The 57,671-nt window shown below is 65.8% G+C and carries 5 protein-coding genes (2 of these 5 running past the window's edge); 1 reads left to right on the top strand and 4 read right to left on the bottom strand.

Features of this window, described 5'->3' with window-relative positions:
• Positions 1-709: the 3' portion of a glycosyltransferase family 2 protein gene (locus tag AB0362_RS12090; RefSeq protein ID WP_317532213.1), read on the top strand. It extends 146 nt beyond the left edge of the window; only the last 709 of its 855 coding nucleotides appear in the window; the start codon falls outside the window, past its left edge; the stop codon is at positions 707-709.
• On the opposite strand, the gene AB0362_RS12085 is transcribed toward AB0362_RS12090, so the two are convergent.
• The 4 genes from AB0362_RS12085 to AB0362_RS12070 all read right to left on the bottom strand — a co-directional run.
• Positions 706-14,424, bottom strand: coding sequence for a non-ribosomal peptide synthetase (locus AB0362_RS12085; RefSeq protein ID WP_317532212.1), 13,719 nt, complete (start codon positions 14,422-14,424; stop codon positions 706-708). The genes AB0362_RS12090 and AB0362_RS12085 overlap by 4 nt on opposite strands.
• Before the next feature lie 197 nt (positions 14,425-14,621).
• A complete protein-coding gene (locus AB0362_RS12080; RefSeq protein ID WP_317532211.1) occupies positions 14,622-20,360 on the bottom strand; it encodes a non-ribosomal peptide synthetase in 5,739 nt (1,912 codons plus the stop codon).
• Between the two features lie 235 nt (positions 20,361-20,595).
• Positions 20,596-42,345 (bottom strand): non-ribosomal peptide synthase/polyketide synthase, encoded by a 21,750-nt coding sequence (locus tag AB0362_RS12075; protein ID WP_317532210.1) that lies wholly within the window; start codon positions 42,343-42,345, stop codon positions 20,596-20,598.
• A 53-nt stretch (positions 42,346-42,398) separates the two neighbouring features.
• A protein-coding gene (locus AB0362_RS12070) for a non-ribosomal peptide synthase/polyketide synthase (protein ID WP_366235635.1) crosses the window boundary here: on the bottom strand, positions 42,399-57,671 show its 3' portion. It continues 5,613 nt past the right edge of the window; the window shows 15,273 of its 20,886 coding nt (coding positions 5,614-20,886); its start codon lies off the right edge, out of view; it ends in the stop codon at positions 42,399-42,401.

Here is a 57,671-nt window from a genome sequence, read left to right as displayed (position 1 = left end):
GGTGGACCACCTCGAAATTTCGAATACAGGTCAGGCGGTACGCATCGTGCGGGCCCACGACGGTGTCGGCCCTGCTTACGCCCGCAATCGAGGGGCAGACGCCGCCCAGGGCGAACTGCTGCTGTTCTGTGACGCCGACGATCGAGTCCACCCCGATTGGGTTCGCAAGATGGTCGATTTTCTGCACGATGGCAGCTACGACATCGTGACCTCTGCTGTCGAAGGACGAACCCTCAACCCCGCGGGGCATCGCAAGATCGCCGAGATCGCATCTCCGGAGACCTTTCAATCCCCCAAGTTCTTTGCACCGATCGTCGTGGGTTGCAGCTTCGGATGCACCGCTGCGGCATACCGAGATTTGGGTGGGATCGACGAAACCTACCGTGCCAACGAGGAAGTCGAATTCGGATGGCGGGCAGTTCGGTCCGGCTACCGTGTGGGCTACTTGCCCGAGGCACTTGTCGCATACCGGTATCGCGTCGGCTTCCGAGCCGGCTTCCGCCAGGGCGTGTCTCGCGGAACCAGTTTCGCGCGACTCGCAGATGCGTTCCCCGACAGTGGGCTACCCTCCCAATCGGCCACTCGCCTCTGCCGTGAACTCCTCGGACTCGCTGTCGCGCGTGCGACACCCGAGGAGCGCGGCTTGCTGACAGGTATCGCCCTCGGCCGCCTGCGCGGCGCGATCACGCACCGCACCCTTCGTCTCTAGTCGACCGTTGTCCCCTCGGCGGCGTGCATCGCTGTGTCGAGTGCCCGCCCGACGACCACCAGCGACTCCGCTGAGGTCATGTTCGCGTGGGTAGCGTCGACGTCGATGTTCTCGATGGTGCCGCCCACGTACGGCGACCACAGCAGGGCCGCATCGCTTGCAGACGGGTGATCTCGCGCTGCGGAGAAGAACAACAGATCCCCCTCAAGCGCCAGCGGCGAATAGCCGTTGATCTTCATCGCGCTCGCCAGAGCGTCCTCATACAGGTTCGACACCTGCAGCTCGTCGAACATGTCCAGTTCGGCCAGCACGAGATCGACAACCTGCCGGCGAGTGGCCTCGCTGCGCAAGTCGGTGAATGCCCCCGCTCCGCCGATCCCGAGCGCATGCAGGTTGTCCGCGAACTCCTCGGCGAAGACCGTCTCGTCGACAGTCGGGAGACTGTCGAGCATCGCGACCACTCCCACGTCGTGCCCGGATGTTCGGAGCGAAACGCTGATGGCATGGGCGAGCACGCCGCCGAACGACCAACCCAGTAGATGGATCGGACCGGTCGGCTGCACACGAAGAATCTCGCGGGCGTAGAACTCGGCTTGCTCATCCATGGTTGTCGGCAATGCCGAACCACCGCTGAGTTGCGGAAGCTGCAGGCCGTAGATGGGGCGTCCCGGAGCGGTGGTCTCGGCCAGCGCGGCATAGTTCCAGGCCAGCCCGATCATCGGGTGGATACAGAACAACGCGGGACGGTCACCGCCAGTACGAATGGGCAGGACTGTCGCCAACGGGTCTGCTGCGTCCGTGGAGCCGAGAGACTCCTGAATCCGGCGTGCCAGCAGCTCGACGGTGGGCTCGGTCAGAATCCACTGCACCGCAACTGCAGCGCCGCAACGTGAACGGATCCGAGCGGCAAGCTTGGCCGCGAGGAGCGAATTGCCACCGAGCTGGAAGAATCTGTCGTCGAGCCCGACGTCATCGAGTCCCAGCACGTCGGCGACCGAGGCAGCCACGTCCGCTTCGAGATCTGTGGTCGGCGCGCGAAACTCGTTCCGGCGCACCTGCGGGTCCGGTAGTGCGCGACGATCGAGCTTGCCGTTGACCGTCAACGGCAACAACTCGAGGGCAATCAGGGCGTCGGGGACCATGTAAGACGCCAGGCTCTGCGCCACGTGCCCGCGAACGTGATCGAGATCCACGGACCCGTCGACGGGAACCACGTATCCGACGAGCCGGGATCCGAGGTGATCGTCATCGCGGACGATGGCGACAGCCTGCGCCACACCGGGTGCGGACCGAAGCGCTGCTTCGACCTCGCCGAGCTCGATCCTGAAGCCTCGCAACTGCACCTGCGAGTCCGCCCGCCCGACGTAGTCGAGGGTGCCCTGCGGCGTCCACTGCGCCAGATCGCCGGTGCGGTACATACGCGCGCCGACGCCCTGGAACGGATTCGCGACGAATCGTCCCACTGTCAGTCCTGCACGTCCGAGGTACCCGCGCGCGAGCTGCACACCGAAGACGTAGACCTCGCCCACCACTCCGACCGGGACCGGGCGCAGACCCTGATCGAGGACGTACGTTCCGAGGCCGTCGATCGCGGTCCCGATCGGGTGTCGGACGCTCTCGTCGACACCACGGACCTCATGGTGTGTCACGTGCACAGTGGTCTCGGTGATCCCGTACATGTTGCTCAGCAGCGGCGCATCGACTCCGTGCGCATCGAACCATCCGGTGAGCTTGCTCGGATCAAGGGCCTCGCCGCCGAACACGACGTGTCGCAACGCCGTCGGAGACGACGACGCCCGCTCGGCGTCGACGAACTGGTAGAACGCCGATGGCGTCTGGCTGAGCATCGTCACGCCTTCGCGCGCCACGAGCTCGACGAACTCTCGAGGCGACCGGGACGTGGCATGATCCACCACCACCAGAGTGCCGCCGTGCAACAACGGTCCCCAGATCTCCCACACGGAGAAGTCGAACGCGAACGAGTGGAACATCGTCCACACGTCACTCGGTCCGAAGTCGAATGTCCGCTCGGTGTTGCGGAACAGCCGTACGACGTTCTCGTTGGGTATCGCAACGCCTTTGGGCGTGCCGGTGGAGCCGGAGGTGTAGATGACGTAGGCGAGATCCGCGCCACTGCGCGCTGTACCGGTTCGGGTCGCCGAAGGCTCCTCGGTCGCACCCGCGCCCTCCCATGCGATGACTGGCACACCGAATTCGGCGTACGCCGTCGTGCCGTCATGGTCCGTCAGTACACACGTCGGACGCGCATCCTCGATCATGAAGCGCGCCCGGTCGAGCGGCAGTGACGTATCGACGGGGAGGTAGCCGGCACCGGACTTCAGTACGGCCAACAGGCCGACGATCAGCTCGATGCCCCGGGGAAGCGCTATGGCAACCAGGGTTTCCCGCCCCGCGCCAGCGGAGACAAGCGTGCTGACCAGCTTCTCGGCTCGTACGTCGAGGTCTCGGTAGGTCACGCGCTCGTCACCGAAGACCACGGCGGTGGCGTCGGGTGCGGCCAGTACCTGCTTCTCGAACAGTGAGATCAGCGATTCGTCCCACACCTCGGAATCGGACTCGGCTGCAACGGTTTCCGTCACACCGTTCCAGGTCTGCAGCAGCTGCGCCCGCTCGGCATCATCGAGAATGTCGATGGAACCGGCCGTGTCGGCTCCCTTCGAGGCGTCGGCGACGGAGTCCAGCACGCGAGCAAATCTCGTCGTCATCGATTCCGCGGCGTCCGCGTCGACCAGATCGGCCCGGTACTTCAGGGTGAAGGTGATCTCGGCGTCGGCCACGACCACCATGGTCAACGGATAGTGAGTTGCATCCTTGGTGTCGACACCGAGAACGCTCATCCCGTCGATCGAGCTTGCCGCGGACAACCCGGACTTGTCGATCGGGTACGACTCGAACACCACCAGGGTGTCGAACACTGCTGCCGAGCCGACCGTCTGCTGAATGTCGGTCAGACCCACGTAGTGATGATCGAGAAGTTCCGCCTGCGCCCTCTGTGTGCGGTGCACCAGATCCTCGATGCTCGAGTTCGCGTCCTGGGTGAATCGGACCGGAACGGTGTTGATGAACAGACCGACCATCGATTCGATGCCGTCGAGCTCCGCCGGACGACCGGACACCGTGGTTCCGAACACGACATCGTCGCGAGTCAGCAAGCGCGAGAGCAGGACTCCCCATGCCACCTGAACCAGAGTGTTCATCGTGACGCCCAGTTCCGACGCGCGGTCCGACAACCGAGCGGCGTCCACACCGCTGAGCACGAACTTCTTCTCGCCGATCTCAGGAGAGTCGGCATCTGCAGAGCCACGCTGCGAGATCAGCGTCGGATCGTCCAGTCCTGCGAACGCCCGTCGCCAAGAGTCCAGCGAGTCGTCGATGTCACGCGTGGACAGCCACGCAAGGAAATTGCGGTAAGGACGCACCCTCGGCAGGACGGACGTCTCACCGCGGGTTGCGTACAGGACCAGCAAATCCTTCATCAAGATGGGCATCGACCAGCCGTCGAGCAGAATGTGGTGGCTGGTCACGCCGAGCGTCCACCGATCGGCGGCCGTGCGGATCAGCAGGAATCTGATCAACGGCGGCGCGGTCATATCGAATCCGAGCGCTTGTTCAGCACTCAGCAACTGGTCCGCAGTCGTCGAATCATGTTCGGCGACAGTGAGATCGATGGTTCGCCACGGCACGCGAACCGACTCGACGACGACCTGTACGGCATTGCCGGTCTCGTCGCGCAGGTATGCGGTGCGTAGGTTGGCATACCGTTCGAGAATCCGATCCGCCGCTATGTGCAGCCTTTCCGAGTCGACGTCGCCGCCCAGGTGCAGCTGGATCTGCGTGGTGTACACGTCGGTCGTGGCCTCGGAGATCGACGCGTGGAACAGCAGTCCGTTCTGCAGCGGCGACAGCGGCCAGATGTCGCGCACCGACGGCAGCTGTGCCTCTACCTGCTCGATGTCGCGCTGAGTCAGCTGCACGAGCGGGAGATCCGACGGCGTCAGGCCTCCGGCGCCGTCCTGTCGTCCGTGCTCGACGATGGACGTCAGCGCATCTCGCCAGTGCTCGGCCAAGGCGTGAACGTCCGACTCCGACAACAGGGTCGTCGGGAAGCCGAAGTCTGCGGTGAGGCGTCCACCGACCACAACGGCGTTGATGTCGATCGGAGCCATGGCGGGGGCGTCCACGTCGGGCGTCCCGGTGAGGTCACCGAGATCGCCGGCCGGAATCCACCCGACCTTGTCCATGCCCTCGGGTATGTCGGCCGCCGACACACGGCCCAGGTAGTTGAAGCTGATCTGCGCGTGCGCCGCCGAGGGCGGTGCGAACGCCGGGTCGCCCATGTACCGCAGCAATCCGTAGCCCAGCCCCTTGTCCGGAATCGATCGCAACTGCTCCTTGACCGACTTCACGACGTCACCCGCAGCGACGCCACCGGAGAAGGCGTCCCCCACGTCGATGGTCTCGAGTTCGAGTCGGACGGGGTAGATGCCGGTGAACCAGCCGACCGTGCGGGACAGATCTGCCCCTGGGGCCAGCGACTCCTCGCGCCCGTGACCCTCGAGTCTGATCAGAACCGACGGAGACTGTGTACCCCGTTCTTCACGCCAGCGGGCCACCGCGAGCGAGAGTGCGGCGAGGAGAACATCGTCGACACCGGCGTTGAAGGCAGTGGGGATCGCCGTCGTCACGGCCTCGGTCGTGGCCTCGTCCACCTCGATGTGGACCTTGCGCACAGTCGATGCCAAGTCCACCGTGGGGTCGAAGGCGCGCGTACCGACGGGCACCTCGACCCGATCCAGAACCGAAGTCCAGTAGGGCAATTCGGCTCGACGGAGGTCGGAACCAGAGTTGTCGACCAGTGCGTGCGCCCATCGCCGGAACGACGTGCCGACGGCATCGAGTGTCGGTACGGACCCCGCAGACACCTGCAGCCAGGCCGAGATGAGATCGGGAACGATGATGCGCCAGGACACGCCGTCGACGACGAGGTGGTGAGCAGCGACGATGAGCCTGCCCGTGTCGGCGGTTCGTTCTCCCGACGGTGATGCCGGATCGAGCCAGGCGAACTCGACGACTCGTCCGGCCGCTGGGTCCAGACGACTCAGCGCACCCTCGAGTGCCGACCCAGCGAGGTTCAGACGATCCTCGTCACCGAGGCCCGGATCGACGGCCGTGCGAGTGACGGCCGCTGCGACATCGACACTGCCCTGCTCGCGCGTGCTCAGCACCCACGCACCCTCCACGTCGCGTTGCAGCACCGCACGCAACATGTCGTGGCGATCGATCACCGCGGTGAGGGTGGCGACGATCTGGTTCTCGGTGATGCCGGCAGGAAGCTCGAGAGCGAGGTTCTGGGTGAACCGATCGAAGCCACCGGCGCGCTCGACCATGAAACCGACGGCCGGGGTCAGCGGAATCGTCCCCACTCCCCCGCCGGGCAGTTCCTCGAGCACCTCGGCGGCACCGGATTCCACGATCTCGGACAGTGCGGCAACAGTTCTGAGCTCGAACACGTCCCGCGGTCCGAAGTTCAGGCCGCGGGCCCGGGCGCGCGAGACCAGCTGGATGGACACGATGCTGTCACCGCCGAGGGCGAAGAACGAGTCGTCCACGCCCACGGTGTCGACACCGAGTACTTCCGCGAACACCTCGCTCAGGGCGCGCTCGGTGTCGGTGGAAGGTTCCCGACCCGCAGCGGTCTCGAACACCGGCTCTGGCAATGCGTTTCGGTCGAGCTTGCCCACCGGGGTCAGCGGCACTTCGTCCACCACAACGACGGCCGAGGGGACCATGTGTGCAGGGAGAGATCTACCGACGTGCTCACGAACGTCGGCGGCGTCGATGTGAGCTCCCGGCTGTAGGCGCACGTAGGACACGAGGGCGGTGCCGCCGGAGGCAAGCGTCCGCCCGAGGGTGGCCACGAAGTCGACGCCCGGATAGGTCGCGACGACGGAGTCGATCTCACCGAGCTCGATGCGGAATCCGCGGATCTTGACCTGAAAGTCCGAGCGACCAACGTACTCGATCACGTTGCTGCCGTTGCTCTTTCGCCAGCGTACGACGTCACCTGTCCGGTACATCCGGTCTCCGGCATCGCCGAAAGGACTCGCGACGAAACGCTCGGCCGTCAGCCCGTGCCGCCGGAGATATCCCCGAGAGAGCTGCACACCGGCGAGATAGAGCTCGCCGGTGACGCCGAGCGGTACCGGACGCAGGCGCGAATCCAGGACGTACGACGCCATTCCCCGGATGGGCCCGCCGATCGACAACAGGTCGCCGGGGCTCAGAGCGTCGCTGATGTTGGTCATGATGGTGGTCTCGGTCGGGCCGTAGCCGTTGAAGAACCGAACGTGAGTGGACCAGCGCTGCACCAGCTCTGGCGAGCACTGCTCACCACCGGCGATCACGACCTCGAGACTGGTCACCGCGTCGGGATCGATCGAGGCCAGAACCGTCGGAGTCAAGAACGTGTGCGTTACCGACTCCCGCGTGATCAGCTCCTCCAGCTCGCCGCCGCCGTACGTGCGAGGAGGCGCGATCACGAGGGTGGACGCGGAGGCGACCGCGAGAAGTAGTTCGAGAACCGACGCGTCGAAACTGGGCGATGCGAAGTGCAGCGCGCGTGATCGCTCGGTCAGCGTGTATCGCTCACTCTGCTCGGCCGCGAAGTTGGCAAGCCCGCGATGCGTGACCACCACGCCCTTGGGCTTTCCGGTGGAGCCGGAGGTGTAGATGACGTATGCGGCGTCGTCGGTCTGTGCACGGCGAATCGAATCAGACTGCACTACTGGGGTGTTCGGCTGCGCGAGTGCGTCGACGACGATCCAGTCCACCTCGGTCGGCAGTGAGTCGACGACATCCGACGTCGTGAGCCCGATTGCTACGCCGGAGTCACTGAGCATGAAGCGAACTCGATCGTCCGGGTAGTCGGGATCGACGGGCACGAAGGCCGCGCCGGATGCCGTCACGGCCCACACCGCGGTCACCGACGAGATGCTCCGGCGAGTGGCGACAGCCACCGTGGTGCCCGGCCCGACACCGCGACCCCGCAGAATCTCCGCGATCGCGGCGGACGTCTCGTCGAGCTCGCGATAGGTCATCTGGTCGCTGCCCTGCGCCAGTGCAGTTCCGTCCGGGTTCGCCGCGACGGCATCGGCCATCAGGTCCGCGAGGGTTTGTGGGGCGACGGTTCCCACCGGCCCGCGCAGCAGATCCTGCACCTCGCAAGGTGCCGACAACTCGATATCGCCCACCACCGTCTCGGGATCGGCAGCAACGGCGGCCAGCACCCGCACGAGCCGCGCAGAGATCTCGTCGACGGTGTCGGCGTCGAACAAGTCTGTGGCGTAGGTGATCACGCCTGCCATGCCGTCGGCGCTGCCGTCTGGCCGGGCCTGTTCGGACAGCGTGAACTGCATGTCGAACTTTGCGCTCGTGTCCTCGATGTCGACACCGGCGATCGTCAGATCGGGCAGTGCCAGAGAACTGGTAGCCGGGTTCTGGAACGAGAGCGCAATCTGGAACAGGGGGTGCCGGGACTGCGAACGTTCGGGGTTCAGCTGTTCCACCAGACGCTCGAACGGCACATCGGCATGCGCGAAGGCCTCGAGGTCCGCGTGCCGAACTGTGTTCAGAACGGTCGCGAACTGGCTGCTCGGCTGGACGTCGGTCCGCAGTACGAGCGTGTTGACGAACATTCCGACGAGATCGTCGAGGGCGGCGTCCCCGCGGCCCGCGATCGGCGTGCCGATCACGACGTCGTCGGTCGCCGCCAATCGTGCCAACAGCACTGCGAGCGCTGCGTGGACCACCATGAACAGCGTCGAACCACGCTCGCGTGCGACCCGGCCGAGGGAGGCGTGCAGGGACGCGTCGATCTCGAAACGGGCCGCTGCTCCCCTGTTGCTGATCACCGGTGGACGAGGTCGATCCGTGGGCAGATCCACTCGGTCGGGGATTCCGGCCAGCGTCCGGGTCCAGAAATCCAACTGCTTCGAGAGCACCGACTCCGGGTCGGTCTCCTCACCCAGTACCCGACGCTGCCACAGGGTGTAGTCCGCGTACTGCACGGCCAGATCCGACCAGCTCGGGGCAGCTCCCGCCGTGCGCGCCGAATACGCCACCGCAAGATCCCGCGCGAGCGGCCCCATCGAGAATGCGTCACCGCTGATGTGGTGCACCACCACGGCCAGTACGTGCTCGCGTTCACCGAGCCGGTAGAGCCACGCTCTCAGCGGTACCTGGATCGTCACATCGAACGGCATGCTCATGGCGTCGGTCAAAACCGCGACGAGTTCGTTCGACTCGACGGCAATGGGCGTGAGATCGGGCACCTCGATGCCGTCGGTCACCACCGATTGCCTTGCCCGACCATCTGTTTCGGGATACAGCGTCCGCAACGACTCGTGTCGATGAACGATGTCGGATACCGCGCCCTGTAGCGCAGCCACATCCAGATCACCGGTCAGCGAGATCGCCAACGGCAGATTGTCGGCGGCCGAGGTGGTGTCGAACTGGTTGAGGAACCACATCCGCTGCTGTGCGTACGACAGCGGGATCTCCGCCGGACGCTCGACAGGCTCGAGCTTCGGAACGGCGCGCTCGGACGACAACGCCGAGACCGCCGCAGCGAAGGCGGCGACAGTGGAGGCCTCGAACAGCGCTCGAACCGGAACACGCCATCCGGCGACAGCCCCCACTCGTGCGACGAGACGGGTTGCGATCAGAGAGTTCCCGCCCAGAACGAAGAAATCGTCGTCGAGTCCGACGCGGTCGACACCCAGAACATCGCTGAACGATGCCGCGACGATTTCTTCCACCGGTGTCGACGGTGCGCGGTACTGCCGGGTATCGATCGACGGGGACGGTAGTGCTCGACGGTCCAACTTGCCGCTCGAGTTCAACGGAAGTTCGCCGAGGACAACGACGGCACTCGGAATCATGTACGCGGGCAACAAGTTCTTGGCGAACTCGGTCACAGATGCACGATCGGGTGCGGCACCGACCGTCGGCACCACGTAAGCCACGAGCTGATCACCGGTGGCCGTCGGCACCACCAGCACGACGGCCTGGTTGACATCGGCAGAGGTGAGCAGCGCAGACTCGATGTCGCCGAGTTCGATGCGCTGGCCGCGGAACTTGACCTGGAAATCGCTGCGCCCGATGTAGTCGAGCACGCCGTCGGGTCGACGCCGAACCAGATCGCCGGTGCGATACATCCGAGTGCCGGAACCACTCACGTCGGCGACGAATCGGTCCGATGTCAGATCCGGACGGGCGACGTAGCCCCGGGCGAGCTGGTCACCGACCAGATACAGCTCGCCCTGCACACCTGCCGGCACAGGGTGCAGTCGTCGGTCGAGTACCAGTGCGCCGACGTTCCACTCGGCCACACCGATGGGTACCGAGCCGCGCGAATCCGGCTCCGCGCGATGATGGGTCACCGATACCGCAGCCTCGGTAGGCCCGTAGAGATTGTGGACGCGGGCAGTGCTGACGCGACCGAAATCGGTGACGGTCTCCGGCGGCAACGCTTCACCGATGACGAAGATGTCACGCAGCGTCGCACATTCGGCGGCGCGTGCGTGCGCAGCGAACACGGTGAGCATCGACGGCACGAAGTCCGTGAGTGTCACCCCGTGCCGGGCAATCGAGGCCGAGATGTACTCGGGATCGCGATGCCCGTCCGGCGTCGCGAGGACGATGCGGCCCCCGGTACGCAGCGGGAGGAAGAAACCCCACACCGACACGTCGAAGGTGGTTGCGGTCTTCTGGAAATAGACGTCGGTGTCCGCCACGTCGTACTGTGCCGCCATCCACGCCAACTGGTTCTCGACCGCGCGGTGCGAGACCGCGACTCCCTTGGGGTTTCCGGTCGAGCCGGAGGTGAAAATGACATAAGCGGGACTGGCCGTGTGCAGGGGGCGCAACTCGTTCGTGCGCAGAGGAGAACCGTCGAGCGCTGGGTCGAGGGTGTCGATCGCGATGGACTCCGGCACCGTTTCGTGCCGGCGGGTCTCGTCGGGTTCGATGTCGGCGGCGCTGGTGAGCAGACACAGCGGGTCAGCCGTGCCGAGGATGTGGGCTCTGCGTTCGCTCGGGAGATCAGGATCGATCGGCACGTAGGCACCGCCTGCTCGAACCACGGCGTAGATCGCCACCAGCAGGTCGATCGAGCGCCTGACGGACACGGCGACGAGCACCTCGGGGCCGACACCGCGCGAGATCAGGTGCCGCGCAAGCGCGTTGACTCGACAGTCGAACTCCGCGTAGGTCAGCGTGACGTCCTCGAACGTCACCGCCGGCGAATCGGGAGTCGCGGCTACCTGCCGCACGTAGGCGTCCAGGATCGACCGGTCCGGCACCGCTGCTGCGTCGACGGCAGCGTGTTCGGTGGACTGTGCTCGCTCGGCGGCGTCGAGCAGATCCACATCGCCGACCGGAAGTGTCGGCGCATCGATGAGCCGCGCGAGCAGCAGGACGAAGCGGTCGGCGATTCCGCGTACCGTCGCCTCGTCGAAGAGATCTGCCGCATAGGTGAACGTGCCCGCGAGAGCGTGCTCCTCGGTACCGGCGGCGCGGTCCTCCAGGACCAGTTGCAGGTCGAACTTCGCGACCACCTCACCGAAGTCCAGCGGGGCGATCGTCAGATCGGGCAGCTCGAGTGTGCCTGTCGCCTGGTTCTGGAAGAACAGAGCAACCTGGAACAGCGGGTGACGGTCGCCGGATCGAATGGGGTCGAGCACCTCCACCAGACGCTCGAACGGGAGGTCGGCGTGCGCGAACGCCTGTAGATCGGCCTCGCAAACCTGGAAAAGCAGGTCCGAGAATGTGCGGGACGCATCGACGGCGGTCCGCAGAACGAGGGTGTTGACGAACATTCCGATCACGTCGTCGAGCGCCTGCTCACCTCGACCGGCGATCGGCGATCCGACGACGACGTCAGTGGAATCGGACAGGCGGGCGAGCAGCACCGCGAAGGCGGTGTGTACCACCATGAACGGCGTGGCCCCGTGCTCGCGGGCCAGACGCCCGATCGCCGCCGTCGACGCCGCGTCGATGTCGAATCCGAGTACCCGACCGACTCCGGACGGATCTAGTGGGCGGCTACGGTCGGTCGGCAGGTCGAGCTGATCCGGCAACCCCTCGAGGTTGTCCTTCCAGAACGAAATCTGCTGATGCGCAACGGACTCGGGATCGTCATCGGATCCGAGCACCTCGTGCTGCCACAGCGTGTAATCGGCATACTGCACGGCCAGTGGTTCCCAGCCGGGTGCATTCCCCGCGCTGCGAGCGGCGTAGGCGGTCATGATGTCTCGCACCATCGGCGCAACGGACGAGCCGTCGGCGGTGATGTGGTGGGCCACCAGCACGAAGACGTAGTGGTCGGTGCCCAGATGCAACAGGTGCAACCGCACAGGGACCTGCTGGGTCACATCGAAACCCGTGAAAGCCAGCTTCTGGACCCGACGCGCGACCGCATCGGCCTCGATCGATTCGATTTCGAGCGTGACGCCGCTCTCGACTGCGTCCCGCACCATCTGGTACCCGGTCCCATCGACCTCGGGGTAGTACGTGCGCAGGGATTCGTGACGATCGACGACATCGTCGATCGCGGAAGAGAGCGCCGGGACGTCGAGAATTCCGCGCAGTTCGATGGCGGCGGGGATATTGTTCGCTCCTGACGCGGTGTCGAAGCGGTTGAGGAACCACATCCGCCGCTGAGCCAACGACAGCGGGATCCGCTCGGGCCGCTCCCTTTTCGCCAGCACCGGCTGCGGTCGGCTCGCGGCGTTGTCGCCATCGGACGAGGCAATCTCCAAACGGACGGCGAGGGACTGCACCGTCGAGAACTCGAAGACGGTGCGTGCCGGCACTCGGGTTCCGGTCGCAGCGCCGAGACGTGCGGCCAATTGCGTTGCGATCAGCGAGTTTCCACCGAGCTCGAAGAAGTCGTCGTCGGCACCGACTCGGTCCATTCCGAGCAGCTCACCGAAGATCTGCGCGACGGTGTTCTCGAAGGGCGTCGACGGGGAACGGAACTCTGCCGCGGCGAAGACCGGAGCGGGCAACGCGGCGCGATCCAGCTTGCCGACGGGCGTCAGGGGAATCGAGTCGAGTGCGATGATCATCGACGGAACCATGTGTCGCGGAAGATGTTGTGATGCAACCGAAAGAAGTGCTCGCTCATCGAATACCGACGTCGACTTCGGCAGTACGTACGAGACGAGGGCGGTGGACTTCGACGGGGTCTCGCGGCCGACCGTCACGGCGAATTCGACGTTGTCGTCGGCCGCCAGAACGGCGTCGATCTCACCGAGTTCGACGCGGAAGCCGCGAATCTTGACCTGAAAGTCGTTGCGGCCGATGTATTCGACCACTCGCTCGCCCTCGACCACCCGCCAGCGCACGACGTCTCCGGTGCGGTACATCCGCGCACCGCCCTCGCCGAACGGACAGGCAAGGAAGCGCTCCGAGGTCAGTCCACGTCGCTGGTGATAGCCGCGGGCAAGTCCCGGTCCGGCCAGGTACAGCTCTCCTGCCACCCCGTCGGGAGCTGGGTTGAGGGATGCGTCGAGCACATACGCGCTGACGCCGCGGATGGGTCCGCCGATGGTCACGCGCTCGTTCTCGGCGATCGGTCCGCCGATGTTGGTCATGATCGTCGTCTCGGTGGGCCCGTACCCGTTGAAGAAGCGGCGGCCCGGTGCCCATCGGTTCGCCAGCTCGGGCGGGCAGGCCTCGCCGCCGACGACGACGGTGTGCAGAGTGTTCGTGTCGGCCGGATTCACCGACGCCAGTGCTGCGGGGGTGATGAAGGCGTGACTCACGTTCTGCGCGCGGATGAGCGCAGCCAGATCGTCTCCACCGAAAATCTTCGGAGAGGCGACGACCATCGTGGAACCCCGGCCGATGCTCATCAGGAGTTCGAGTACGGACGCGTCGAAGCTCGGTGATGCGAAGTGCAGCACTCGCGACTGCTCGGTGAGCGAGTAGCGATCGATCTGCTCCTCGCAGAAGTTGCTCAGTCCGGCATGGGTGACGACGACGCCCTTCGGCAGACCGGTCGATCCGGAGGTGTAGATCATGTATGCCGGGTGCGTCGGTTCCAAGGCTCGCACCCGATCCTCCGCGGTGACGGGCTCGCCGGACAGTTCATCGAGACGCCGAGTCATGTCACTGTCGTCGATGACCAGCCATTCGACCTCCGCAGGCAGATCCTCGCTCACCGCGCCGACGGACAACCCCAGCAGCACGCCGGAGTCGGACACCATGTGCCGTACCCGGTCGGCCGGATAGGTCGGATCGATCGGCACGAATGCCGCGCCGGTCTTGGCCACCGCCCACAGCGCCATGACGGACAGATCGGAGCGCGGAATCGACAATGCGACGAAGTCCTCGGGACCGACGCCACGCGCGATCAGTACGCGGGCGAGGGCAGCCGATCGAGCATCGAGCTCGGCGTAGGTCCAGGTTCGGTCGTCGAACACGAGGGCATCCGAGTCGGGTCCGAGTTCGACTGCCGAGGCCAGCAGCTGAGGCAGGAGTGGGGTGCGCGGGCGCCGACGGCGTGCCGGACGCTCACGTCGTGCCGGCCGCTCTCTGGTTCGTGCTTCCCGGCCCCGCTCTTGCGAACCGTCCTGCACCGGGTTACCGCCGCCGGTCGTTCCTGCTGTCCCCGACGTCTCGGTGCCCATGTACTGTCGTGCTCCTCACATTCGAACGGCATTCGGCCGTCGACCACTCACCCGATTCAGCGCCGGCGAACTATGACGTCCGACGGTACGCATTACTCGAGATATCGGGCACTTAGTTGGATTCGTTACCCTCGAACTGACGCCGCGTTCACGTGTGAGCTGCTCGGCGATACGGATCCATGCGGTGCCGCTCACCGTCAGCGAGATACCCATTCGTCGAGGACGGGTCCGATCTCGGCGAGTGCCGTCGCCGACGCCATCTGCCAGTGTGTCGAATGAACCTGCGTCACGATCGGTTTCCCGTCGACGAACTCGGCCCACGTCGACGCACCGGCATCACCGGTCGGGTCGTCGACGACGGACGCGAAATAGAGCAGCTCGCCGTCGAACCGTTCGGGCTCATGGGCCTGCAACATCGCCGACGACCGTTCGATTCCGTCGACGATTCCCTGCACCCGCTCTCTCGACAAGGCGTCGAACGGAGCGGGCATGGTGCGTAGTAGCGCCATGGCAGAATCCACAGACAGTTCGGCCACGTCCGAGTCGTGTGCGGAGTCGATACCCAACCCGCCCAGCACCTCCCCCGCAGTCACCGTCCGTTCGACGAGATGCGTGGTTCTTGACAGCACGAACGAATCCATCATCGCCAGCGTCGACACCGTCTCGCCGAGCCCACGTAACTGCACGGCGACGGCATGAGCGATGACGCCACCCATCGACCACCCCAGCAGGTGGTAGGGACCGCTGGGCTGAATCTCGCGGATACGATCGACGAAGGTCGATGCCCACTCCTCGATCGAGGCGGGCATCGGGTCGCCGGCGAGTACCGGCGATTGCAGGCCGTAAATGGGCCGAGTTCTGTCGACGTACGGCGCAAGCCCGCCGAACGCCCACGACAGACCCACGATCGGATGTACACAGAAGAGTGGTGTTCCGCTGCCGCCGCGCAGTTCGACAACGGTGTCCAATCCGGTCTCTTCGGCGATCGGACTCTCGGCACCACGCGCCGCATCGATCCGAGACGCCAACGCCGTGACCGAGGAATCAGAAAACACCCACGACACCGGCACCGTCACGCCTTCGAGGGAGCGGCCCAATCGGGACACGAGCTTCATCGCCGACAGCGAGTTTCCGCCCAGCGAAAAGAAGTCGTCGTCCACACCTACTCGCTCGACGCCCAGTACATCCGCGAACACCGACGCCACCGCCTCCTCCAACGCGGTTGCAGGAGAACGGAATTTGCGTGCTTCGAACACTGGATCCGGCAACGCTCGGCGATCGAGCTTTCCCGCAGGATTCAGCGGAAGTGACTGCAGGACAACAAAAGTCGACGGAACCATGTACGACGGAACCAGCGAGCCGAGCCTGGTGCGAATATCCTCGATATCGAGAACCGCATCGGCTACCGGTACGAGGTACGCAGCCAGGAGGTCACCGGCGACCGAACTTGAGACCACGACCACTGCCTGACCGATCCCGCGCAACGATGTCAGAGCGGTCTCGATCTCCCCGAGCTCGATGCGCTGACCGCGGAACTTGACCTGGAGGTCGGTACGTCCGATGTACTCGATTCGGCCGTCGCCGAGCATCGACCACCGCACCAGGTCGCCCGTTCGGTACATGCGGTCACCGGCGCTGCCGAACGGATCGGCCACGAACCGTTCGGACGTCAGGTCCGGTCGTGCGACGTAACCGCGGGCCAACTGCACACCCGTCAGATACAGCTCACCGGGCACCCCGGCAGGAACCGGATTCAATCGCGAATCCAGAACTTGCACAACCGTATTCCATTCCGGTACACCGATCGACACCGAACCGTCACCGGACGCGGTACCGAGGTCGAGTGCGTCATCGGAGACATCACGATAGGTCACCGACACTGCCGCCTCGGTGGGACCGTAGAGATTGTGCACTCGTGCGTTCGACACTGCACGGCAGGCCGCCACCGTCCGAGAGGGTAGAGCCTCTCCGATGACGAATACGTGCTGAAGTGTAGATATCAATTCCGCAGCAACGGATTCCGCGAAGACAGTCAACATCGACGGTACGAAATCCGTCACGGTCACTCGGTGTCGAGAGATGAGGGTGCCGACGACATCGACCTCGCGCTGCGCACCCGGCGGCGCGATGATCAGCTGCCCGCCGGTCCGAAGGGGAAGAAAGAAGCCCCACAGTGATACGTCGAACGTCGTCGCCGTCTTCTGTAGATACACGTCCGATTCGTCGAGTCCGTACTCCTCGGCCATCCAGACCATCTGATTGACGATGGCCCGATGCTCGACGGCGACACCCTTGGGCCTGCCCGTCGAACCCGACGTGAACAGGACGTACGCGAGATCGGCGGAGTGGGGTCGACCGAACGTGGGCACAGAATCGGCTCGCTCCACCCCGTCGACGAGGAGGACCGAGACATCGCTGCCCGTCGTGAATTCGTCTCTGCTGGTGGACAGTACAACCATCGGATCTGCCGTGGAAAGAATGTGATCGTTTCGCTCGGTCGGTTGATCGGGGTCGAGGGGAACATAGGCCGCACCGGTCCGCAACACCGCATACATGCCGACGACCAGTTCGATGGATCTCCTCATGGCCAACCCGACGAGCGCGCCGGGACCGGAGCCGTCCTGATGCAACCGCTGCGCGACGGCATCCACCCGAGCCGCGAACTGGGCGTAGGTGAGCACCTCGTCACCGCAGACAACGGCTACGGCATCCGGCGTCGCGGCGACCTGTCGATCGAATCCGTCGAGCAGCAACTCTCCATCGGGCACACTCGAATTTCGAGTATCGTTCCACTGCACCAGAATCCGGTCTCGCTCGGAGTCCGATACGATGTCGAGGTCACCGGACGCCACGTGCGGGTTCTCGGTGACAGCATCGAGCAACGCAACCAGCCGCTCCCCGAAGGCGACGACGGTATCCTCGTCGAACAGGTCGGTCGCATACAGGAGTTCGCCGGCGAGTCCACCCGCCGACTCCGTGATCGTGACCTGCAGATCGAACTTGGCCGAGAACGCTGCGGACCCGAATCGCGAGACCGTCAACCCGGGAAGCTCGAACGTCCCCTCGGAGAAGTTCTGGAAGAACAGTGCAACCTGCACCAGCGGGTGTCGGTTCTGCGATCGCACCGGATCGAGCACCTCGACCAAACGCTCGAACGGCACGTCTGCGTTCTCGAAGGCGTCCATGTCGGAGATCCGGACCTGGTCGAGCAGCTGCGCAATCGATCGATCTCCGTCGATCCGCGTCCGCAGGATCACCGTATTGACGAACATGCCGACCAGATCGTCGAGGCCGGCATCGCCGCGACCACCGACCGGTGCACCGACGGCGACGTCGGGGGAACCGGACAGCCGCGCAAGCAGAACCGCCAACGCCGCATGTACCACCATGAACGGTGTCGCGTCGTGCTTGTGCGCGAGTTCGACGATGCGCTCGTACGTCGTGGGTTCGACGGCGAACTGCGTCAGTCCACCTCGCCCGGACGCCACCCGGGGACGTGGCCGATTCCATGGCAATTGCAGCTGCTCCTGGGTACCTGCCAAAGCAGCCTCCCAGAAAGCGACCTGCCTGGACACCAACGAATTCGGATCGTCCTCGGAACCGAGCATCTCGTGCTGCCACAGTGTGTAGTCGGCGTATTGCACAGCCAGCGGAGGCCAGTCCGGTGCATCTCCCGCCGCCCGAGCCACGTAGGCAGTCATCACATCTCGTGACAGCGGCCCCATGGACAACCCGTCGGCGGAGATGTGATGAGCGACGAAAGCCAACACGAATTCCGGCTCGGAACCGTCCGGGTCCGTGATCTCGAACAGCCGCACCCGAAACGGAATCTCCGTCGTCACGTCGAATCCCCTCGACAGGAACTCGCCCACCGCCTCGGACACCGACTCGCGTGACGCCGGAACGACTTCCATGGCGACGTCGACACCGGACACGTCGAGAATCTGCTGGAAGCCCGTTCCGTCGAGTTCGGGATACACGGTGCGCAGCGACTCGTGCCGAGCGATCACATCGTCTATCGCCGCGCGCATCGCATCGACGTCGAGTGCGCCGGTCAGAGCCAACGCCACCGGCACGTTGTTCATCGCCGATGCAGTGTCGAATCGGTTGAGGAACCACATGCGCTGCTGCGCCGGAGAAAGCGGAATATGTTGCGGGCGTGGCCTCGAGGAATCCAGAACCGTCAGGGCGTCGGCGTCGGTGGTGTCGATCGCCGCGGCCAAGGACTCTACGGTGGCGTTCTCGAACAGTGCCCGTGGTCGTACTCGACGCCCGAGGGCTGCGCCGATGCGCGCAGCGGCCTGAGTCGCGAGGAGCGAGTTGCCACCCAGCGAGAAGAACTCGTCGTTGGACCCCACCTCGTCCACACCGAGCAAGTCGGCGAACACGTCGGCCACGGCGATCTCGGTTGGAGTCGTCGGAGCGCTGAACTCGCGCACGGCGAACACCGGTTCCGGTAGCGCACTTCGATCGAGCTTGCCCGCCGGTGTCAGTGGAATCGACTCGAGTATCGTCAGCGTCGTCGGGACCATGTGGGCAGGCAAGTATCTCTTCGCTGCGTCCAGGACCTCATCGACGTCGAGATCCACCCCCGCGTTCGGCAGAACGTAGCCGACCAGTTCGGTTGCGCCGGAATCACGTCGATAGCCGACGGTCACGGCGAAGTCGACCCCGTCGACGGCCGCGAGCACCGCGTCGATCTCCCCGAGTTCGATGCGAAAGCCGCGCAGTTGAATTTGCGCGTCGTTGCGACCGACGTACTCCACCACGGGTCCGCTGTCGCCGTGCCGCCACCGAACCAGGTCGCCGGTTCGATACATCCGCGAATGTGAAGCATCCCCCTCTGCTGCAAAGGGATTAGCCACGAACCGTTGCGCCGTGAGCGCCGTGCGTTCGAGATAGCCGCGGGCCAGTCCAGGCCCACTCATGTACAGCTCCCCCACCACACCCGCCGGAACCGGCCGGAGTCGGTCATCGAGCACATGACCGGCCATACTCTGTGTGGGAGAGCCTATGTCGACAGCCCCGCCGGGGACGAGCGGGGCGGACAGACTGCAGATGACGGTCGTTTCGGTAGGACCGTAGGCGTTGTGGAACTGCCGACCACGGGCCCACCGTCCCATCAGCTCCGCGGTGAAGGTTTCCCCACCGACGGCGAGCGCGCGAAGTTCGGGAAGGTCGCCGGAATCCATTGTCGTCAGCGCGGCAGGCGTGATGATCGCGTGAGTGACTCGATGCTCCGCCATGATCTCGGTCAATTCCGAGCCGCCGTAGATGCCCGACGGAACGATCACCATCATCGACCCGTTCACGATGGAGATCAACAGTTCCAGCACGGAGGCGTCGAAACTGGGTGAAGCGAAATGCATTGTGCAAGAGTCACCGGAGGTCTCGAACGTGTCGTTGACGGTGGCGGCGAGCGGGGCAAGTCCGGCGTGCGTGACCGCGACCCCTTTCGGCCTTCCGGTCGACCCGGACGTGTAGATCACATAGGCCAGATTGGCGGGAACCGGCTGAGCCAGACGGTCCTGCGGTGCGATCGGCTCTGCCGACAACTGCTCGAGTTGCCGCTTTTCGTCGGGCCCGTCCAGCGCGATCCACGACACTCCGTCGGGCAGCTCGGCTACCCGGTCGGACGTCGTCAGTCCCCACCGAACACCGGAGTCGGTCACCATGTGCTCGATCCGCCCGGGGGGATACCGCAGATCGATCGGCAGGAAGGCTCCGCCGGACTTCGCGACCGCCCACACCGAGGCCACGGACTCGATGGATCGATCGAGCGCAATCGCCACCAGGTGGTCCGGTCCGACGCCGTGAGAGATCAACAGCCGAGCCAACTTCGACGACTGACCGTCGAGTTCTTCGTACGTAACCGACGTTTCGCCGAATACGAGCGCGGTACCCGTCGGATTCTTCTCGACCGCTGCCGAAAGCAAGGCCGGCAAGGTAGGAACCCGTGCAGCTCGGCTACGGCCCGGTTTCGGACGCCTGACACGTCCATTCGGTCGCTTTGCCTTACCCGACGTACTGGTCCCCGACCAATCCGAACTCACTCAACACTCCTCATCGGCGGCGCTCCCGCACAACCACCTCAGTGAGGCGCGTCGAGAACGCTCACCGTCTCTATGGACGGTTGTTGTTCAGGGCCGAAGTCTATCGACCCGAACGGGTTCAGCCGAACTGTGGCGCGCCGTGTACAGACACACCGACCGGTCGTTCGGCCTCCTCCACATCACCGTCCACGATCACCAGAGCCACCAGGTCCTCGAGATCGTCCGACTCCAATTCCGCGACCGCCGTGGCTTCCGCCGCAGTCACGAACACGTGCGTCATCCACTCGGCGACGACGAGATCGGCAGAGTCCTCGGGTGATTCGGCCCGATCGACCACCAGCACCGCACCGACCGAAGCAGCCAACACACCGGCGAACCACGCTGACGGAGAGGTGATCGCTGTGGGTACGCCCAGTCGCGACTCGTAGTCGATTCCGTAGTCCCCGACCGCCCGAACGGCCGTGGCAGCAAGGGCACCATGGCTCACCGTAGCGCCGGTCGACACATCCACCACCAGAGCCGGGCTGTCTGCGGAGAGTACGGCCACGCGGTCGGTGTACGTGATCGGACGAGCCGATCGGCCGGTCACCGAGCCGGCGGTCGCCTCGTCACCGAGATCGACGATCGTGGAGATTCGATCCCAATCCTGCGCCTGACCGGTGTCGATGACGACTGCGCTCGCGCCCACCCTGACGGCACTGTCGATGTCGTCCACCAGGGCCAGAGCGCCGCCCGCCTTGACCACCGCCCACCGGGCAACGACAGCTTCGACTGCGTCGTCGACGACGACGGCAACCGTGACGTCGGGACCTACGTTGCGATCGATCAGTTCACGGGCCAGGCGTGACGAACGTCGGTCGAGCTCGAGGTACGTGGTTTCCTCACCTGCCGAGGACAACGCCGGGGCCTCCGGATCCGCTTCCACGGTCGCAGCGAGCAATTGTGGCAACGTGCGCCCCGCCACCGCGCCCACGGCGTCGCCGACCGGTGTCGGGGATGCTGTCAACGCTGCCCGCTCGTCGTCACCGAGATCGTTGATCGCACCGACCTTGATTCCCGGAGCCGCCGCGACGGCGTCGGCGATCCTGACGAAACGATCGACCATTGCCGATACGGTCGTCTCGTCGAACAGGTCTGCGGCGTAGGCGAACTCGACCGCGAGGTCTGGTTCGCCCTCGATACCGGCCGCGGGCCTGGTCTGCACCGTCACCTGGAGATCGAACTTGGCGGTCGGCTCGAATCCCTCGACGGGCTCGACGGTCAGAGCAGGCAGCTCGAAGCGAGCCTCGCCCAGTGGTTCGACCGACAGCACGGTCTGGAACAGCGGGCTGATTCCGGGGGTTCGGTCCTGCCCGATGACGTCGACGACGTGCTCGAACGGTACGTCCGCGTTGCCGAATGCCCGCAGGTCGCTTTCCCGAATGCTGCGTACGAGATCCTCGAACGTCGCGTCAGGATCGACGCTGGTACGAAGCGCCAGCGTGTTGACGAACATTCCGACGATGTCGTCGAGTTGTTCGTCTCCCCTACCGGCAATCGGAGTTCCGACGGCGAAATCCCGTGCACCGCTGGTTCTCGCCAGCAATACCGCGAGGACGCTGTGCAACACCATGAACAGAGTCGCGTTGTTCGACCGTGCGATGTCGACGAACGCCTCGTGGGTCTGCGCGTCGAGATGTACGCGGACACTTCCGCCGTGCAGCGAGGGCTCTGCCGGTCTCGGCCGATCCCACGGCAGGGCGATGACCGGGGTGATACCGCTCAGCTCGGTGCGCCAGAAATCGACCTGCCGATTCGCTGCGGAACCCGGATCGTTCGTCGAACCCAGCACCTCGCGCTGCCACAGCGTGTAGTCGGCGTACTGGATCGGCAGCGGTGCAACCGAAGGAACCGTACCGGCTGTCGCGGCGAGGTAGGCGGTCATCACATCGCGAGCCAGCGGTGCCATCGACGCTCCGTCGCCGCTGATGTGGTGCATCACGATGACGAACACGTACTGCATGTCGCCGTCGTCCGTTCCGGCAAGTCGGAACAGTGCCCCACGCACCGGAGGCGCGGCGGTGACATCGAAGCCGTCGTACACCAGTCGACGCACCCGATCGGCGATGTCGGCTTCGCCCGTGGCGTCGATCGGATCGAGGTCGAGAGTGGTGGCCCGGGCATCCAGGACCTCCTGGAAAGCAGTGCCGTGGGCATCCTCGGGATAGCGGGTTCGCAACGTCTCGTGCCGCTCGATCGCCCACGTCGCGGCCGCCTGCAGTGCGGCCACGTCCAAATCACCGGTGAGCCGCAGCGCGAGCGGCATGTTGTACGCGCCCGACCCGGGGTCGAGTCGATTCAGTACCCACATCCGCTGCTGCGCGAGCGAAAGCGGTACCCGCTCGTCGCCCGTCCTGGGTCGAAGCGGCACGCGATGCACCGTTCCCTGGAGGTCCGTGCGCGCTGCGAGCGCTGCGACCGTCGAGTTCTCGAACAGCTCGCGCACACCCACCTGCTTGCCCAGAGCAGCGGTGATGCGAGCCGCTGCACGGGTGGCCGCCAGCGAATTTCCGCCCAGCGCGAAGAAATCGTCGTCCGATCCCACCCGATCGATACCGAGCACGTCGGTGAACACGTCGGCGATGGCGATCTCGGTCGCGGTCACCGGTGCACGGAACTCGCGGGCTTCGAACACCGGCTCCGGCAATGCTTTTCGATCGAGCTTGCCGCTGGCGTTCAGCGGGAACTCGGCGAGCACCATGATCTGGGTCGGCACCATGTAGCCGGGGAGTCGGCTGCCTGCGAACGAGGTCAGCTCGCTCACGTCCACCGACGCACCGGTACGAGGAACGACGTAGCCGACCAGGATTTCGCCCGACGCCGTCGACGTCACCAGTACGGTCGATCGGTCGACGTCGGGGTACGCCGTCAACGCCGCCTCGATCTCGCCGAGCTCGATGCGCAGGCCGCGCAGTTTCACCTGGAAGTCGGTGCGGCCGATGTACTCGAGCTCGCCGTCGACGTTCCACCGGACCAGGTCGCCGGTCCGGTACATCCGAGTACCCGGTGCACCGTACGGATCGGCAACGAACCGGTCTGCGGTCAGATCCACTCGCCCGAGGTAGCCGCGGGCCAGCTGGACTCCCGCGAGGTAGAGCTCACCCGCGACGCCGACCGGCACCGGTCGCAGCCGCGCGTCGAGCACGGTCACTCGGGTGTTGGCCACCGGCACACCGATCGGAACGCCGGCAACGTCGGCGGCGGTGACGCGGTGGTAGGTCACGTCCACCGCAGCCTCGGTGGGGCCGTACAGGTTGTGCAGGTCCGTGTTCGGCAGTGCCGTACCGATTGCCGAGGCGACCGATACCGGCAGCGCCTCACCCGACGCGAACAGCATGCGCAGGCTCGAACACTGCGAGACTCCGTCCGCTGCCGCGAACACGGCCAACATCGACGGCACGAAGTGTGCGACGGTGACCGACCGCTCGGTGACGATCTCGACCAGATAGGCCGGGTCGCGATGCCCGTCCGGTTTCGCTATCGCCAATTCGGCACCGATGTGCAACGGCCAGAACAGCTCCCACACCGACACGTCGAACGTCACCGGAGTCTTCTGCAACACCACATCGTCGACGGTCAGACCGTACTCGTCCTGCATCCACACGAGCCGGTTGACGATGGCGGCGTGAGTCACGGCAACACCCTTGGGCTTACCCGTGGAACCCGAGGTGAAGATGACGTACGCGACGTCGTCGGAGAGCAGCGCGGCGCGGCGCTCGTCGGCGCGAACCGCATCGGTGGCGAATCCGGTGAGATCGACGGAATCGACCTCGATTCGCGGTGCGGCGGGCGAGACCGAGTCCACGGCAAACGAATCCGCCTCCGTCGTGAGAATCGCAACGGGATCGGCCGTCGCCAGGATGTACTCGACGCGCTCGGCCGGCTGGTCGGGATCGATAGGAACGTACGCCCCGCCCGCGGTCAGCACCGCGTAGACACCGACGAGCATGTCCACCGATCTACGCATGGCGATGGCGACCATCGTTTCCGGGCCGACGCCCTCGCGGATCAGCAGTCGCGCAAGCGCGTTCACTCGACCCGCGAATTGCGCGTACGTCACTCGATCATCCTCGAAGGAGACCGCGATCCGGTCCGGGGACTGCGCCACCCGATCCTCGAACATCGACACGAGCGTTGCCGCGGACTCGATCTCGCGGGCAGTGTCGTTCCACTCGTCGAGTATCTGGGTGCGCTCCGCGGCGTCGAGCAGGTCGATGTCGAGAACCCGACGCGTGGGGTCCGCCGCGAACGTAGCGAGAAGCGAGACGATGCGCGCCAGGATCGACTCGACCGCACGGGTGTCGAACAGGTCGCTGATGTACTTCGCCGTCAGCGTCACTTCCTCGTTCGCCACCACCAGCAGGGTCAGCGGGTAGTGGGTGTTGTCGTTGGAGCCGACACCCTCGACGGTCATGCCGTCGATCGATGCTGCCTGCTGTGCCAACTCGGCCTCGTTCACCGGGTACGACTCGAACACCGTCAGCGTGTCGAACAGGTTGCCCAGCCCAGCATCCCGCTGGATGTCCGCCAATCCCACGTGGTGGTGATCGAGCAGATCGGCCTGCTCACCCTGGAGTCGCGTGAGGTACTGCTCCACAGTGTCGTGTGCGTCGAGGCTAACTCGTACCGGAATGGTGTTGATGAACAAGCCGATCATCGACTCGACTCCGGGCAGGTCCGCGGGCCGACCCGACACCGTGGCCCCGAACACCACGTCGTCGCGGCCCGTCATCTGAGCCAGCAGCATTCCGTATGCGGCCTGTACCAACGTGTTCACGGTGACGCCGAGGCGTCCACCGAGCGTTGTCAACGCTGCGGTGGCCTCCGCGTCGATCCGTACCTCGGTCTCCGCCGATCGGGTGGAGATCTCGCGGCCCAGCGTCGGCGGTGTCAGTAGTGTCGGCTCGTCGACGCCATCGAGCGAACGGGCCCACGCCTGCCGGGAGATCTCCGGGTCGCGCTGACCGAGCCACTGCAGGAACGAGCGATACGAGCGCGGACGCGGCATCGACGACGTGTCACTGCGGACGGCATAGAGGTAGAGCAGCTCCTTCATCACCAGCGGCAGCGACCATCCGTCCAGCAGCACGTGGTGGTTGGTCATTGCCAGTCGGTACGTCGTGGGTCCGAGGCGAATCAGCAAGAACCGCAACAACGGGGCAGTGGTGATGTCGAAATGCTCCCGCTGCTCCCCGTCCAGCGCAGCCGCGACCGCGGCCGCGCGTGCGTCGTCCTCGACATCGCTGAGATCGACAGTGCGCCAGGGTAACCGCACACCCTGCTGAACTATCTGCACACTCTCGCCGTCTGCGGTCACCGCGAACACTGCGCGCAGGTTCTCGTACCGATCCAGTAGGGCCTGCGCGGCATCGCGCAGACGCTCCTGATCGACGTCGCCTGCCAGGTCCAGCACGACCTGCATCGTGTAGACGTCCAGCGACGTGTCGGCGAACAGGGCATGGAACAGCAGGCCCTGCTGCAACGGTGCCAGCGACCACACATCGGTCAGTGCCGGATAGCGCTGCTCGAAACCGAGAATGTCGGCCTGATTCACGCGCGCCAACGGAAGGTCCGACGGAGTGAGACCACCGGCACCGGGGGTACGTGCGTGGGCCGCGAGCGAGTCGAGCAGCCCCGACCACAGTTGTGCCAGACGCGCCACGGTCGCCTCGGAGATCGCGCCCCGCGGGAACGCCAGCGAAGCACTCAGGGCGCTTCCGTCGTCGGTGTCGACCACGATGGCGTTGATATCGATCGTCTTGTTCGCGGCCATGTCCGGATCACCGGCTGCAGACAAACCTGCGGTGTCCTCGGCAGGCAACCAGCCGAGAGACTTCATGTCCTCCGGTACATCCCCGGTACCGACCCGACCGAGATAGTTGAAGCTGATCTGCCCGGTGGACAGCGGCGCCAGCTCCGTCTCGCTCGTCGGATCGAGGTAGCGCAGTAGCCCCCATCCCATTCCACGGTCGGGCAACGCCAGCATCTGCTCCTTGACGGCCTTCACGGCGTCACCGAGGGCAGAACCGCCGCCGAGAGCGTCGTCGACGTCGATTCCGGTCAGGTCGAGCCGAACAGGGAAGAGGCTGGTGAACCAGCCCACGGTCCGACCGAGATCTGCTCCGGGGACCACGGCCTCCTCGCGGCCGTGACCTTCGAGCTGAAGCAGCGTCGCGGGGGCATCGATTCCCTGTTCCTTGCGCAGCGTGGTGACTGCCAGCGCGAGTGCGGCGAGCAGTCCGTCCGCGACTCCGCCGTGGTAGATCTCGGGAACCGTGGTCAGCAACGTGCGCGTCGCATCCGACGACAGGGACATCTCGACTCGCTCGAGGGTGTCCACCACGTCGACGGTCGGCTCGAAGGCCCGCTCCCCCAGGATCGGGTCCGGGGTCCGGGCGATGCTGCGCCACTCCGGCAACTCGTGCGTGCGGCGCACCGCTTCCTCCACGAGTGCGTGTGTCCATCGCCGCATCGAAGTACCGACGTCCGGCAGCACCGGGGTGGCACCGCCGCCGATCTGCGCCCACGCGGACACGAAGTCCGGCACCAGGATTCGCCACGACACACCGTCGACGACGAGGTGATGCGCGACGACCGTCAGTGTGTTCGGTGCGCTGTCGACCCACACGAACGCGAGCATGCGCCCGTTCTCCGGATCGAGCGATCCGACCGCCGCATCCACCGCGGCGGTTCCACCGTCCGCCGCCGAGGTCGTCAGCAGCTCGTCGACGTCCACCGAACCGGGCTCGCCGACCTCGAGGCCCCAGCCACGATCGTCGTGCACGAGGGTCGACCGAAGAATGTCGTGATGATCGACGACAGCAGTGAGTGTGGCAACGACACCGTCGCGGTCGATCCCTTCCGGAAGCTCGAGTGTGAGCGCCTGATGGAAGCGACGGTACCCACCGCCGCGCTGCAGTAGTGCTGCACCGAACGGTGGCAGCGGGAGCCAGCCGACTCCACCGCCGTCGAGTTCCTCGAGCACGGCCGCGTCACTGCCCTCACCGATGACAGCCACCTCGGCCAGCCCGGCAACGGTCTTGCGCTCGAACACATCTCGTGGGCCGAACTGAATTCCCCTGGCCTTGGCACGAGAGACGAGCTGAATCGAGACGATGCTGTCGCCGCCGAGCGCGAAGAACGAATCGTCGACCCCGACGGTGTCGAGGCCGAGGACGTCTGCGAAGACCTCGGCAATGACACGTTCGGTGTCGGTTGTCGCCGTACGGAATTCGGCATCGCTGCCGAATTCCGGTTCGGGTAGTGCTCTGCGGTCCAGCTTGCCGTTCGGCCCGAGTGGGAGGGCATCGAGCACGATGAGCCCGGTCGGCACCATGTATTCCGGAACCAGGGTGGCAACCGAGGTGGTGACCGCTGCAGTGTCGATCGTCTCCCCGGCGACAGGAACGACGTACCCGACCAGTAGTTCACCTGCCGACGGCGTCCTGCGCACGAGAACCACGGCTTGGTCGACCGACGGATCTCCGGTCAACGCGGCTTCGATTTCGCCGAGCTCGATCCGCAAGCCTCGGAGTTTGACCTGGAAGTCGGTGCGGCCGAGGTACTCGAGCTCGCCGTCTGCGTTCCAGCGAACCAGGTCTCCGGTGCGATACATCCGCGAGCCGGCACTGCCGTGCGGGTCGGCTACGAACCGGTCGGCGGTGAGGTCCGGGCGGCCGAGGTATCCGCGGGCCAGTTGCCGCCCGGCGAGATACAGCTCCCCGGGTACTCCGACCGGGACCGGGTGCAGGCGTGCATCGAGCACGGTGACTCGGGTGTTCCAGACCGGAGCACCGATGGGGACCGACGCGACGTCGGCCGGCACCACGCGGTGGTAGGTGACGTCGACTGCAGCTTCGGTCGGCCCGTACAGGTTGTGCAGTTCGGTGGCGGGCAGTGCCGCGCGCAGCGCCGAGGCAACCGATGCAGGCAGTGCCTCACCCGAGGCGAAGACCGCACGCAGGCCGATGCAGTCGGAGACACCGTCGGCAGCAGCGAACACGGCCAACAGCGACGGGACGAAGTGCGCGACCGTGATGCCGCGTTCGGCGACGGTGCTCACCAGGTATGCCGGATCTCGGTGGCCGTCGGGCACCGCGATGACGAGTTCGGCACCGATCTGCAACGGCCAGAACAGTTCCCAGACCGATACGTCGAACGTGACCGGCGTCTTCTGCAACACCTTGTCCTGCTCGGTGAGACGGTATTCGTCCTGCATCCACAGCAGACGGTTGACGATGGCCTCGTGGCTGACCGCAACGCCTTTGGGGCGACCGGTGGAGCCGGAGGTGAAGATGACGTACGCGGTGTCCGCCGGTCGCAGCGGCGCGGTTCGCTCGGCATCGGTCACCGGTGCCGTGGACAGACCTGTCGTGTCGACGGTGTCGACCAGAATCCTGGCGGCGTCGGTCACGAGAGATGTGCCGTCGTGCTCGGTCGTGAGCAGTACCACCGGTGCCGCCGTGTCCAGGATGTAGCCGATTCGTTCGGCCGGAAGATCCGGGTCTACCGGGACGTAGGCACCACCGGCGGCGAGCACGGCGTAGATACCCGTGAGCATGTCGATCGAGCGGCGCATGGCCGTTGCCACCACGGTTTCCGGGCCGACCCCCTCGGCGATGAGCAGGCGCGCGAGCGCATTGACCCGCTCGGAGAATTCGCGGTAGGTCACTCGGTCGTCGGCGAAGCTCGTGGCGATGTTGTCCGGAGACGCCGCAACTCGGGCCTCGAACAGCGACACCAGAGTTGCGCCGGGATCCACCTCGTGCGCGGTGGCGTTCCATTCCTCGAGGACGCGGGTGCGTTCGCCCTCCTCGAGGATGTCGATGTCGCCGACGACTGCGTCCGGTGCATCGGTGAGCGCGTGCAGAACCCGGACGAGCCGGCGCCCGAGAGACGCCATGCTGGACTCGTCGAAAAGATCGGTGGCGTAGTCGAATTGGACGTCGATGCCGGCTGGAGCGCCGGATCGGTCGACGTTCTCCCACAGCGTCACCTGCAGGTCGAACTTTGCGAAGGCGCTGCCGAGATCGATTCCCTCGACGCTCAGCCCGGGCAGGGCCAACGTCTGACGGTTCAGGTTCTGGAACGTCAACATGACCTGGAAAATCGGGTGCCGAGCCTGAGAGCGGTCCGGGGCCAGCTCGTCGACCAGCCGCTCGAACGGCATGTCGGCGTGCCCGAAGGCACCAAGGTCGGCGTCACGAACCGCGGCGAGTTGCTCGCGCAACGTTGCCGCGGGGTTCATCGCGGTACGGAGGGCGAGCGTGTTGACGAACATGCCGACGAGCTCGTCCAGATCTGCGTCACCGCGGCCGGCGACCGGGGTTCCGATCGTCACGTCGTCGGTTCCCGCCATCGCGCCGAGGAGCACCGCGAGCGCGGTGTGCACCACCATGAAGTTCGTGGCGTTTCCGGCCCGGGCGGCCCGAGCGATGTTCGACTGCAGGGTCGAGTCGATCGAGAAGTTGTATGCCGCACCGCGATACGACGCCACCGCCGGGCGCGGCCGGTCGGTCGCGAGATCGAGCTGCGCCGGGGCACCGGCAAGAGCCGACGTCCAGTAGGCGAGCTGGTTCGCCAACGGCGAATCGGGGTCGTCCTCGGAACCGAGTACCTCGCGTTGCCAGAGCGAGTAGTCCGCGTACTGCACCGGAAGTGGAGCCCACTGGGGGCTCTCCCCCGCGGCACGGGCGGTGTAGGCCACCATGACGTCGCGCGTCAGGGGTCCCATCGAGAACCCGTCCGCGGCGATGTGGTGGGCGACGAATGCCAATACGTGCTCGGTCTCGCTGACCCGCAGGATCCGGATTCGCACCGGGACCGCTCGGGTCACATCGAATCCAGCGGACACGAAGTCGCGCAGGGACTGCTCGATCGAACTCTCGTCCACGTCGTCGACGACAACCGTCACGCCGGACTCCGCGGTACCGAGCACAACCTGCTGGCCTCGCCCGTCGACCTCCGGGTACACGGTGCGCAGAATTTCGTGCCGCGCCAGCACGTCGTACACGGCGCTGACGAGTGCATCGACATCGACGCTGCCGGACAACCGAATTGCGACCGGGATGTTGTTCACGGCGGACGTCGGATCGAACTGGCTCAGGAACCACATGCGCTGCTGGGCCATCGACAGCGGCACCGAGTCCGGTCGTGTTCGAGCCGTCAGTGCCCGGCGCGCACCGGTACCCACCTCGGACTCGATGGCGCGTGCGAGCGACTGCACCGTCGGAGACTCGAAGATCGAGCGAACCGGCACCTGTGTATCGAGCGCCGCCCCCAGCCGGGAGACCACCTGGGTGGCGATCAACGAGTTACCGCCGAGTGCGAAGAAGTCGTCGTCCAGACCGACCCGCTCCACCGAGAGCACCTCGGCGAAGACCGCCGCGACGGCCTCTTCGACCGGGTTGGTCGGTGCGCGGAACTCGGCTGTCTCGAACTGCGGTTCCGGCAATGCCTGTCGGTCCAGCTTCCCATTCGTGTTGCGGGGCAACGCATCGAGAATCACGAAAGCCGACGGAACCATGTACGACGGCAGCAGGCCGAACAGGGCTGTCCGCAACGTGTCGGCATCCACCGTGGCACCGACTGCGGGCACGACGTAGGCCACGAGTCGTGCGCCCGATCCCGTGTCCGCGAGAGCGATCACGGCGACGTCACGAATCTCGTCGAGCGATCCGAGAGCGGCATCGATGTCGCCGAGTTCGATACGGAAACCGCGAATCTTCACCTGGAAGTCGGTACGGCCGACGTACTCCAGTTCGCCGTCGGCGCGCCAGGACACGAGGTCACCGGTGCGGTACAGGCGGCCACCTGGGGTGAACGGGTCCGCGACGAAACGCTCGGCGCTCAGATCCGGCCGCGCGAAGTACCCATCGGCCAGCTGCGCACCCGCGAGGTAGAGCTCGCCGGCGACGCCGACCGGAACGGGAGCCAGACGCGAGTCCAGCACGTAGACACGGGTATTCCACTCCGGGCCACCGATGGGAACGGTGGTCGCGTCGACGGTCGACACTCGATGCGCGGTCACCGACACCGCTGCCTCGGTCGGTCCGTACAAGTTGTCCAGTCGCGCAGCAGAACTGCGTAGAGCGCGCTCGGCCGTCGCGACCGGCAGCGCCTCGCCGATCGCCAGGATCCGTGTCAGATGCCGGGGTAGGACTCCCGCCGACGCCGTGACCAATGCGTCGAGGACGGACGGCACGGTGTGCAGTGTCGTCACCGATTCCCGGTCCATCAGATCTACGAGATAGGCGGGATCGCGGTGGCCTTCGGCGTCGGCGACCACGATCGCACCACCGGAGGCGGTGGCGACCCAGAACTCCCACACGGACAGATCGAAGGTGGCGGCGGTCTTGAGCAGTACCCGGTCCGTGTTGCCCAGCCCGTAATGGGCGCTCTGCCAGAGCAACTGGTTGACGATGGCGGCGTGACCGACCGCGACGCCCTTGGGGCGGCCGGTGGATCCGGACGTGAAGATGACGTACGCGGTGTTCGCAGGCCGCAGCGGCGAGGTGCGCTCACTGTCTGTGACGGGCGCGTCCGAGACCTCTGCACCCAGCAGTCGAGGATCGGTGTCGACGAGCAGAACCGGAATCGACTCGACGTCGACATCGTCACGCGACGTGCTCAGAACCAGAGCGGGAGCAGCTACCTCGAGAATGTAGGCGTTGCGGTCCGCCGGCTGATCCGGGTCGATGGGTACGTACGCCCCGCCTGCCTTCGCGACGGCGTACATCGCCACGAGCAGATCCACCGAGCGCCTGATCGCCAGGGCAACCGTCACCTGCGGGCCGACGCCGGCACCGATCAGGACTCGAGCCAACCGGTTGATTCGACGATCGAACTCCGCGTACGACAGCGATTCTCCCGCATGGACCACCGCGATGGCGTCGGGCTGCGCCTGCACCTGTCGATCGAACAGCGATACCAGGGTCTGCGACGCATCGACATGATGATCGGTGTCGTTCCACGTGCGCACGATCCGGGTGCGCTCCTCGGGCGAGAGCAGAGCGAGATCGCCGATGACGGCCGAGGGATCCTCGGCCACTGCGGCGAGGAGGCGCACGAACCGGTCGGCGAACGCTTCGATCGTGGTGCGATCGAAAAGGTCGGTGGCGTAACTGAATTCGGCCGACAGTTCCGCAGGCGAGCCGTCCTGGTCGTAGCGATCCGAGATCGACAGTTGCAGATCGGTTTTCGCTGTCACAGCATCCGCCTCGACGGCGCTCACCGTCAGACCCGGCAGCTCGAACGTCGACTCGGCGAGGTTCTGGAAGGACAGGCCCACCTGGAACAGAGGGTTGCGCGCCGTGGACCGCACCGGGTTCAGCACCTCCACGAGACGCTCGAACGGAACGTCGGAGTGCGCGAACGCGGCCAGGTCCCGCTCGCGGGCCTGAGCGAGCAACTGGCGGAAGGTCATCGACGATTCGACGGTCGATCGGAAGACGAGAGTGTTGACGAACATCCCGATCATCGAATCGAGAGCCCGCTCGCCGCGGCCGGCGATGGGCGTTCCGACGGCGATGTCCTCGGAACCGGACAGGCGCGCGAGCAGCACCGCGAATGCCGAGTGCACCACCATGAACAACGATGCCTGCTCGGTACGTCCGAGTTCGGCGAGAGCGGCGTGCGTGCCTGCGTCGACGGTGAACCGCACGGCGTTGCCGCGGAAACTCTGCGCAGGCGGGCGCGGGCGATCGGTAGGCAGTACCAGTTGATCCGGCAGCTCGGCGAGCGCATCTTTCCAGAACGACACCTGCTGCGCTGCAACAGAATCGGGATCCGATTCGGAACCGAGCACGGTTCGCTGCCACAACGCGAAGTCGACGTACTGCACGTCGAGCGGCTCCCAATCCGGCGCCGACCCTGCAGATCTCGCGGTGTACGCGGTCATGACGTCGACGGCCAGCGGGCCCATCGACGCGCCGTCGGCCGACACGTGGTGTACGACGAAGGCCAAGACATGCTCGTTCTCACCGACGCGGAACACACGCGCGTCGACCGGCACCTCGACGGTGACATCGAAGCCGCGTCCGAAGAACTCCGTGACTGCCGCAACGACATTCGTACCGGCCACGTCGCGGACGGCGAGGTCCATCGGCACCTCGGACGCCGGGAGCACCTGCTGGAACGGGCCCTGTGCCGAGTCCGGGTACCGGGTACGAAGAGACTCGTGACGTTCTACGACGTCGCGTACCGCCGACTGCAGCGCAGCGACGTCGAGCTCGCCGGACAACCGCACGGCGAACGGAATGTTGTCCACCGACGACGTCGTGTCGAACTGGTTGAGGAACCAGTACCGCTGCTGCGCCGGCGAGAGCGGCGGGCGCTCGGGACGCGGACCTGCCACGAGTGCAGCTCGACCGCCCGAACCGACAGCGCTCTCCACGTGCGCCACCAGCGCGGCGACGGTCGAGCTCTCGAACAGCGCGCGCACCGGCACGACGGTGTCCAGGGCCGCGCCGAGTCGCGAGACCACCTGGGTGGCGATCAAAGAATTACCGCCGAGGGCGAAGAAGTCGTCGTCCAGTCCCACTCGATCGATGTGCAGGACATCGGCGAACACTCCGGCGACGATCTCTTCGACCGCGGTGGTGGGTGCTCGGAATTCACGGGCCTCGAACACCGGTGCGGGAAGTGCGGCGCGATCCAACTTGCCGACCGGGGTCAGCGGAACGGCGTCGAGCACGATGATCGACGACGGAATCATGTAGGCCGGCAGTGATTTTCCGACGAATGCGGTCAACTCGTCCACGTCGACGACGGAACCGCGCGTCGGCAGCACGTACGACACGAGGGTCGTGACGCCCGACGGCAGTTCGTGACCGAGCGTGACGGCGAAGTCGACCTCGGGAACGGCGGTGAGCGCGGAATCGATCTCGCCGAGCTCGATACGGAAGCCGCGCACCTTGACCTGGAAGTCGGTGCGCCCGACGAACTGCAGCTGCAGGTCGTCGGTCCATCGCACGACGTCGCCGGTGCGGTACATCCGTGCGCCGTCGATGCCGTACGGGTTGGCCACGAAGCGCTCGGAAGACAGACCGGGCCTACCGAGATAGCCGCGAGCGAGCGCACCGCCTGACAGATACAGCTCTCCCGCCACTCCGGACGGCACCGGGCGCAGTCGGTCGTCGAGGATCAGCGCCGACATTCCGTGAATCGGCCGACCCACGGTGATCGGCTCGCCGGGGATCAGGCTCGCGAAGCTTGAGATAATCGTAGTCTCGGTGGGGCCGTATCCGTTGAAGTACTTACGGCCCGGTGCCCACCGCTCTAGCAGCTCCGGTGTCGTCACGTCACCACCGACCGAGAACACCTCGAGAGAATCCATTCCCGCCGGATCCATCGTGCCGAGAACCGCGGGCGTGATGATGGCGTGGGTGACCTTCTCCGCCTTCAGCAATGCGGACAGCTCGGTGCCGCCGAGAATGGATGCAGGCACGACCACCAACGTCGCGCCGACGGAGAACGCCGCCATCCACTCCAGGACCGAAGGGTCGAAGTTGGGCGAGCAGACGTGCAGGAACTTCGAGGCCGGTTTCAGGTGGTACAGGTCGGTTGCTGCGTCGAGTACACCGCCGAGTCCGGCGTGCGTGACGACAACGCCCTTCGGCTTGCCCGTGGAGCCCGAGGTGTAGATGACGTAGGCCGGGTTCTGGAACGTGACGGGTCGCAGGCGGTCGGCGTCGGTGACCGGCTCGGCAGAGCGGGTGCGGACCTCGGCCACGAACTCCTCGTCGTCGACGCTCAGCCAGACCGGATCCTGCTGTCCGCCGGCAAGCCGATCCGCGTGCGCACGGGTGGTCAGGCCGAGTACGGCCTCGGAGTCCGAGAGCATGTGAGCGATGCGATCCTGCGGGTACGTCGGGTCGACGGGTAGGTGCGCAGCCCCGGATTTGGCCACTGCCCAAACCGCGAGCACCATGAAGTAGGAGCGCTGGAATCCCAGAGCCACAACGGATTCGGGTCCGGCCCCGCGCTCGATGAGCACCCGGGCGAGCTGCGAGGACGTCGCGTCTAGTTCGGCGTACGAGATCGAGCGGCCCTCGTAGCGTATCGCGGTCGCCGACGGGTCGAGTGCAGCTCCGGCAGCGAAGATCTCGGCCAGAGTTCCGCCGGCCAGCACCTCGTCTCCGTGTACGTGCGTGAGCCGGTCGTTCTCGTCGTCGTACAGGATCGGGAGATCCCCCACCGGTGCGCTCGGGGTCCGAACCACAGCGGCGAAGAGCCACCGTAGTCGGCGGGAGAACACCTCGATCGTGTTCTCGTCGAACAGGTCTCGCGCGAACAGGAAGCTGGCCGACATGCCGGCACCGTCGGGCTTCTCGTGCAGTGTCAGCGACAGATCAAACTTCGCCGTCTCTATCTCGAAGTCGACGGCGGAGACCTCGAGTCCGGGCAGACGGAAGGAGCTCGGCGGAAGGTTTTCGAAGGCGATCGCAACTTGGAAGAGCGGATGGCGGGCGGTGGATCGCTCGGGATCGAGCAGATCGACCAAGCGCTCGAACGGTATGTCCGCGTGTGCGAACGCGGCGAGATCGACCTCCCGCACGGCGGCGAGCATCTGGTCGAAACCGAGTGCGCGATCGACCTTCGTTCGCAGTACCAGAGTATTGACGAACATTCCGACGACATCGTCGAGCGCAGCGTCGCCGCGGCCCGCTACCGCGGTACCGACCGCAACGTCGTCCGAGTTCGACATGCGAGCGAGGAACACCGCAAAAGCAGTGTGCATCACCATGAACAGGGTCGTTCCCGAGGTACGGGCCATCTCTGCGAGACCCGCATGGACGTCGGCATCGATGTCGAAGGAGAATCGACCACCGGTGTACGACTGAACAGGTGGACGGGGGCGATCGACCGGCAACGACAGCTCGGCGGGCAGGTCCGCCAACGCAGTTCGCCAGTAATCCGCCTGCCGCGAGATCAGACTCGTCGGGTCCGATTCGGCACCGAGAACCGAACGCTGCCACAACGCGAAGTCGATGTACTGCACGGGTAACGGTGACCACTGCGGAGCGTCGCCGCCTGCTCGGGCCACGTATGCGGTCATCACGTCGCGAGTCAACGGTCCCATCGACCAACCGTCGGCGCTGATGTGGTGGACGACGACCACGAGAACGTACTGCTGCGCAGAGGCTTCGAGCAGTCGAGCGCGCAACGGGACCGAGGCCGTCACATCGAATCCTGCGGAGACGAACGCGGTGACGTCCTCGAGAATCGTTCCCGCCGAGGAGGGGACCGGAGTCAGATCGGGCAGCGCCGAACTAACGGGCAGCACAACCTGGTAGCCGGACCCGTCCTGGTTCGGATACACGGTACGCAGGGATTCGTGGCGGTCGAGCAAGTCGGCCACGGCTGCCCGGAGTGCGTCGACATCGAGTTCGCCTGACAGCCTGATGGCCACTGGGATGTTGTTGACGGCAGATTCCGGCTCGAAGCGGTTGAGGAACCACATTCGTTGCTGCGCAAGCGAAAGCGGGATGCTCTCCGGTCGTTCCTGTGGCACCAGCGGGGCGCTCCCGCCATGACCGACATGGCTTTCCATGCGCGCGGCTAAGGCACCCACGGTGCTCGCCTCGAAAAGCATCCGTACCGCAACGGTGGTTCCCAACTCCGTCCCGAGCCGCGACGCCACCTGGGTCGCCACCAATGAGTTGCCACCGAGCGCGAAGAAGTCGTCGTCCACACCGACGCGGTCGACACCCAGAACGTCACCGAACACTGCGGCGACGATCTCCTCCACCGGGTTCGACGGGGCGCGGTACTCGGTTTCCTCGACTGTGACGTCCGGCAATGCTTTTCGATCGAGCTTGCCACTGGAGCCGATCGGCAGTCGATCGAGCACCACAATCGTGCGCGGCACCATGTACGTCGCCAGACGCTCACCCAGCGCTTCACGGAGAGCCTCGGTGTCGACGGTCCCACTCTCGGTATCGCTGTCCACGACGATGTAGGCGACCAATTGCTCGCGGCGCACCACCGTCACTGCCTGGCGAACCGATGGTAGTTCGGTCAGTGCCGATTCGATCTCACCGAGCTCGATGCGAAGACCGCGCAATTTGACCTGGAAATCGGACCGACCGACATACTCGATCTCACCGTCGGGCGTCCATTTCACGACGTCACCGGTTCGATACATGCGCACGCCGCTCCCCCGCGACGGATCGGCGACGAAGGGGTTGGCGACGAACCGCTCCGCGGTCAGGTCGGGCCGTTCGACGTACGCCCGCGCCAGCTGAACACCCGCCAAGTAGAGCTCACCCTCGACACCGACCGGGACCGGCCGGAGCCGCGCATCGAGCACGAACACCGAGGTGTTCCACACGGGCGCACCGATGGGCACCGAGGTGGTGTCGGAGTCGGTCACGGTATGGAAGGTGACCTCGACTGCCGCCTCGGTGGGGCCGTACAGGTTGAGCACGTCGATCTCGGGCAACAACGCCCGCAATTCGTGCGCGGTCGCAGCAGCGAGAGCCTCGCCGGAGGCGAGCACACGGCGCAGCGAACGCGCGGCGACGGGGCGGCGCCGGACCTCCGGTACGAAGACCGACATCATCGACGGCACGAAGTGGGCCGTCGTGATCTGCTCGCGTTCGATCAGATCGAGCATGTACGACGGGTCGCGGTGGCCGTCGGGAGCCGCCAGAACCAGCGTCGCGCCGTTCTGCAGCGCTCCGAACAGCTCACCGACGGAGACGTCGAAGGTGACCGGCGTCTTCTGAACGACAATATCGTCCGGCGTCGACGGGAACCGACCCTGCATCCAGAGCAATCGGTTGCGAATTGCCGAGTGCGAGACGGCAACCCCCTTCGGCCGTCCGGTCGAACCCGACGTGAAGATTACGTACGCGATGTTCGTCTCGCGGAGCGGGGACAGTCGTTCGTCGGGGGTCAGCACATCGGCGGACAGCGCGCTCAGATCGAGAGTATCGATATCGACGGTGGAGAATCCGTCGATGTCCACGTGGTCACGGGTAGTCGAGAGCACACAGACCGGTGCGGCTGTGGATGCGATGTAGCGATTGCGATCGACGGGCTGAGTGGGATCGATCGGAACGTACGCGCCACCCGCTTTCAGGATCGCGTACATGCCGACCATCATCTCCACGCTGCGGTCGATGGCGAGACCGACGGTGCGCTCGGGGCCGACTCCGAGCGAGACCAGATGTCGCGCCAGGCGATTGACTCGCTCGTCGAACTCCCGATACGTCAGATGCTCGGTGTCGTACACCAGGGCAGATGCCTCGGGAGTGGCGGCAACCTGCGCCTCGAACAACTGCACCAGGGTAGAGCCCGTCGGGACCTCGTGGGCCGTCGAGTTCCAGGACGTCACCACCCGGTCCAATTCGCCGGCATCGAGGATGTCGACGTTTCCGATCGGGGCCGCCGGGGTCTGCACCATCGCCGAGAGCACCCGGAGGAACCGCCGACCGAATTCGGCCATCGTGGTTTCGTCGAAGAGGTCGGCGGCGTAGGTCAGCGCAACGGTCAAACCCGAGGGATCGCTCTCTGCGGCAATCGAATTCCACAAAGTAACCTGTAGGTCGAACTTTGCCAGATCGGCCTCGTAGTCGAGTGCGGCAACGCGAAGACCCGGGATCTCCACGGAGGTCTGGTCGAGGTTCTGGAACGTGAGCATCACCTGGAAGAGTGGATGCCTGGCCTGGGACCGCGTCGGAGCCAACGCGTCGACCAACTTCTCGAACGGCACGTCCGCGTGCGAGAACGCCGCTAGGTCGACGCCCCTCACCTCGCGCAGGAAGTCTTCGATTGTCGCGTCCGGTTCGACGGCGGTGCGCAGAACCAGGGTGTTGACGAACATACCGATGACGTCGTCGAGGACTGCGTCACCACGTCCGGCGACCGGTGTACCGATCGAGATGTCCTCGCTGGAAGACAGTTTGGCGAGAAGAATGGCCAGAGCAGCATGCACGACCATGAAGGTCGTCGCACCGTGGGCGCGGCCGAGCTTCTCGGTCGCGAGGACCAGGTCGGCGTCGATCTCGAACTTGTACGTTCCGCCTCGGGTCGTGGCGACGGCAGGACGGGGCCGGTCGGTGGGTAGTTCGAGTTGATCGGGTGCTCCGCCGAGGCGTCCGCGCCAATAATCCTGCTGAGCGGAGAGCACCGACTCGGGGTCGTCCTCGCTACCGAGGACGGCTCTCTGCCACAGCGTGAAGTCGGCGTAGTGCACCTCGAGCGGAGTCCACTGTGGTTCCTGCCCGTTGGTGCGGGCAACGTAGGCCCCCACCACGTCTCGGGTCAGCGGGCCCATCGAGAATCCGTCGGCCGCGATGTGGTGTACCACGAACGCGAGCACGTGCTCGGTCTCGGACGTCTCGAGAAGCACTGCGCGGAACGGTAGCTGTATCGCCAGATCGAAGGGCCTGAGTGCGAACTCGAGCAGCACGGCGGGGACGTCGGCACCGGCTGCCGTCGCTCGCTCCAATTCCACTGTCACCGAATCCGATTCGAGCACCCGCTGGAAGCCGATACCGTCGTGGTCGGGGTAGACCGTCCGTAGCGACTCGTGCCGATCCAATACGTCGACCAAGGCCGACTGCAGGGCCGTGAAGTCGAGTACTCCACTCAACGCGATGGCGACCGGGATGTTGTTGACAGCCGAGTCCGGCTCGAATCGGTTGAGGAACCACATCCGTTGTTGGGCAAGCGACAGCGGCACACGTTCGGGCCGCTGCTGCGCAACCAACGCCGGTCGCGCGTGCGTCGAGCCTGCGGCGTCGACTGTCGCGGCGAGTTCGGCGACGGTCGGTGCGTCGAAGAACGACCGCACATCCACCGCAGTGCCCAGCTCGGCGTTGACCCGCGCGATCACGCGGGTGGCGTTGAGCGAGTTGCCGCCGAGTGCGAAGAAGTCGTCGTCGACGCCGATACGGTCGATGCCGAGCACGGTCTCGAAGATCGCGACCAATGCCGACTCGGTCTCCGTGCTCGGTGCGCGGTACTCCCGCGCCAGGGACGCGAAATCGGGAGCGGGCAACGCTTTTCGGTCGAGCTTTCCGCTGGCGTTCAGCGGAAACTCGTCCAGGACGACGAACACCGACGGCACCATGTACTCGGGCATGCGGCGTCTCACCGCGTCCGCGAGGCCGTCGTGGTCCAGATCGGGATCGGTACTGACGACGTAGCCGACGAGCTGTTGTTCCGACTGCTCCGACGAATGAAGCAGTACAGCCGCCTGGGTCACCTCAGGCTCGGCGAGCAGGGCCGATTCGATTTCGCCCAGCTCGATACGCAGGCCGCGCAGCTTGACCTGGAAGTCGGTGCGCCCGATGTATTCGATGAGGCCGTCGCCGCGTCGACGCACCAGGTCGCCGGTGCGGTACATGCGGTCACCCGGCTCACCGAACGGGTCGGCCACGAACCGATCGGCTGTCAGGTCGGTGCGTCCGAGGTATCCGCGAGCGAGCTGCACGCCCGCCAGATAGAGCTCGCCCTCGACTCCACGGGGCGATCGCCGCAGTCCTTCGTCGAGCACGTACAGATCGGTGTCGTCGACGGCAGCGCCGATGGGAACCGAAGCTTCTTCCACCTGCTGGGTTCGGTAGTACGTGACGTCGACGGCCGCTTCGGTGGGACCGTACAGGTTGTGGAGTTCCGCGTTCGAGATCTCGTGGAACGCGTTGACGGTGCGCGCCGGGAGAGCCTCGCCGGAGGCGAACACCATCCGAAGCGAATCGGCCTGCGCAGCAGTGGGTTCGGCGACGTACACCGAGAGCATGGAGGGCACGAAGTGCGTCACGCTCACGCCGCGCTCGCCGATGACGCGGGCGAGGTAGGCGGGGTCGCGGTGACCCTCGGGCTCGGCGATCACGAGCGTGGCACCGATCTGCAACGGCCAGAAGAACTCCCACACCGATACGTCGAACGTGAACGGAGTCTTCTGCAACACGACGTCGGCAGCACTCATCGAGTACTCCCGCTGACGCCAGGAGATGTTGGCGACGATGGCCCGGTGGCTCACCGCCACACCCTTCGGACGTCCCGTCGAACCGGAGGTGAAGATGACGTAGGCGAGATCGTCCTCGGTCAGGGCGGAGAGCCGATCCGCATCGGTGATCCGTCCTCCCGGCACATCGGTCAGGTCGAGCTCGTCGACGAGAACGGTGGCGGTGCCCTCGGGCAACTGCGGTAGGTCGTTCGTGGTCGTCAGGACCAGGACAGGTGTCGCGATGTCGAGAACGTAGCCGAGTCGGTCGACCGGATGATCCGGGTCCAACGGCACGTAGGCTCCGCCTGCTGCCGAGATGGCATACATACCCACCAGCAGATCGAACGATCGGCGGATCGACAGTCCCACCGCTGAATCGGGGCCGACTCCCCGTGCGATCAGTACGCGGGCGAGACGCTCCACCGAGGCGGCGAACTCGGCGTAGGTTCGGGTGTCGTCGCCGAAGACGAGGGCAGGTGCGTCCGGGGTGCGCTCGGCCTGGTCGGCGAACAGCGCGTACAGCATGGCGGCTTCGGGATGGGCGGAGTTCGACGTCGACTCGTCGCCGCCGAGAACCGACACGGCATCCGCGACCACGGTGGATACGACCGCGTCCAGTCCACCCTCGGTGGCCTCGATGAGGCCCGCAAGCGTGTTGGACAGCACGACCGGGACCAGCGCGTCGGGGCCGAGGACGCCCCCCATGGCCGCATCGAGGGTGGTGATCTCCTCGTCCAGGCGGGCGTAGGTCAGTTCCGTACCGAGGTGCGTGAGAGCTACGCGGTCCGGTTCGACCGCTGCGACCCTCCGAACCAAGCGCGGAAGGTCCTCGACCGTCAGAGCTGCATCGCTTCGACGTCCTACCGCCATCTACCTTTTCCTCCTGATCGATCCACGTGCACAACCGGCGAGCTCGGCATTCGTCACGACGACGCGATCACCGACTCCGCCCGTTCGATCAACGATGCCAGAGCGGTGTTCAGCCCCTCCGCACCGAGGGCGGGCAAGATCCCCGGAACCAGTGCCGACAGAGTGACCGTCACCAGAGCCTGCGGCTTCATCGCCGAGCCCATCGTTGCCGACATCTGAGCCAGTTTGGCGTGCAGAGCAGCAAAATCGACCGTCGTCGACTCGTGTTCGAGTGCCACCGCATCGGGTGCGACGGCCGCTGCGCGGGCAACGAGATCGGGCAGATCGTCCACCGTCTTGGGCTTGGTTCGCGGTGCGAACTCCGCCTTCTCCTCCTCGGAGAGGATGTCGATGGACCGCAGCACCACATCCGGATCCGAGACCACGGCGTTCAGAATCCGCAGCAGCCGATCTGCGAACGTCGCGATCGACGACTCGTCGAGGATCGCCGTCGCGTAGGTGAACGTCGCCTCGATGTCGCGCAGTGCTCCGGTGTCGTCGAATCGTTCGACGGCGGTCAGCTGCAGATCGAACTTGGCCTGGTCGTCGCCCGCGGGCAAGGCCTGTACGTGCAGACCCGGCAACTCGAACGATCCGGTCACGTGGTTCTGGAACGTCAGCATCGCCTGGAACAGCGGAGTGTAAGCACTCGACCGCGCCCGGCCCAGTGCGTCGACGAGCCGCTCGAACGGGACGTCCGCGTGACCGAACGCAGCCAGATCCTTGTCCTTGGCCTGCCGCAGCAGCTCGGCGAACGTGCCGCTCTGATCGAGTCGAGTTCGCAACACGAGGGTGTTGACGAACATGCCGACGAGCTCGTCGAGTTGCTGTTCACCGCGACCGGCAGTGGGTGTGCCGATGCTGATGTCGGAGGAGTTGCTCAACCTCGAGAGCAGCACGGCGAAGGCACTGTGCACCACCATGAACGTCGTCGCCGAGTGTTCGCGAGCGATCTTCTCGATCGCCGATGCGATGTCGGTGCCGAACGAGAATTCGTACGACGCACCCTGCATCGTCGGGCGAGGCGGTCGCGGCCGATCCAGCGGGAGCGCCAACTGTTCGGGCGCTCCTGCCAACTCGGTCGTCCAATACGCCAGTTGCTTCGCGAGTGGACTCTCGGGATCATCCTCGCTGCCGAGCACGTCACGCTGCCACAGCGCGAAGTCGGCGTACTGGACCGGCAGCGGAGTCCATGCCGGCATCTCCCCCGCAATCCGAGCGGTGTACGCCACCATGACATCGCGGATCAGCGGACCCATCGAGAAACCGTCGGCAGCAATGTGGTGTGCCACCACGGCGAGCACGTGCTCGTTGTCGGCGACCTGCAGCAACGCAGCGCGCACCGGAACCGACTTCGTGACGTCGAACCCGGCACCGAGGGTCTCGGTCAGGCGGGAGATCACTGCATCCGGTTCCACCCGCTCGGGCGTCAGATCGACCCCTACCTCGGCGACGGAAACGATCTGCTGCACCGGCCCGTCCACAGAATCGGGGTACGCCGTGCGCAGAATTTCGTGGCGCCCCAGAACGTCGTCGAATGCCCCACGCAGGGAGTCGACGTCGAGTGCGCCGGTCAGCCGGACCGCGACAGGAATGTTGTACGCCGAGGAACCGGGGTCGATCCGGTTGATCGTCCACATTCTTTCCTGAGCGATCGAGAGTGGAAGCAGATCGGGTCGCTCACGAACGGTCAGTTCTCGGCGCGCACCGCCGCCGACGAGCGGGGCGATGTGGGCGGCCAGGCCTGCGACGGTGGACGCCGCGAACACTGCTCGCACCGGAATCTGGGCGTCGAGAGCCTGTCCCAGCCGCGAGACCAATTGCGTTGCGACCAAAGAGTTTCCACCGCGCGCGAAGAAATCGTCGTCGAGTCCGGCACGGTCCAGACCGAGCAGTTCCGCCACGGTGGCCGCGACGATCTCTTCGACCGGAGTGACCGGAGCGCGGAACTCGGCAACCTCGAACTGCGGTGCCGGAAGTGCCCGTCGATCCAGTTTGCCGTTGGCGTTGAGCGGAAGGGCATCGAGGACGACGAACGCTGCCGGAACCATGTACGACGGCACGGCGCGGGCGAGTTCGGCTTCGACACTCGCCACGTCGAGTACTGCTCCGGACGTACCGACGACGTAGGCAACCAGCTGGTCCCCCATCGATTCGCCGGTGTGCACCACGACGGCGGTGTCGGCCACCGTCGCCTGTGTGCGCAGGGCTGCCTCGATCTCACCGAGCTCGATGCGGAAGCCGCGAATCTTGACCTGGAAGTCGGCGCGCTCGATGTATTCGAGGCGGGCCGCGCCAGGTGCTCCGTCGACGACCGGAACCCGCCAGCGCACGAGGTCGCCCGTGCGATACATCCGCATTCCGTTCGCGTCGAACGGATTCGCCACGAACCGTTCGGCGGTGAGGTCCGCACGCCCGAAATATCCTCGCGCCAGCTGTGCACCGGCGAGATACAGCTCTCCCGTGACTCCGGCAGGAACCGGATGAAGGCGCGAGTCCAGCACGAACACGGCGGTGTTGGCCTCGGGCACGCCGATCGGCACGGTGACGGTGTCGGCATCGGTGACCGGATGCGAGGTCACCGACACCGCAGCCTCGGTCGGACCGTAGAGGTTGAACAGCTCGGCGGAACCGTTGTGCCGCCGGAAGTCCTGTGCCACCGCTGCGGGTAGTGCTTCACCGATGGCCAGGACACGTCGCAGATCGGGTGACAGCTCGCCCGCGGCAACGGTGCCGAGCATCGACAACATCGACGGCACCAGATGCAACGTCGTCACCGCGTGCCGACGGATCAGCGTGAGCAGGTAGTCGGGATCGCGATGACCCTCCGGGTTCGCGATGACGAGTCGCCCACCCGAGGTCAGTTGCGACCAGAACTCCCACACCGACAGGTCGAACGTCGCTGCGGTCTTGAGCAGAGACGCATCGGTCTCGTCGAGGCCGTACTCCGCGCGCAGCCAGTTCAACTGGTTCACCACTGCGCCGTGCGAGACCGCCACGCCCTTGGGCCGGCCGGTGGAGCCGGACGTGAAGATGACGTAGGCCGTGGTGTCGGCGGAGAGTTCACCGCAGCGCTCGGAGGTCTCGACCGGCGCGGACGAGTAGACCTCGAGATCGAGTTGCGCCAGATCGACGACCGTTGCTGCAGAGGAGATCTCCGGGCCGACAGCGCCGGATGTCAGTACGCACAGCGGAGCTGCGGTCTCCAACACGAGCGCGTTGCGCTCGGCCGGCTGATCCGGATCGATCGGAACGTAGGCACCTCCGGCCACGGAGACGGCGTACATGCCGACGAGCAGATCCACCGAACGCCGAATGGCAAGCCCCACCGGCACTTCGGGTCCGACACCCAGACCGATCAGATGACGGGCCAGACGCGACACCCCCTCGGAGAACTCGCCGTACGTCAGTGTGCCGTCGTCGTGCACGAGTGCAACGGCGTCACCGTTGCGCGCTGCCGAGCCCGCGAACAGATCGGCGAGCGTGGTGCCATCTGCCGAATCGAACTCGCGGTCGGTGTCGTTCCATTCCTCGACGATGGCGGGCAGCTCACCGTCGAGGAACAGATCGAGATCGCCGATCGGGGTCGACGGTGCCGCTGTGACAGCGTCGAGCACGGCCTCGAACCGGGCTACGAGCGAACGCGCGGTGCGCTCGTCGAACAGGTCGGTCGCGTAGGTCAACAACGCATCGGCCCCGCCCGACGACTCGTCGCCGCTCGATGCGTCGGAGACGATCAGATGTAGGTCGAACTGCGACGTTCCGGTCTCGGTGTCCAGGGCCGAGATGTCCAGTCCGTCGAGCTCGAATTCTCGGCGCGCGAAGTTCTGGAACGAGAAGCCGACCTGGAACAGCGGGTGACGCGCCGTCGACCGGGTGGGGTTGACGACCTCGACGAGCCGCTCGAACGGTATGTCGGAGTTGGCGAAAGCCTGCAGATCGGTTTCCCGAGCCGCGTCGAGGAGGTCCTCGAAGCTCGCTCCGCCCGCCACGTCGAGCCGCAGCACCAACGTGTTCACGAACATCCCGACGAGGTTCTCGATCTCCGCTTCGCCGCGACCAGCGATCGGAGTCCCGACGACGATGTCCGACGACCCCGACATGCGCGAGAGCAGCACGGCGAACGCCGCGTGCACGGCCATGAACACCGTCGCGTTGCGTGCGCGTGCCAGTTCGGTCAGTCGAGCGTGCGCGGCTGCGTCGATCCGGAAGTCGACGCGGCTGCCCCGGAAGGTCTGCTCGGCCGGTCGCGGGCGATCGAGCGGTAGTTCGATCTGCTCGGGCAGCTCGGCCAGAGCGCTTCCCCAGTACCGAATCTGCTGCGCAGCAATCGATTCCGAATCCTCCTCGGATCCGAGAACCTGGCGTTGCCACAGCGCGTAGTCGGCGTACTGCACCGGCAACGGTGCCCACGCCGGATCGGAACCACGGGTGCGCGCGGCGTATGCGGTCATGACGTCGGTGGACAACGGCATCACCGACAGACCGTCGGCGCTGATGTGGTGGATGACCATGCCGAGTACGAATTCGGTGTTCGAGACTCGGAAGAGTGCGGTCTTCAGCGGAACCTGGGTGGTGACGTCGAACGTCGCCGACAGGAGCTCCAGAACCCGCGCGGTCACCGACTCCGCGTCGGTGTCGATCACCTCGAGAGTGGTGGGCACCTGGGACATCGGCACGATCACCTGATGCGGGCCTTCGGGTGAATCCGGGTAGACCGATCGCAGAGTCTCGTGACGTTCGATCACGTCGGAGACGGCACGCTGCAACGCGTCGACGTCGAGACGCCCGCTGAGCCGAAGCGCGAACGGGATGTTGTACGCCGTGGACTCGGAATCGAAGCGGTTGAGGAACCACATCCGCTGCTGCGCGAGCGAGAGCGGCACTCGGCTCGGTCGCGTCGATGCCACCAGCGCCGGACGCGCGCCTGCGCCCGAACCCTGCTCGACCCGCGCTGCCAGAGCCGCGACGGTCGGGGCTTCGAACAGTGCGCGGACGGGGACAGTGGTGTCCGCTGCGGCACCCAGCCTGGACACCACTTGCGTTGCCACCAGCGAATTGCCGCCGAGCTCGAAGAAGTCGTCGTCGAGACCGACGCGCTCGACGCCGAGAACGTCGGCGAACACGTCAGCGACCATTTCCTCCACCGGAGTGGTCGGTGGTCGGAACTCACGTGTGCGCGCGGCCGGCTCGGGCAGCGCTCGTCGGTCCAGTTTTCCGTTGCCGGTCAACGGAATCGCGTCGAGAACCACGAACGCCGAGGGCACCATGTACTCGGGAAGGTGCTCCCCGATCGCTGTCCAGACGACGTCGATGTCGACGGTCGACTCGGCCGCGGGCACGACATAGGCAACCAGGCGTGCGGCACCGGGAGTGTCCTCGCGCACGATCACCGCGGCCTGCCCGACGGTAGGAGCGGTGGCGACGGCGGATTCGACCTCGCCCAGCTCGATTCGGAAACCGCGGATCTTGACCTGATCGTCGGCGCGACCGACGAATTCGAGTTCGCCATCGGTCGACCACCGTGCCACGTCGCCGGTGCGGTACAGGACCGATCCGTCGCCTGCGAAAGGATCGGCGACGAACCTCGTTGCGCTCAGTCCGGCTCGCCCGAGATACCCGCGCGCGACCTGACCACCGGAGACGTACATCTCCCCCGGCACGCCTGCTGGCACCAGGGACAGTCGCGAATCCAGTACGTACACCGAGAGCCCGGAGATGGCGCGTCCCACCAGAGATCCCGAAGCCTGCGCTGCGGACTGCGCGTCCACGACGCGGTGCGAGACGTGGACGGTGGTTTCGGTGATGCCGTACATGTTGACCAGTTGCGGGGATTCGTCGCCGTGACGATCGAACCAACCGGCCAGTCGTCGCAGTTCGAGCGCCTCGCCACCGAACACGATGTACCGCAACGAATAGTCGCCTGTCGAGCCTGCGGTCCGATCGACCTGATCGAGCTGGTAGAACGCCGACGGAGTCTGGTTGAGAACGGTGACACGCTCACGAACGAGCAGCTCTCGCAATGCTTCCGGCGACCTGGAGGTGAAGTAGTCGACCACGACGACGCTGCCGCCGGTGGTGAGCGGGCCCCACAGTTCCCACACCGAGAAGTCGAACGCGAACGAGTGGAACAGCGTCCACACGTCGCCTCGACCGAAGTCGAAGTGCCGCTCGGTGTTCGCCAACAGCCGTACGACGTTGCGATGCGGAACGAGCACGCCCTTGGGCTTGCCCGTCGAGCCCGAGGTGTAGATCACGTACGCCGTCGCAGCCGCGGTCGCCGGAATCGGATCGGCCACCGACACGTCGCCCGCGATCGAGGCGGTGTCGATATCGATCCGGGGAAGCGCGGCGGGTAGCTCCACGTCCACACCGGTCCACGTCAGGACGGCCACCGGACGAGAATCGGTGAGTACGAACTCGATACGGTCGGCCGGGTAGGACGGATCGATCGGAACGTAGGCACCGCCGGCTTTGAGCACCGCGAGCAGTGCCACGACGAGATCGGCGGTACGCGGCAGCACGACGGCCACCAGCGACTCCGGCCCGACTCCCTGGCCGGCGAGAATTCTCGCCAGTGCCGTCGAGGACTCGTCGATCTCTCGGTAACTCCTGGTGGCACCCTCGAACACCACTGCGGGAGCGTCCGGGTCCTCGGCCACCCGAGCGGCGAAGAGATCGACGATCGTGTCGAGCGAATCGGCAACGGCAGGCGCGTCCTGGGCGAGTGCGAGAACACGGCCGCGTTCGGCGTCGTCCATCACAGGGACGTCGCCGATTCGCTGACCAGGATTGCTTGCCACGGACTCGAGGACGCGGATCAGGCGTTCCCCGATCACACGCGCTGTGCTGTCGTCGTACAGGTCGCGAGCAAAGGTGACGTCGACGGTCATGCCGCCGTCGACGTGGTTCTCGGTGAACGTGAACTGAACGTCGAACTTGGCCGTCTCGACGTCGAGATCGACTCCGCGCACGCTCAGTCCGGGGAGCTCGAGCTCGGTCTGCTCCATGTTCTGCACGGTGAGCATCACCTGGACGAGCGGGTGCCGAGCCGCCGACCGCGGTGGGTCGAGTACCTCGACGAGCCGCTCGAACGGCACCTCGGCATGGGCGAACGCCGACAGGTCGGTCTCGCGTGCCCGAGCCAGCAGCTCGGTGAACGCGCCGCCGTGATCGATGTCGGTCCGCAGTACCAGCGTGTTGACGAACATTCCGATGACGTCGTCGAGCGCGGCCTCACCGCGTCCTGCGACCGGAGTACCGATCGCGATGTCGGTCTCACCGGACAGCCGGGCCAACAGCACGGCGAGCGAGGAGTGCAACACCATGAACAGTGAGCTCTGGTTGGCGCGGGCCACGTCGCCGAGGCGTCCGTGCGTGGCTGCGTCGAGGGCCAGCGTGATGTTGCCGCCGCGATACGACGACCTGTCCGGGCGGACGCGATCGCCGGGGAAGGTGACCTCGTCCGGCAGCGAGGCCAATGCCCTCGCCCAGTACCGAATCTGGTTCGAGACCGGTGACGACGGATCGTCCTCGGAACCGAGAACGGCCTGCTGCCAGAGGGTGTAGTCGACGTAGCGGACGGCGAGCGGAGCCCAATCGGGCTCGGTGCCCGCGCTCCGGGCCGCGTACGCGACCATCAGATCCCGAGTCATGGGGCCGATCGAGAAGCCGTCTGCAGCGATGTGGTGGGTGACGAACGCCAGAACGTGGTGGTCCGAGCCCAGCTCGAACAACGCAGCGCGCAACGGCGGCTCCGCGGTGACGTCGAACCCGCCCATCGCCAGCGCCGCCAGCGCCGACGGCAGTTCCGCCGTGGTGGTCGCAGCCGGTACCAGATCCGGAACCACCCGCTCCGCCGGGACGATCACCTGGGAGGCGACGCCGTCGACCTCCGGGTAGACCGTTCGCAGCGACTCGTGCCGCTCGATCACGTCGGCCACTGCTGCGCGCAGAGCGGGGATGTCGAGATCGCCACTGAGCTCGATGGCGACGGGGAGGTTCTCCGTCGCGGACTCCGGGTCGAACCGGTTGAGGAACCACATCCGGCGCTGCGCGAGCGAGAGCGGTACCAGATCCGGCAAATCGGCACGCACCAGCGGAATTCGACGGCCCGAACCCGAGAGCTCGTCGAGCCTGGCCGCCAGAGCGGACACGGTCGATGCCTCGAATATCGTCCGCACGGTCACCGTGGTGTCGAGTGCAGCGCCGATTCTCGACGCCACTCTCGTGGCGACGAGGGAGTTGCCGCCGAGCGCGAAGAACTCGTCGTCGACACCGACCACATCGATGCCGAGAACATCGCGGAAGACCTCGGCCACAACGGTTTCCGACGTGGTGGTCGGTGCACGGAACACGCGCTGCTCGATGTTCGGCTCCGGCAGAGCGCGACGATCGAGCTTGCCGTTGGGGGTCAGTGGCAGCGCATCGAGGACGACGGTCGCGGCCGGGACCATGTAGCTCGCGAGCGAACGCGACGCGAACTCCGTCAGTTCGGCGACGTCGACGGTCCCGCCGACCGTGGGTACGACGTATGCGACCAGCTGATCACCCGCGGCAACGGTCTGCCGAACCAGTACGACGGAGGATTCCACGGACGAATGCTTGCGCAGCACGGTCTCGATCTCGCCGAGTTCGATGCGCAGTCCTCGAAGCTTGACCTGGAAGTCGGTGCGGCCCAGGTACTCCAACCGTCCTGAACCGGGGGACGCCGCGCGCCAGCGCACCAGGTCACCGGTGCGGTACATGCGCGAGCCCGGTTCTCCGAACGGGTCGGGAAGGAATCGATCGGCCGTCAGGTCCGTTCGTCCGAGATATCCGCGGGCCAGTTGAACTCCGGCGAGGTACAGCTCGCCGGCAACCCCAGGAGCGACCGGAGACAGTCGAGCGTCGAGGACATACGTTCTGGTGTTCCACACGGGGACACCGATCGGGACGAGGTCGACGTCCGCCTCCGTCACTGCGTGGTAGGTGACGTCGACGGCCGCCTCGGTGGGGCCGTAGAGGTTGTGCAGAGCCACGCCCGGCAAGACGCGACGGAGCCGATCGCCGACCTCGGCGGGCAGCGCCTCTCCTGATGCGAACAGCGTCCGCAGAGAGCCGGCCGCAGGAGACGGCGCAGCCGCCACGACGGACACGAAGACCTCGAGCAACGACGGTACGAAGTGCGCTGTGGTGACCGACTGTGCCTCGATCGTCTCGAGCAGGTACTGAGGGTCGCGATGGCCGTCGGGCTTCGCGATGACCAACGTAGCGCCGATCTGCAACGGCCAGAACAGTTCCCACACCGACACGTCGAACGTGACGGGGGTCTTCTGCAGCACCACGTCGTCGGGACTCAGCTCGTACTCCGACTGCATCCACAGCAGGCGGTTGACGATCGCCTCGTGTGAGACGGCCACGCCCTTGGGCTGCCCGGTCGAACCCGAGGTGAAGATGACGTAGGCGGTGTTGGACGGTGCCAGCGCACTGATTCGGTCCGCGTCGGTGATCCGCGCATCGGAGAAGCCGGACAGATCGAGGGTGTCGATATCGAGCACCTCGTAGCCGTCGGCTTCCACCGCGTCACGTGAGGTGGTCAGCACGCAGACCGGTTCCGCGGTTCCGAGAATGTGTGCGATCCGCTCGGTCGGCTGGTCCGGATCGATCGGTACGTACGCACCGCCGGCGGCGATGATCGCGTGAATGCCGACGAGGAGTTCCACCGAGCGACGGGCAGCGATGCCCACCGCGCTCTCGGGTCCGACACCGCGGGCGATCAGGAACCGCGCCAGACGGGAGACCCGTTCCTGGAATTCGCCGTAGCCGAGCGTGTCGCCCTCGAAAATCAGTGCGGCGGAGGTCGAGTCGACCTGTCCGGCGAGCGAGGCCAACGTCTGTGCCCGGTCGAGCTCGTGCGCGGTGTCGTTCCACTCGACCAGCACCCGACTGCGTTCGACGGGCTCGAGCAGCTCGATGTCGCCGACCACGGTGGAGAGGTTGTCGGCGACGGCTTCGAGAACCGTGATCAACCGATCGCCCAGCGTGACAACCGTGGCTTCGTCGAAGAGATCGGTGGCGTAGGTGACGTCGACGGTCATGCCCTGCGGAGCACCGCTCGGTCCGATCGACTCGACGAACGTGAACTGCAGATCGAACAGCGCGACCAGCGTCTCGAAATCGACACCGGAGACCGACAGTCCCGGCAGTTCGAGATCCTTCTGTCCCAGGTTCTGGAACGCGAGTACCACCTGCACGAGGGGATGCCGAGCCGTGGATCGGGCGGGGTTGAGAATTTCGACCAGCCGCTCGAACGGTACGTCCACGTGGGCCAGAGCCGACAGATCGGTCTCGCGGGTGTCGGCGAGAACCTGGTCGAATCGCCGTGACGTGTCGATCTCGGTGCGCAACACCAGCGTGTTGACGAACATGCCGATCAAGTCGTCGAGGGCGGCCTCACCGCGACCGGCGACCGGGGTGCCGATCGCGATGTCGGCCTCGCCGGACAACCGCGACAGCAGTACGGCCAACGAGGTGTGCACCACCATGAACAGCGAGGCGTTCTCTGCTCTGGCGGCATCGATCAGCGCGCGGTGCAGATCTTCGTCGATGGAGAAGCGTACGAGCGCGCCTCGGTTCGACGCCACGACGGGCCTCGGTCGGTCGGACGGCACGTCGAGCTGATCCGGTAGGCCGGCCAGAGTGGCTGTCCAGTAGTCGATCTGCTGCGAGACGACCGACTGCGGGTCGTCCTCGGAACCGAGTACTTCGCGCTGCCAGAGGCTGTAATCGGCGTAGTCGACCGGCAGCGGAGACCAGAAGGGCTCCTGGTTCAGCGAGCGAGCCGCGTACGCGTTCATCACGTCTCGGGTGAGCGGGCCCAGCGAGAACCCGTCGGCCGCGATGTGGTGGACGACGAACACCAGCAGGTGCTCGGTGGGGCTGACCTCGAAGAGCCTGGTTCGGAAGGGCAGGTCCTTCGACAGGTCGAATCCGGTGGTCGCCAGTTCACGCAACGCATCCGCGACCTCGTGCGCGGCGATGTCGACGGGCGTCAGATCCGGTGTGGCCGTGGCTGCGTCGACGATCACCTGATGTGCGGTTCCGTCGGTCTCCGGGAACACCGTGCGCAGGGACTCCTGCCGAGCCACGACGTCCGCGACCGCGATCTGCATTGCGCGACGGTCCAGCAGACCGGACAGTCGCACGGCGATCGGGATGTTGTTGGCTGCGGATTCGACGTCGAACTTGTTCAGGAACCACATCCGCTGCTGCGCGAGCGACAACGGAATGTGTTGCGGCCGTTGCTGAGGCACCAGCGGCGGACGGCTTCCGGTGGCGACCAGTGTGCCCAACCGCGCGGCCAGATCGGCCACCGTGGAGGTGTCGAACAGCTCTCGAACCGCAATTCGAGTGTCCATGGCGACGCCCAGTCGTGACACCAGTTGTGTTGCGATGAGGGAGTTTCCGCCGAGCTCGAAGAAGTCGTCGTCGAGACCGACGCGCTCGACTCCGAGGACCTGGGCGAAGACCTCCGCAACGGTGCGTTCGATGTCGTTGGTCGGTTCCCGGTACTCGGTGACCTCGAAAGCGGGATCGGGCAGAGCCTTGCGGTCGAGCTTTCCGCTGGCACCGAGCGGAAACTCCTCGAGCACGATCAGCGTCGACGGCACCATGTACTCCGCGAGTCGAGAGCGCAGGGCACCGAGGACGGCTCCGGTCTCCACCGAGGCACCGGACGGTACGACGTACCCGACGAGTTGGTCGTTGCGGACCACGACGACTGCCTGAGAGATGGAGCGTTGTGCCAGCAATGCGGATTCGATCTCGCCGAGTTCGATGCGCAGGCCGCGCAGCTTCACCTGGAAATCCGAACGACCCACGTACTCCAGCTCGCCGTCACGGTTCCACCGCACCACGTCGCCGGTCCGATAGAGGCGCTGCCCGCCCGTTGCGAACGGATGTGCCACGAAGCGATCCGCGGTCAGGTCGGGGCGGCTCACGTAGCCGCGAGCCAGCTGTGTACCTGCGAGATAGAGCTCACCTGCGACACCGACGGGAGTGGGATTCAGCCGCGAGTCGAGCACGTACACGGCGGTGTTCCACACCGGCGCACCGATCGGCATCACGTCCGAATCCTCGTCCGTGACAGCGTGATAGGTGACGTCGACGGCGGCCTCCGTCGGACCGTAGAGGTTGTGCAGCTCGACTCCCTTCACCGCTCGGCGTAGTGCACGAGCCGTGGTGGGAGCCAGTGCCTCGCCGGATGCGAACACCAGCCGCAGTGTGGCACCCGATGCTCGGCGTCGCTCCACCTCGGGGACGAAGACAGACATCATCGACGGTACGAAGTGCACCACCGAGACATGTTCGCGCGCAATGACGTCGAGCAGATACATCGCGTCTCGGTGACCGTCCGGAACAGCGATGGCGACCGATGCGCCGTTCTGCAGAGCCCAGAAGAACTCCCACACCGAGACGTCGAAGGTCGACGGAGTCTTCTGCAGCACCACGTCGTCGGCGTTCAGCCGATACTCGTGCTGCATCCACAGCAGGCGGTTGACGATCGCCTCGTGTGAGACCCCGACACCCTTGGGGCGACCTGTCGATCCCGACGTGAAGATCACGTAGGCGATGTTCGAGGGCCGCAGCGGGGCTGCACGGTCGGCATCGGTCAACGGCGTCGAGGACAGGTCGGACACGTCGAGGGTGTCGATGTCGATCGTCTCGACGCCGGCGAACTCCACGTGATCTCGCGTGGTGGACAGCACTCGGACCGGTGCGGCCGTGGCCACGATGTATTCGTTGCGATCGGCCGGCTGCGTCGGATCGATCGGAACGTACCCGGCTCCGGCCTTGACGATCGCGTACATGCCCACGAACAGGTCGAGGCTGCGTCCGATGGCGAGCCCCACGAGGGAGTCGGGTTTGACACCGGTCGACACCAGATGTCGCGCAAGGCGATTGGCTCTCGCCGCGAACTCCGCATACGTCAGCCGCTCCCCCTCGAACACCAGAGCCGGTGCATCGGGGGTTCGGTCGACCTGACGGTCGAACAGGTCGACCAACGTCACCTGCTTCGGCACGTCGTGTTCGGTCCGGTTCCACGCCGTGACGACTCGGTCGCGCTCGCCGTCGTCGAGAAGGTCGATGTCTCCCACCGACAGCGAGGGATCTGCGACCACGGCAGTGAGCATCCGCACGAAACGTTCGGCAAATCCTCGGACCGTCGCGGCGTCGAAAAGATCGGTCGCGTAGGTCAACTCGGCTGCCATGCCCTGTCCGCGACCGTCCACTCCGATGGACTCGGTGACGGTCAGCTGCAGGTCGAACTTCGCCACCTCGGCATCGAGCGCGACGCTGTCCACCGACAGTCCGGGTAGGTCCACGTGCGTACGGGTGAGGTTCTCGAACGAGAGCATCACCTGGAACAGCGGGTGCCGAGCCTGCGACCGGGACGGGTTCAGCACCTCGACCAAGCGCTCGAACGGCAGATCGGCGTGCCCGAACGCACCGAGCGCGACCTCGCGGGCGCGGCCGATCTGCTCCGAGAACGTGCGACCCGACTCGATGTCGGTGCGCAGCACGAGGGTGTTGACGAACATGCCGACCACGTCGTCCAGGGCTGCGTCGCCGCGGCCTGCGACCGGAGTACCGATCGCGATGTCCTCGGTGCCGGACAGGCGCGCGAGCAGTACCGCCAGAGCGGCGTGCACGACCATGAACAGCGATGCGTTGTGCGTGTGGGCCAGCGAGGACAGGCCTCGGTGGACCTCGGCCGGTACCTCGAATCGGATCGACGATCCCTGGTACGACTGACGATTCGGGCGCGGCCGATCGGTCGGGAGATCCAGCTGATCGGGCAGACCGGCAAGCATGTCGGCCCAGTAGTCGACCTGACCGGAGATCAGCGAGTGCGGATCGTCCTCGGAGCCGAGAACCGAACGCTGCCACAGGCTGTAGTCGGCGTACTGCACCTCGAGCGGCATCCACGCCGGGTTCTCCCACGCGGTGCGTGAGGCGTACGCGATCATGAGGTCGCGGGCCAGTGGACCCATCGACCAGCCGTCGGCCGAGATGTGGTGCACCACCATGGCGATGACGTGCTCGCGGGGACCGATCTCGAAGAGGCGAGCCTGAATCGGAACGTTGACCGTCACGTCGAACGTCGTCGATGCCAGCGTGAAGACCTGCCGCTGGATATCGGTCGCGGACGTCGGAACCGGCATCAGGTTCGGCACCGTCTGCGCGGCGTCGAGGATGGTCTGCTGCGGGCCGGCCGCGGTGTCCGGGTAGACCGTGCGCAGCGATTCGTGGCGGTCGATGACGTCCATGATCGCCACCTGCAAGGCGGCGACGTCGAGTTCGCCGGTCAGTCTGAGTGCGAACGGAATGTTGTATGCGGTCGAATCGGCGTCGAATCGATTGAGGAACCACATACGCTGCTGCGCGAGCGAGAGCGGAATGCGCTCGGGCCGCACGGTTGCGACGAGCGCGACGCGGCCGCCCTCCCCTGCGGCCTGCTCCACCCGTACCGCGAGCAGCGCTACGGTCGATGCCTCGAACAGCATGCGCACCGGCACGGTCGCATCGAGAGCGACTCCGAGGCGCGAGACCACCTGCGTGGCGATCAGCGAGTTACCGCCGAGCTCGAAGAAGTCGTCGTCGAGACCCACGCGTTCCACGCCGAGAACGTCTGCGAAGACGTCCGCGACGATCTCCTCGATCGGTGTGGTCGGGGCGCGGAACTCGCGCACCTCGAACACCGGAGCCGGCAGTGCCCGGCGATCGAGCTTGCCGTTGACGGTCAGTGGGATCGAGTCGAGCACGACGAAAGCCGACGGCACCATGTACTCGGGAAGTACCTCTGCGATACCGGTTCTGATGTCTTCGATGTCGACGATCGGCCTGCCCTCGACCGCGGCGGACACCACGTAGGCGACCAGTCGAGCTGCACCGGGCGAGTCCTCGCGCACGACCACGGCGGCCTGGGTGACGGTGGGCTGCGCGGACACCGCCGCCTCGACCTCACCCAGTTCGATGCGGAATCCGCGAACCTTGACCTGGTCGTCGGAACGTCCGAGGTACTCGAGTTCGCCTGCGGAGTTCCACTGTGCGAGGTCACCGGTTCGGTACAGCAGCGATCCCTCGTCGGCTCCTGACGCGAACGGGTTCGCCACGAAGCGGACCGACGTCAGTTCCCGGCGACCGAGGTAACCGCGGGCGAGTTGTCCACCGGCGACGTACATTTCACCGGGCACCCCGACCGGAACCGGGTGCAGGCGAGTGTCCAGTACGAATACCCGCAG

The sequence above is a fragment of the Rhodococcus sp. NPDC079359 genome (assembly GCF_040702585.1).
Classification (GTDB): domain Bacteria; phylum Actinomycetota; class Actinomycetes; order Mycobacteriales; family Mycobacteriaceae; genus Rhodococcoides.
Note: the sequence above shows the minus strand (reverse complement) of the source record. Positions and strands in the feature narration are given on the sequence as shown.

What these genes read in the sequence shown, in the direction of transcription:
- AB0362_RS12075 (WP_317532210.1), bottom strand. Translation starts at nt 42,345, where the DNA reads ATGGCGGTAGGACGTCGAAGCGATGCAGCTCTGACGGTCGAGGACCTT.
- AB0362_RS12085 (WP_317532212.1), bottom strand. Translation starts at nt 14,424, where the DNA reads ATGGGCACCGAGACGTCGGGGACAGCAGGAACGACCGGCGGCGGTAAC.